The sequence below is a fragment of the Rhizomonospora bruguierae genome (genome assembly GCF_018397995.1).
GTDB classification, from domain to species: Bacteria; Actinomycetota; Actinomycetes; order Mycobacteriales; family Micromonosporaceae; genus Rhizomonospora; species Rhizomonospora bruguierae.
In genome coordinates this window covers 1-56,431 of the sequence record NZ_BBQH01000015.1, presented here as the reverse complement: position 1 = coordinate 56,431, position 56,431 = coordinate 1, and the positions used below count along the sequence as shown (strand labels likewise).

Below are 56,431 nucleotides of genomic sequence, written 5' to 3'. Positions count from 1 at the left end.
TGCGCCCGCTGGCGCGGGCGGTCGGCGGGTACGTCGGCACCGCCGTCGGCGGCGTCGCGTACGACCGGCAGATCGACGCGCTGCGCCGCGGCGTGGGCGTGCTCGTGGCCACCCCGGGCCGGCTCGGTGACCTGGTCGAGCGCGGCGCGTGCAGCCTCGACGACATCGAGGTGAGCGTGCTCGACGAGGCCGACCAGATGGCCGACATGGGCTTCCTGCCGGACGTCACCGCCCTGCTGGAGCGGACCCCGGCCGGCGCGCAGCGGTTGCTGTTCTCGGCCACGCTGGACGGCGACGTGGACGCGCTGGTCCAGAAGTTCATGACCGATCCGGTGACCCACTCGACCGCGCCGCCGAAGGCCGCCGTCGAGACCATGGACCACCACCTGCTGCTGATCCCGCCGCACGACAAACTGGCGATCACCGCCGAGATCGCGAACCGGGCCGGCCGCACGATCGTCTTCGTGCGCACCCAACTCGCCGTGGACCGGCTGGTCGGCCAGTTGGCCGAGCGTGGCGTCCGCGCCGGTGGCCTGCACGGCGGCCGGACCCAGCGGGCGCGCACCCGCACCCTCGCCGAGTTCCGCGAGGGCGTGATGGACGTGCTGGTGGCCACGGACGTGGCGGCGCGCGGCATCCACGTGGACGGCGTCTCGCTGGTGCTGCACATGGACCCGCCGCGCGACGCGAAGGACTACCTGCACCGGGCCGGGCGCACCGCGCGGGCCGGGGAGTCCGGTGCGGTGGTCACGTTGGGCCTGCCCCGCCAGCGCAAGTCGATCCTGTCGATGCTGGGCCGCGCGGGCGTGCGCCCGGTGGAGACCCGCACCCGGGCCGGCTCGCCGGAGTTGGCGGAGCTGACCGGGGCGCGGGAGCCCAGCGGCATTCCGGTGCCGCCGCTGCCCGAGCGTCCCCCGGCCCCCCGGGGCCGCCGCCCGGACCACCACCGGGCCGACCACCGTGGCGGCCGGCGCCCGGCCGGCCGCTTCAACGACCGGCACCGCCCGCGCCGCCCCGAGCGGCACGCGCCGGCGCCCGATCGGCACTCGGCGACGGCTGATTAGCGTCAGGGGGGAGGGGTAGCGTGCTCGGCATGTCGACCCTCCCCAAGTCGCTGTACTGGCAGCGCCTCGACGCCGACGGCGGTCAGACGGTGCTGTATTCGGATTCCAACGGGCTGCACGCCAAGGGCATCGTCGTGGCCGCCACCCCCGTCCCGTACATCCTCCGGTATGAGGTGGTGACGGACGGCGGGTGGAACACGGCGCACATCGACCTGACCACGGAGGGCGCGGGCTGGCTGCGTACCGCCCGGCTGGAGCGGGCCGTCGGGCGGTGGCGCGTCACCACCGCGGAGCAGGGCGACCTGGATTCCGTGCTCGCCCGGGCGGGCCGCCCCGGTGCCGGCGGCTGGCCCGGCATGGAGGACCCGGACCGCCTCCGCACCGCGACCGACGTGGATGTGGAGAACGACCCGCTGTTCAACACGCTCCCGATCCGCCGCCTGCGGATGCTGGAGGGCTCGGACGACCGCCCGCACCGGCTCACCGTGGCGTTCGTCCGGGTCCCGTCGCTCCAGGTGCTGCCGAGCGAGCAGTTCTACACCCGGCAGGGCCCGGCCACGATCGGCTACACCTCCGGCAACTTCACCACCGAGATCGCGGTGGACGAGCAGGGCTTCGTCACCCGGTACCCGGGCCTGGCGGCCCGCCCGTCCTGAGCGTGTCGGCCGTCACGGGGCCCGAGGGCGGCGATCGGGCCGGCGTCGGGGGCGGCGAGCGCCGCCTCGGTCGCCGCTACGCGGTCAACCGTCCCACTCGCCGGTCGTGAGGAACTTCTCCACGGTCGCCGTGTAGGGCGCGAGGTCCAGCCCCTGCGCGGCCACCCATTCGTCGGAGTAGTAGCTGTCCGCGTACCGCTCGCCGGTGTCGCAGAGCAGCGTCACCACCGAACCGGGTTCGCCGGCCGCCCGCATCCGCGCGACCACCTGGAAGGCGCCCCACAGGCTGGTGCCCGTCGACCCGCCGACCCGCCGGCCGAGCACCGCGGAGGCGGCCCGCATCGCGGCGAGCGAGCCGGCGTCCGGTACCTGGATCATGCGGTCCACCACGGACGGCAGGAACGACGCCTCGACGCGGGGCCGGCCGATGCCCTCGATGCGGGAGCCGAGACCGGTCTCGGTGGACCAGTCGCCGGTCTCCCAGGCGGGGTAGAACGCGGAGTTCTCCGGGTCCACCACGCAGACCTTCGTCAGGTGGCGCTGGTACCGGGCGTACCGGCCGATGGTGGCGCTGGTGCCGCCGGTGCCCGCGCCCACGACGATCCAGGCGGGTACCGGGTGCCGCTCCAGCGCCATCTGCTGGTAGATGGACTCGGCGATGTTGTTGTTGCCGCGCCAGTCGGTGGCCCGCTCGGCGTAGGTGAACTGGTCCATGAAGTGGCCGCCGGTGTCCTCGGCGAGCCAGCGCGCCTCCACCACCACCCGGGCCGGATCGTCGACCAGGTGGCAGCGCCCGCCCTGGAACTCGATCAACGTGATCTTCTCCGGGGAGGTGCCCGCCGGCATCACCGCCACGAACGGCAGCCCCAGCATGCGGGCGAAGTACGCCTCGGAGACCGCGGTCGAGCCGGAGGACGCCTCGACGATCGTGCTGTGCGGGCCGATCCAGCCGTTGCACAGCGCGTACAGGAACAGCGACCGGGCCAGCCGGTGCTTGAGCGAGCCGGTGGGGTGCACCGACTCGTCCTTCAGGTACAGGTCGACGCCCCAGTCGCCGGGCAGCGGGAACGACAGCAGGTGGGTGTCCGCGGACCGGTTCGCGTCGGCCTCGACCTTCGCGACGGCCGCCGTGACCCAGGCCCGGTCGGTGTCGTCGTACCGGTCGAGCGATGGCATGCCGGTGACCGTACCGCTCACTCGGGCGCGCGTTCCGTGGGTACCGGCTGGGGTCGGTTCTCCCACTTCGTGGAGAGGGCGATCGCGGTGCGGGTGGAGGCCACCCCGGCGGTGCGGTTGAGCCGCCCGATCAGCTGCTCCAGGTCGGCGATCGTACCCAGGCGCACCATCAGCAGGAACGACTCGGCGCCGGCCATGAAGTAGCAGGATTCGATCTCGGGCCAGGCCGACAGTTCGGCGAGCACCCCGTCGCTCTCGACCCGGTGGTCCTGGACCACGCCGATCATCGCGGTCACACCCAGCCCGATCGTCTCGGGTGCCACCTCCGCCCGGTACCCCCGGATGACCCCGCTGGCCTCCAGCTTCCCGACCCGCTCATGGACGGCCGGGGCGGAGAGTCCGACCTGCCGGGCAAGTTCGGCGTACGAAAGACGCGCGTTGCCCCGCAACAGTTCAAGGATGGCGAGATCAATGGTGTCCACGGTAGGGACACATTAGCCTGGCAGTCCGGTCGACCAGCCATCCGGCCGGTCACCAGGGCAAACATGACGACGCTGGGCAGCATACCGGCCTAACCGCACAACCTGTGCGATTCCCCATTTCCCGGACACGACACACCGCCAGTGCTCTAATGAGCGTACGTACCGGAGTTATCGGACATATGCCACTTATGGCCGCGCAGTGGGTGGGCGGCCCCGGCACCAACGACACGAGGAGGGGGTCGTGGAAACTGGAGATCGCCTGCTGACACCCGGCGAGGTGGCCGCGCTGTTCCGCGTCGACCCCAAGACGGTGACGCGCTGGGCCGCCGCCGGTCGCATCGGCAGCATCCGGACCCCGGGCGGGCACCGCCGGTTCCGGGAGTCCGAGGTACGCGCCCTGCTCGAGGGCGAGGCGGAACTCGGCGACGTCACCGCCGAGGAGCCGCCCCAGCCGGGCGCCGGCTCCCCCAACCCGGGGCCGCCCCCCTCCCACAACGGCGGCCAGCGCCCCTGAGGCTCACCGGGCGCGCAGGGTGCCCTGCCAGCGGCGGAAGAGGGTGTGCTCGACACCCAGGGCGTCCAGCACCTTACCGGCGACGAAGTCGACCAACTGCTCGGCGCTGGCCGAGGCGCCCGCCCCGTAGAAGCCGGGGCTGGCGGGCAGGACCACCGCGCCGGCGTCGTGCAGCGTGATCAGGTGCTCCAGGTGGCTGCGGGTCACCGGGGTCTCGCGGGGCACCACAACCACCGGCCGGCGCTCCTTCAGCGCCACCTCGGCGGCCCGCTGGAGCAGGTCCTTCGACAGGCCGATCGCGATGCCCGCGCAGGCCGCGGTCGACGCCGGCACCACGACCAGCCCGCGCGACGGGTACGAGCCGCTGCTGGGCCCGGCGGCCAGGTCGCCCGCCGACCAGTGGCGCACATCCGCGCCGCCCAGGTCGCGACCCAGCCAGCGGGCCAGATCCCCGGCCCAGTGCGCGTCCCGGAACGGGTGGCCCGTCTCGTCGAGGATGGTCAGCCGGGCCGCCCGGGAGACGATCAGGTCCACCGGGTCGCCCGCGTCCAGCAGGGCGCACAGCACGGCCGCCGCGTACGGCGTCCCGGACGCGCCGGAGACGCCGACCACCCAGGGCTTCCTCACGGCCGCAAGTGTTGCAGAACGACCAGGTCCGCCAGGGCGAACACGAACAGCACGATGCCGATGACCCCGTTGGCGGTGAAGAACGCCCGGTTCACCCGGGACAGGTCGCCGGGGCGGACGATGGCGTGCTCGTACACCAGCACCACGGCGGTGATCGCCACGCCGGCCCACCACAACCAGCCGTACCCGGTGAGCAGCCCGAACCAGGCGTACAGCGCGACCGTGACCACGTGCGCGGCCGAGGAGATCCGCAGCGCGCCCGCCACGCCGTGCCGCACCGGCACCGAGCCGACGCCGATCCGCCGGTCCGCCGCCAGATCCTGGCAGGCGTAGATGCAGTCGAACCCGCCGATCCACAGCCCGACCGCGAGGCCGAGCACGAACGCCGGCCACGACCAGCGCCCGGTCACCGCGATCCAGGCGCCCACCGGCGCCACCGCCTGCGCCGAGGCCAGGAACAGTTGCGGGTAGTTGGTGAACCGCTTCGCGTACGAGTAGATGACCAGCAGGAACAGGGCGAGCGGCGAGAGCACCAGGCAGAGGAGGTTGAGCGCGGCCGCGCTGGCCAGGAACACCGCGAGCGAGACCAGCAGCCCCGCCCACGCGGCGCGCACCGAGATCACGCCGGTGACCAGCTCGCGGCTGGCCGTGCGGGGGTTCTGCGCGTCGATCCGCCGGTCGATGATCCGGTTCGCCGCCATGGCGACCGTCCGGCCGGCCACCATCGCGACCGTGACCAGCCCGAGCGTGCCCCAGTGCACCCGGCCGAACTCGATCCGCATGGCGGTCAGCGCGGCCAGGTACGCGAACGGCAGCGCGAAGATCGAATGCTCGATCATCACCAGGCGCAGGAACGCGCGGGCCGGGTTGGGCCGCTCGACGACGTCCGCCGTCATGAGATCCCGTACTCCTTCCAGCGCTTGTCGACCAGCGCCACGACCTCCGGCGACATGACCATCTCGTCCGGCCAGCCCCGGTGGTACCCCTCGGTGGGCAGCTTGCGGGTGGCGTCCACGCCCGCCTTGCCGCCCCAGAACTGCTGGTACGAGGCGTGGTCCAGGTGGTCCACCGGCCCCTCGGTGAGCAGCAGGTCCCGGGCGTAGTCCACGTTGCCGAAGGCGCGGAACGCCACCTCGGCGTAGTCGTGCACGTCGCAGTCCTCGTCCACCACCACGATCAGCTTGGACAGCGAGAGCAGGTGCGCACCCCAGATCGCGTTCATCACCTTCTGGGCGTGCTTCGGGTACCGCTTGCGGATCGACACGATCACACAGTTGTGGAAGACCCCGGCGGCCGGCAGGTCATAGTCCACGATGTCCGGGATCAGCAGCTTGAGCAGCGGCAGGAAGATCCGCTCGGTGGCCTTGCCCAGGCCGAGGTCCTCCTGCGGCGGCTGGGACGTGATGATCGAGTGGTAGACCGGCTCCCGCTGCGTGGTCATGCACTCGACGTGCAGCACCGGGAACGGCTCGACCGGCGTGTAGAACCCGGTGTGGTCCCCGAACGGGCCCTCCGGCAGCCGCTCGCCCGGCTCCAGGTAGCCCTCCAGCACGATCTGGGCGTTCGCCGGCACCTGCAACGGGACCGTCCGGCAGTCCACCATCTCCACCCGCTCGCCCCGCAGGAACCCGGCAAACAGGTACTCGTCGATGTCGCCGGGCAGCGGCGCGCTCGCCGCGTAGGACACCACCGGGTCGCAGCCGATCGCGATCGCCACCGGCAGCCGCTGCCCGAGCCGCTCCGCCACCGCGTGGTGCGCCGTCGAATCCTTGTGGATCTGCCAGTGCATGCCCAGCGTGTTGGGCGAGTGCTGCTGCAACCGGTACAGGCCCAGGTTGCGCTTGCCGGTCTCGGGGTGCTTCGTGTGGGTCAGCCCGAAGTTGTGGAAGATCCCGCCGTCCCCCGGCCACACCCGCAACCCGGGCAGCCGGTTCAGGTCCACGTCCGCCCCGGTGTAGATCACCTCTTGGCAGGGCGCGGTCCGCACCTTCTTCGGCGGCAGCGACTTGAGCTGGAGCACCTTGCCCAGCCCCTCGCGGATCCCGGACCAGCCGACCGGCAGCTCCGGCTTCACCAGCTCGCCGATCCGCTGCCCCACCTCGTCCAGCGATCCCACGCCCAGCGCCATCGCGGTCCGCTTCTCGGTGCCGAACAGGTTGATCGCCACCGGCATCTCACCCCGGGTCGGCCGCTCGAACACCAGCGCCGGGCCGCCCGCGCGCACCGTCCGGGTCACGACCTCGCTGATCTCCAGCGTGGGGTCCACCGGCACGGGCACCCGGCGCAGTTCGCCGGCCCGCTCCAGAGCGGTCAGAAAATCCGTCAGATCCGTGTACGGGAACCCCATGGTCTCCAGTCTCGCGCACCCGACACGCGGACCCTCCATCAGGTGGGTGACGTCACCAGCCGCCCGCGTGGCGAGTTGTCCCTGCGTGCGGACCCGTCTCGCGCTGGCGCCCCTGGCCGCCGCGCTGCTGCTGGCGCCGGTCTCCCCGGCGTCGGTGGCGCCGGCCGTCACGGCGCCACCGGCAGCGAGGTTCCCGGCGTCGCCGGCGTCGTCTCCGCTGCCGCTGCCCGCGCTTGGCTACCACCACCTCGGCGCCTCCAGCGCCGACGACTGGTCCGGGGTGCTCGGCCGGGTCACGGTCCGCGACCCGGACGTCCGCCGGGGCACGAACGACTTCGTCGCCGCCCGTTTCCTCGCCAAACGCGACACCTCGGCCGGCAACGCCTGGATCGAGGCCGGCTGGGCGGAGACCGGCTGGTCCGGCGACGGGCGCCAGCGCGTCTACACCTACGACACCAACACCCGCCGCTGGCAGTTCTACGACCAGTACCCGATCGGCGACGGCGACCGGATCTGGCTCTCCCTGACCGCCAGCGACGACCGCTCGTGGCAGGCGTGGCTCTGGTGGCACGACGCGTGGCGGCTGCTCACCACGCAGGCCCTCCCGCTGACCACCCACGCGCAGATCGAGCAGTACCTCGAGGTCTACGTGGACCCCGACCACCCCGGCGACTACCCGGTGCCGACCGTGACCGTGGACAACGTGCAGCTCAGGGCCGGCGACGGGCTGCACGCCTGGCGCGCCACCGTGCCGACCCTGACCAGCGTGCCCACCGACCGATTCTGCGTCGACTGGCAGACCAGCTACGACACCTGGGCCGCCGGCACCTGCCCCTGACCCGGGGACGCGCCGGCCCTGCCGGGCTGGCAGACCCCCGGCCGGCGATCCGCTGCCGGACCCGGCCTACAGGCCGCTGTAGGAGTGGAAGCCGCTGAGGAACAGGTTCACGCCGACCAGGTTCATCAGCATCGTGGCCCAGCCGAGGATGGCGATCCACGTCGCGGTGGAGCGCTTGACCGACGGGGTGGCGCGGGCGTGCAGGTAGCCGGCGTAGACGACCCAGCTGATGAAGGCCCACGTCTCCTTGGGATCCCAACCCCAGTAGCGGCCCCAGGCGGCCTCGGCCCAGATGGCGCCGGCGGCGACGCCGAAGGTCCAGATGGGGAAGGCGAACGCGTGCAGGCGGAAGGTGAGCCGCTCCAGGGCCTCCGCGCCCGGAACCCGGGCGCCGAGGGTGTACGGGAAGCTGCGCCGGCCCTTGTCGTACCCGGCGCGGATCAGGTACATCGCGGCTGCGACGAAGCCGACCAGGAAGGTGCCGGAGGCGAGGCACATCATCGAGATGTGTACCGCGAACCAGTACGAGTTCAGGGCCGGTACCAGGGGCGCGATGGGCGCGTACAGGACCATGCCGGCGACGCCCAGCAGCACCACCATCACCAGGGTGACGAACAGCCCGAGGTGGCGCAGATGGGTACGGCGGGCGAGCACGGCCAGCCACGCGGCGACGCCCACGAACGTGACGGTCAGCACGAACTCGTACATGTTGCCCCACGGCATGCGGTCGGCCGCGATGCCCCGGGAGACGAGCGTGACCAGGTGGGCGGCGGCGCCCAGGATCGTCACGGCGACGGCGGCGCGGCCGGCCAACCGGGCCCGGTCCACCCGCCCGGGGGCGGTGCCGGCGGGTACCCCGGCGGGGCCGTCGGCGCCGACCTCGACGCTGACCGGCGGGCCGCCGGCGCCGGCGAGTTCCCGCACGGCCGCCTTGGCGATCACGCCCCGGGCGCCGAAGGAGTACTCGGCGGCGTGGCAGATCATGGCGACCAGGTAGCTGAGCAGGGTGACCACGAGGAACTGGTCGGAGAGCGCGGCCATCTACTCAGGTCCTCTCGCGAGCAAGGCGAATTCGGCGGCGAAGCCGGGATGGTCGGAGCGGGCGAGCCCGCCGGACTCCACGATGGTAGTACTACCGCTCGTAGTGACGCGGAACCAGACCCGCCGGCGGCGGCCGGCGAGCGAGAGCATCAGGCCGGCGAGGAGCGCGGCGGTGCCGACCAGCACGATCTTCTCGCCCGGATCCCAGCGGATGGACAGGGTCGCGTACGGGCGGGTGCCGAGGAACTCGAGCGTCGTGCCGTCGTCCAGCGTCCACGACTCGCCGACCCGCAGCAGGTGCGGGGTGGGTTCCAGGCGCTTGAGCTGGCCGTTGGCGATCTGGCGCCCGTCCAGCCGGTAGACCGAGCCGGGGACGCCGGAATCCAGGCCCAGGTTGCCGCGGTACGCCCAGAGCATGATTCCCGGCGAGCGCTCGGCCGGGAAGGCGGACGCGGTCAGCGGCGGCTGGTCGGGGACGGTGGGCAGGTAGACGCCCTCGAAGGCGACCTGGAGGTTCGGGTCCCGGGCACCGGTCTTCGGGTCCACGTTGGTGTCCGGGAAGGCGGCGGCGCCCTCGCTGGTCATCATCGCGTCCTTCGAGAGGAACGGCGCCACCGTGGTCTGCGACTGCCCGTACCGGTCGGTGTACCGCAGCACCGGCGCGTACCCGTGACCGAGCAGGTACACGTTGGCGCCGGAGAGCCGCAGCGGGTGGTTCACCGCGAAGGAGGACGACCGGTCGGCGCCCGACCCGGTGACCGCCACCGTGGCGGTGTACGAGGCGGGCTGGCCGGTCTCCTGGTAGGTGGCCTCGAACCCGGTCAGTTCCAGGCAGAACGGCGGCAGGCCGGCGCCGCTGACACGGGCCCCCAGGCCGTACTCGTCGTACTGCTGGAGGCTGTTGCAGAACGCCTTCTCCGGACCGGCGACGAGCAGGCGGTTCGCGTGCCAGCCCCACCAGGAGCCGACGGCCACGCCGATCAGGACCACCACCAGGGAGTAGTGGAAGATCAGGTTGCCGGTCTCCTTGAGGTATCCCTTCTCGGCGGAGACGGTGAGCGCGCCGTCCGGCGCGGTGCGGGTCACGACCCGCCAGCGCCGCCCCCGCAGCATCCGGTGCAGCGCCGCCGCCACCTCGGCCGGCGCACCCGCCCGCTCGCCCGACGAGGAGAACGGCAGGCGGTCCAGGCGGTGCGGGGCATCCGGGGGCCGGGCGCGCAGGGCGCGGGTGTGGTCCCGCAGGCGGGGCACGATGCAGCCGACCAGCGAGCCGAACAGTAGCAGGTAGATCGCCGCGAACCAGGGCGAACTGTAGACGTCGAAGCCCCACAGCCGGTCCAGCACCGGTGCCAGATCCGGGTGAGCGGTGAAGTAGGCGGTGACCTTCTCGACCGCGACGTTGCGCTGCGGCAGAACCGACCCGGGCACCGCCGCCACCGCGAGCAGGAACAGCAGGACCAGCGCGGTACGCATGCTGGTGAGCTGCCGCCACGAGTTGCGCACCAGCGCGACCAGCGGGTTCGCCCGGCCGCCTGGGGTGGGCGGCGCGGGCGGGGCCGGCGGGGACTCGACGGTGGTCATCAGATGCTCACCTCGCCGGCGCCCACCGTGGTCTGGAGCCAGATGATGAAGTCCGCCCAGCCCCCGGTGACCAGCGCGACCCCGACCGCGATGAGCAGCGCGCCACCGACCCGGGTGACCCAGCGGCTGTGCCGGCGGACCGCCTTGAACACCCCGATCAGGCGGCGGAAGCCGAGCCCGAACACCACGAACGGCAGGCCGAGCCCCAGGCAGTACGCGATGGCGAGGGTGACCGCCCGGCCGCTCTGCCCGCTCATCGACGCCAGGCCGAGCACGGCGCCGAGGGTCGGGCTGACGCACGGCGCCCAGGACAGCGCGAACACGGCGCCGAAGACGGGCGCGCCGACCAGCCCGGCGGCCGGCAGCCGGTGGACGCGGAACTCGCGTTGCAGCCCGGGAACCACCCCGAGGAACGCCAGCCCCAGCACGATGACCAGCACGCCGACGCCGACCTGCACGGCCCGGTCGTGCTGGAGCAGCAACCGGCCGGCCTCGGCGGCCAGCACGCTGGTGAGCACGAACACGGCGCTGAACCCGGCGATGAACAGGGCGGTGCCGGCCAGGACGCGGCCCCGGAAGCGGGGCTTGGCGTCCAGCGCGGCGTCGAGGTCGGCGCCGGCCAGGCCGGTCACGTACGACAGGTAGCCGGGCACCAGCGGCAGCACGCACGGGGAGAGGAAGCTGACCAGGCCGGCCAGCGCGGCGGCGCCCAGGGCCAGCAGCAGCGGTCCGCTCTGCGCCGCGTTGGCGAACGCCGCACCCATCAGCGGGCCCCCGCGGGCGCCGGCTCGGCGGCGATCCGGCCCACCACGGCGGCCAACTCGTCCTCGGTGACCGCTTGGCGGATCATCGCGGCGACGTTGCCGGCGCGGTCCACCACCACGGTGACCGGCGGCACGGTGACCGGCGGCAGGTCCCGGAAGCCCAGCGCCAGCCTGCTCGCCGGGTCGAAGATGCTCGGGTACTCGTGCCGGCCGGCCTCGAACGCCTTCGCCGTGTCCCGGTCGTCCCGCACGTTGATGCCCACGAACCCGACGCCCCGGTCCTTGTACTTGGCGTAGACGCCGGCCAGGTCGTCGGCCTCGGCGCGGCAGGGCGGGCACCAGGAGCCCCAGAAGTTCACCACGACCACCTGCCCGCGCTGCTGGGCCAGGTCGTACCGGTCACCGGTGAGCGTCTCGCCGGCCAGGGCGGGCGCGGCCGGTCGCTTCCCGGCGGTGCACCGCACCCAGTGGTCCGCGCCGGTGGTGCACTCCGCGCCCGAGCCGCCCGGTGAGCCGGTGCAGCCGGCCAGCGCGAGCGCGGCGGCCAGCAGCGGCGGCACGAACCGGCGCATCACGCCCCCTTGGCGGTCCGGGCGCCGGGTGACATGGCGACCAGGTGCGCCGCCGGCTCCGAATACCCGATGCCGACCAGTTTGGCGCCCTCGAAGTGGAACGAGGTGAGGCTGGCCAGCCCGCACTGGCGGCGGCGCGGGTCGTGCCAGAGCCGCTTCTTCTCGGCGAACCGGCGCAGCGTCCAGATCGGAAGCTGGTGCGAGACGCACACCGCCTCGTGCCCCTCGGCCGCCTGGCGGGCGGCGTGCAGGGCGGCGAACATCCGCTCGGCGATCGTCCGGTACGGCTCGCCCCAGGACGGGGTGACCGGATCGCGCATGATCCACCAGTTGCGCGGGTCGCGGAAGGCGCCGTCGCCGTAGGAGGCCCGCTTGCCCTCGAAGAAGTTCGCGCTCTCGATCAGCCGCTCGTCCACCGCCACCGGCAGGTTGAACTGGGCGGCGATCGGCTCGGCGGTCTGCTGGGCGCGCTCCAGCGGGCTGGCCACCACGTAGGTGACGTCCCGGTCGGCGAGCGCCTGGGCGGCCGCCTTGGCCATCTGGTGCCCGAGCGGGGAGAGCTTGAAGCCGGGGAGCCGGCCGTAGAGGATCTTCTCCGGGTTGTGCACCTCGCCGTGCCGCAGCACGTGCACCACCGTGTTGGTCACCGCGCACCCCCACCCCGGGCGGCCGCCGCAGCCGCCGCGGCCACCGGCAGCGCCGCCTCGATCGCCCCGACCGCCTCCGCGTCCAGCGCCGCCGAGACGAACCACGCCTCGTACGCGCTGGGCGGCAGGTAGACGCCGTTGGCGAGCATCGCGTGGAAGAACGCCCGGAAGGCGGCCACGTCCTGGCGCTGGGCGCCGGCGTAGTCGGTCACCTCGTCATCCGGGCTGGCCGGCGGGGCGGTGAAGAAGACCGAGAACATGTTGCCGGCGCAGGAGAGGCGGTGCGGCACACCCTCCTTGCTCAGCGCCCGGGACGCCAGCGTGCCGATCTGCTCGGCCAGCGCGCCGAGCCGCCGGTACACGCCGTCGTCGCACAGCCGCAGGGTGGCCAGGCCGGCGGCGCAGGCGAGCGGGTTCCCGGAGAGGGTGCCGGCCTGGTAGACCGGCCCGGCCGGCGCGAGCCGCTCCATGATCTCCGCCCGGCCGCCGAACGCGGCCGCCGGCAGCCCGCCACCCATCACCTTGCCGTACGTGTAGAGGTCGGCGTCCACCGGTTCCAGGCCGGCCCAACCGGACCGGGAGACCCGGAACCCGGTCATCACCTCGTCCAGGATGAGCAGGGCGCCGTGCGCGTGCGCGATCTCGGCGAGGCCGGCGTTGAAGCCGTCGCGCGGGGCGATCACGCCCATGTTGCCGGCCGCGGCCTCGGTGATGACCGCCGCGATCTGCTCCCCGGCCAGCGCGAACGCCTCGCGCACCGCGGCCAGGTCGTTGTACGGCAGCACGATCGTCTCGCTGGCGGCCGCGCCGGTCACGCCGGGCGAGTCGGGCAGGCCCAGCGTGGCGACCCCGGAGCCGGCCGAGGCGAGCAGCGCGTCCACGTGCCCGTGGTAGCAGCCCGCGAACTTCACGATCTTGGACCGGCCGGTCCAGCCCCGGGCCAGCCGGATCGCCGACATCGTCGCCTCGGTGCCGGAGTTCACCAGCCGGACCCGCTCCACCGGGGTCCGGGCGACGATCTCCTCCGCCAGGTCCACCTCACCGGGGGTGGGCGTGCCGAAGCTGGTGCCGCGGGCGGCCGCCGCCTGCACCGCCGAGACCACCTCCGGGTGCGCGTGCCCGAGGATCAGCGGCCCCCAGGAGCTGACCAGGTCGGCGTACCGGCGGCCGTCCGCGTCGAACAGCCACGGACCGTTGCCGCGGACCATGAACCGGGGCGTGCCGCCGACCGAGCGGAACGCGCGTACCGGCGAGTTCACCCCGCCCGGCACCAGGGCGCGGGCGCGGTTGAACAGGGCCTCGGAGGTCGGCGCTTGGGCCGGATACTGGTCAGTCACGATCCACCCATTCTGCCAACGTCGCCGGCGACGGCACCCGCCGGGGCGACCCGCGGGGGTGGGCCGCCGCCGATCAACGTGCGCCACCGGCGGATCACGCTAGGCTGATCGGGTGGAGCGTCCCGAACTGTCGATATCGGTGCAGCGCACCCCCGGCGAGGCGGTGGTCAACCTCGCCGGCGAGATCGACATGCTCACCGCGAACCGGCTATCCACGGCCGTCAATGACGTTCTGGCCGAGCCGCCGCCGCGGATCGTGCTCAACCTGGCGGGCGTCACGTTCTGCGACTCGCAAGGGCTCGGCACGCTGGTCGTGCTCAGCCGCAAGGCCACCACCGCGCAGAGCGTGCTGGTACTCACGAACGTCGGCGAATTCCTGCTCCGCGTGCTGGACATCACCGGCCTGCGCTCCGCACTGATGATCCGCAACGACGCGACGACCGGCTGAGACCAGCCCCAGCCCAGGCACACTCCGCACCGACTCAGCCCGGCGACCCCCACCTCGCCTCCTCCAGCAGCCGGACCGCCTCCCGCGCGGCGGCCGTCGGCTCGGCCGACCGGTCATGCAACACCGCCACCGCCGCGTCAACCGCCTTCGTCAGCGCCCGGTGGCGGGCCTGCGCGTCCCGCAACTCGGCCTCCCGCTGCCGCACCTGCTGGGCCTTGCTCCACAGGTCCACGAAAATCGAAACCTTCGCCCGCAGCACCCACGGGTCGAACGGCTTGGTCAGGTAGTCCACCGCGCCGACGGCGTACCCGCGCAGGGCCAACTCGGCGTCCCGGTCCGCCGCGGTCAGGAAGATGATCGGCACGTGCCGGGTACGCTCCCGCCGCTTGATGTGGCTGGCCGTCTCGAAGCCGTCCATGTCCGGCATCTGCGCATCCAGCAGGATCACCGCGAAGTCGTCCACCAGCAACTGCTTCAGCGCGGCCTCGCCGCTCTCCACCGCCACCGGCTCGACCGGCAGGCCCTGGAGAATCGCCTCCAGGGCGAGCAGATTCTCCCGCCGGTCATCAACCAACAGCGCCTTCGCCACCTCACTCACAGAGTTGACCTTTCGTTCACGACTGCGGTGCTTCCTCCGCAACCACCAGCGCTCCGGGCGCTCCTCGCGCTCACAGAGTTGACCTTTCGTTCACGACTGCGGTGCTTCCTCCGCAACCACCAGCGCTCCGGGCGCTCCTCGCGCTCACAGAGTTGACCTTTCGTTCACGACTGCGGTGCTTCCTCCGCAACCACCAGCGCTCCGGGCGCTCCGGGCGCTCCGGGCGCTCCTCGCGCTCACGCTGAACCCCCTGCCGGGCGGGGGTTGCCGCTGACCCAGCCGGCCATCAGGGCCATCAGCTCGTCCAGGTCCACCGGCTTGGTGATGTAGTCGCTGGCGCCGGCCACCAGGGCGGACTCCCGGTCGCCGGGCATCGCCTTGGCGGTGAGGAAGACCACCGGCAGGTCGGCGAAGCGGTGGTTGCGCCGGATCGCCCGGGTCGTCTCGTAGCCGTCCTGGTCGGGCATCATCGCGTCCATCAGCACCAGATCCACCTCCGGGTGCTCGGCCAGCAGCCGGACCCCGTCCGCGCCGTTGTCCGAGTACAGGACCTTCATGCCGTGCAGCTCCAGGGCGCTGGTCAGGGCGAACACGTTCCGCACGTCGTCGTCGATGATCAGGATGGTGGCGCCGTCGAGCTGGTGGGCGGCGGCCGGGGTGACTCGCCGCTGCGCCACCTCGTCGACCGGGCGCAGGGCCGGCGGCGGCACCTCCGCCGGCGCGCTGACCTGCGGCACCGGGGACGGCAGCGGCACCGGTGCCACCGTCTCCGGCGTCAGCACGTCCGGGATCCGGAGCGTGAACGTCGAGCCCTGCCCGGGGTTGGACTCCACGGTGATCGTGCCGCCCAGCAGCCGGGCCAGGTCCCGGCTGATCGACAGGCCCAGCCCGGTGCCGCCGTACCGCCGGCTGGTGGTGCCGTCGGCCTGCTGGAAGGCATCGAAGATCAGCGAGAGTTTGTCGTTCTCGATGCCGACGCCGGTGTCGCTGACCGAGAACGCGATCGCGGTGCGCGCCGCCGCCAGCCCCGGCGTGGCGGCCGCCGCGCCCGGATTCACCGCGGTGATGTCCAGCGTGACCGCGCCCGCGTCGGTGAACTTCACCGCGTTGGACAGCAGGTTGCGCAGGATCTGCTGGAGCCGCTGGGCGTCCGTGACCAGGGACTCCGGCAGGTCCGGGCCGAGCCGGACGGCGAACTGGAGCCCCTTCTCCTCGGCCTGCGGCGCGAACGCCTGCTCCACGTAGCCGCGGATCTCGGCGAACCGCACCTCGCTCGGCGTGACGTCCATCCGGCCCGCCTCGATTTTCGACACGTCCAGAATGTCGTCGATCAGCGAGAGCAGGTCCGAGCCGGCGCTGTGGATCGTCCGGGCGAACTCGATCTGCTTCTCGGTCAGGTTCGTGTCCGGGTTCTCGGCCAGCAGCCGGGCCAGCAGCAGCACCGAGTTCAGCGGGGTGCGCAGCTCGTGGCTCATGTTCGCCAGGAACTCCGACTTGTACGCCGACGCGGCGGTCAGCTGCTGCGCCTTCTCCTCCAGGCCGATCCGGGCCAGCTCGATCTCCCGGTTCTTGTTCTCGATGTTGACGTTCTGCTCGCTCAGCAGCGCCGCCTTCTCCTCCAGCTCCGCGTTGGTGCGCTGCAACTCCGCGGACTGGGCCTGCATCTCCTGCGCCAGCCGCTGGGACTGGGCCAGCAGCCCCTCGGTCCGCCGGTTGGCCAGGATCGTGTTCAGCGCCACGCCGATCGTGCTGACCAGCCGCTCCAGGAACTCCAGGTGCAGCTCGGAGAAGGTGTCCACCGAGGCGAACTCGATGACGCCGAGCAGCTCGCCCTCGAACAGGACCGGCAGCACCACGTGGTCACGGGGGCGCACGTCGACGATCCCGGACCGGACCGCCAGCCCGCCCGAGTACGAGGTGGTGACCCGGATCGTGCGCCGGGACACCGCCGCCTGCCCGACGAGCCCCTCGCCGGGCGCGAAGCGCACGTCCTCGCCGTGCGCCACGTACCCGTACGAGCCGGCCAGCCGCAGCCGGGTGGTGGCCTGCTCGGCCTCGCTGAGGAAGAACGCGCCGAGCTGCGCGTCGGTCAGCGGGGTCACCTCCGCCATGATCATGCGGCAGACCTCGGTGGTGTCCCGCTGCCCCTGTAGCAGCCCGCCGATGCGGGCCAGGTTCGAGTCCAGCCAGCCCTGCTCCGCGTTCTTCTTCGTGGTCTCGCGGAGCGTCACGATCATCTGGTTGATGTTGTCCTTCAGCTCCCCGACCTCGCCCTGCGCCTCGACCGTGATCCGCTGGGTCAGGTCGCCGCGGGTCACCGAGGTGGACACCTCGGCGATCGCGCGCAGCTGGGTGGTGAGCGTGGAGGCGAGCTGGTTCACGTTCTCGGTGAGGTCCTGCCAGGTGCCCGCGACGCCCTTGACCTGCGCCTGGCCGCCCAACTTGCCCTCGACGCCGACCTCCCGGCCGACCCGGGTGACCTCCTGGGCGAACGAGGAGAGCTGGTCGACCATCGTGTTGACGGTGCTCTTCAGCTCCAGGATCTCGCCCTGGGCCGCCACCGTGATCTTCTGCGACAGGTCGCCCTTGGCCACCGCCGTGGTGACGCTGGCGATGTTGCGGACCTGCGCGGTCAGGTTGGACGCCATCGAGTTGACGTTGTCGGTCAGGTCCCGCCAGGTACCGGCGACGCCGCGCACCTGCGCCTGGCCGCCCAACTTGCCCTCGGTACCCACCTCCCGGGCCACCCGGGTCACCTCGTCCGCGAACGAGGACAACTGGTCCACCATCGTGTTGACCGTGTTCTTCAGCTCCAGGATCTCGCCCTGCGCGTCCACGGTGATCTTCTGGGACAGGTCGCCCCCGGCGACGGCGGTCGAGACCTGCGAGATGTTCCGCACCTGGGCGGTCAGGTTGGACGCCATGAAGTTCACGTTGTCCGTGAGGTCCCGCCAGGTACCGGCGACGCCGCGCACCTGCGCCTGGCCGCCCAACTTGCCCTCGGTGCCCACCTCACGGGCCACCCGGGTCACCTCGTCCGCGAACGAGGACAACTGGTCCACCATCGTGTTGACCGTGTTCTTCAGGGCGAGGATCTCGCCCCGGGCGTCCACCGTGATCTTCTGCGACAGGTCGCCCTTGGCCACCGCCGTGGTGACGCTGGCGATGTTGCGGACCTGGTCGGTGAGGTTGGACGCCATCGAGTTGACGTTGTCGGTCAGCGCCTGCCAGGTACCCGAGACGCCCTTCACCTGCGCCTGGCCGCCCAACTTGCCCTCGGTACCCACCTCCCGGGCCACCCGGGTCACCTCGTCCGCGAACGAGGACAGCTGGTCCACCATCGTGTTCACGGTGTCCTTCAGCTCCAGGATCTCGCCCCGGGCGTCCACCGTGATCTTCTGCGACAGGTCACCCCGCGCCACCGCGGTCGACACCTGCGAGATGTTGCGGACCTGCGCGGTCAGGTTGCCGGCGAGCTGGTTCACGTTCTCCGTCAGGTCCCGCCAGGTGCCCGCCACGCCGCGCACCTGCGCCTGGCCGCCCAACTTGCCCTCGGTACCCACCTCCCGGGCCACCCGGGTCACCTCGTCCGCGAACGAGGACAGCTGGTCCACCATCGTGTTCACGGTGTCCTTCAGCTCCAGGATCTCGCCCTGCGCCGCCACCGTGATCTTCTGCGACAGGTCGCCCTTGGCCACCGCCGTGGAGACCTGCGCGATGTTGCGGACCTGCGCGGTCAGGTTCGACGCCATCGAGTTGACCGAGTCGGTGAGGTCCTTCCAGGTGCCGGCCACGTTCGGCACCACCGCCTGGCCGCCGAGATTGCCCTCGGTGCCCACCTCGCGGGCCACCCGGGTCACCTGCTCGGCGAACAGCCGCAGCGTGTCGGTCAGCCCGTTCATCGTGCGGGCCAGCTCGGCGACCTCGCCCTTCGCCGACACGGTGATCTTCTGGGACAGGTCGCCGCGGGCCACCGCGGTCGCCACCTGGGAGATCGAGCGCACCTGGTAGGTCAGGTTCGACGCCATGGTGTTCACCGAGTCGGTGAGGTCCTTCCAGGTGCCGGCGACGCCGCGCACGTCCGCCTGGCCGCCCAGCTCGCCCTCGGTACCCACCTCGCGGGCCACCCGGGTCACCTCGTCCGCGAACGAGGACAGCTGGTCCACCATCGTGTTCACGGTGCGCCCGATGCGCAGGAACTCGCCGCGCAGCGGCCGCCCGTCGATCTCCAGCGCCATGTGCTGGGACAGGTCGCCCTCGGCCACCGCCACGATCACCCGGGCGATCTCCGTGGTGGGCCGGCCCAGGTCGTCGATCAGGGCGTTCACCGCGCGGACCCCGTCCGCCCAGGCCCCGTCGTAGACCTCCTCGTCCATCCGCTCGGTCAGCCGGCCCTCCCGGCCGACCACCCGGCTGATCCGCACGAAGTCCCGGCTGCGCCGCTCCTGCAACGCCGCGACCTCGTTGAACGCGTCCGCTACGGTGCCCGGGGCGCCGCCGCGCCGGGGTAGCCGCACGCTGAAGTCGCCCCGGCCCAGCCGGTGCAGCGCCTCGGCCAACTCGGCCAGGACCGCATCGTCGGCCTCGGGTCTGGCGGATTTCAGCTGCTTGGCGCCTGTCATAAGATCCTCGCTGCTCTTCTCGCTCACGCGGTCGTGCCCGGGGACCATCATCCCGCTTCCCGGCCGGGCGACGCGACCGCGCAGGTTGGAACATCGGGCCGAGTCGGTACAGACTGCTAACCGTGCCCGCCGAGGTCATCCGCCGCATCCGGCTGCCCGCAGATCGCCGTACCCCGGCCGCCGCCCGGGCGGTGGTCCGCACGGTGCTGGCCGAGGCCGACCTGCCCGGGCTGCTGGACGAGGCGCTCCTGCTGACCACGGAGCTGACCACCAACGGCGTCGTGCACGCGGGCACCGAACTGGACGTGGAGGTGGTCGCCGACGGCCAGGGCCTCACGGTCACCGTCATGGACTTCGCCGCCGGCCCGGCCGGGCAGCTCCGGCTGGCACGTACCGGGGCGGCGCGGTCCGACAGCCCGACCGGTGCGCCGAAGCCGCCCGCGGCGCCGGCATTCGGCAACATGGCCGCCGCGGCCGCGGCCGCCGCCGAGCTGTCCGAGCGCGGCCGGGGCCTGCTGCTCGTCGACCACTTCGCCAGCCGCTGGGGCACCACCCACCACGCCGGTGGCAAGGGCGTCTGGTTCCGCCTCGACCGGCAGCGCCAGACCGCCGCCGAGGCCGTGCCGGTACCCGAGGCCGGGCCGACCCCGAGCGTCGGCGCGCTCACCTCGCTGCTCCAGGTCGCCCCCGAGCCGCAGGGCGAGGAGCCGGCCGCCGACTTCGCCGGCCGGCTGCTCGGCCGCCTCGCCGAACTGATCGGCGCCGCGGGCGGCGTGGTCCGCCTGGACCGCGCCGACGGGGCCGGCCCGCGCATCCTCGCCCGCTACGGCCGCCCGCCCAGCCCCAGCACCGAGTCCCTGCGCGTCCCCCTCGCCGTGAACCGCCCGTACCTGGGCGAGCTGGAGCTGGACTCGCCGCCCACCGCGTACGCCCGGCCGCTGGCCGGCATGGTCGCCGACCGGATCGCGCTGACCATCGAGACCGACCGGCTGCGCCGCGCCGACCTGCGCCGGCAGGGCTGGCTCACCTTCCTCGCGGAGTGCAGCGAACTGCTCGCCCAGTCCCTCGACGTCGAGCTGACCATGGCGCTGATCCCCCAGCTCGTGGTCCCCCGGCTCGGCCAGTGGTGCGCGGTGCACATCGCGGACGCGTGGGGCGAGCTGAACCTCACCGCCGCCGCCCACGCCGACGAGTCGGCCCTACCGCAGCTCTACGCGACCCTGCGCGAATCCGGGCCCGACTCGATCGCCGCCCGGCTCCGGCAGACGGCCCGCGCCGGTGCCCAGATCCCGCTCCCCGACGGCTTCGCGGTCCCGCTGGTCGCCCGCGGGCAGCGGCTGGGCACCCTGTCCGTGGGTCGCCAGGCCGGCCCCCGCCACGACGTGGAGGAGATCGCCGTCCTGGAGGACGTCGCCCGCCGGGCCGCCCTGGCCATCGACAACGCCCGCATCCACGCCGAGCGGCGCCGGGTCGCGCACACGCTCCAGCAGTCGCTGCTCCCGCCGGTCCTGCCGGTGGTCAAGGGCATCGGCCTGGCCGCCGAGTACGTGCCGACCGGGGACGACGCCGAGGTCGGCGGCGACTTCTACGACGTCATCCCGCTGCCCGACAACCGCTGGCTGGTCGTGGTCGGCGACGTCTCCGGCAAGGGGGTGCAGGCGGCCACCGTCACCGGCCTGGTCCGGGACGTCATCCGGGTCCTCGTCCGCGACGGGCGCCCCCTGCCGGACGCCCTCGCCCGGGTCAACGACACGCTGGTCGAGCGCGGAGGGGGCCGCTTCTGCACCCTCGCCGTCGCGGAACTCGGCCTCGCCGGGGACGCCCTGGACGTCAACCTCCACCTCGCCGGCCACCAGCAGCCCGTGCTGGTCCGCGCGGACGGCCGGGCCGGTTACGTCGGCGCCGGCGGCACCGCCCTGGGCCTGCTCGACACGGTGAAGACCCCGAGCACCGCGGTCCCGCTGCGGCCGGGCGACTCGCTGATCTTCTACACCGACGGCGTCACGGAACGCCGCCGCGGGCGGGAACTGTTCGGCCTCGACCGCCTCCGCGCCGCCGCCGCCCCGCTGGCCGGCTACTCCGCCGACGTGGTCGCCGCCCGCCTGCGGGCCACCACGCTCGGCTTCTCCACCGAACCGCCCCGCGACGACATCGCCATCCTCGTCATCCGCAACGACACCTGACCGGGCGCCGGAGGGCGCGCCGCGATCAGGGGGCGGGGAGGCGGCCCGGGGAGAGGCGGTTCCGCGGGTCGAACCGCTCCTTGACCCGGCGCAGCATCGGCAGGGACGGCGGCTCGCCCCACAGGTCGACCGCCTCGCGGATCCGTGGCGGTGCGGACAGGACCAGGCAGGTGCCGCCCCGGGCCAGCAGGACCCGGCGGACCGCGGTCACCACCTCCGCCACCCGGTCGGCGGGGGTGTCGGCGGGCAGCGCCGCGTGCACGACGCCCATGCCGGCGCCCCCGCGGACCGGGACCGTGGCCCCGGCGGAGTCGCGCAGCGCGTAGACGGCGGCGTGCAGGTCGGCGATGGGCACGGCGAGTTGGAGGGCGACCTCGCCGGGGCCGAACGGGTACCGGCCCCACCAGTGCGGCGCCTCGGCGTGCACGGCGGCGTCGGCGGCGAGCAGGCGGGCGACCGACTCGGCGCGGGCCGCGACCCCGCTCGCGGTGCCCTCGAGGAGGACCGCGAGCGTGCCGGGACCGGGGAGGCCGTACGGGCCGCGCTGGCGCGGCACCAGGGCGCGGGGCGTGCCGGGCAGGTCCATCTCGACCGCGGAGGGCAGGACGCCGGTGCCGAGCAGCTCGCCGACGAGGTCGTGGACCTCCAGCGGGGTCCAGACGGAGCGGGTCACCCAGGCGCGGGCCGGCGGGGTGGGGTGCAGGCGGAAGCGGGCGGCGACCAGCACGGCGAGCGTTCCGTAGGAGCCGCAGAGCAGGCGGGTGCCGTTCGGGTGGCCGCCGCGATCGGCCTCGTCGGTGCGTACCACCGCGCCGTCCGGGCCCACGTACGTGGCGCCGAGCAGCAGTTCGGCGGGCGGGCCGTAGCGGTGCCGCAGCGGCCCGGACTCGCCGGTGGCGACCAGGCCGCCGATGGTGCCCCCGGACGCCACCGAGGGCGGGTCCAGGCAGAGCCGGTGACCGGTGCGGGCCAGGTGGGCGGTGACCGCGGTGATCGGGGTACCGGCCCCGAACTCGGCGGCCAGCTCGGCCGGGCGGTGGGCCCGGACGCCGGAGAGTCGCCGGGTCTCCAGCACGATGTCGACCCCCGCAGGCGTGAGCCCCCACTCCAGCTTCGAGCCAGAGCCGCGGGCGAGCACCCCGAGGTCGTACTCCTCCGCCACGCCGAGCACCGCGCTGACCTGGTCGGTGGCGGCGGGCGCGACGACCCAGCGCGGCGCCGCGTCCACGATCCGGTCGCCGGCCCCGGCGGTGTACGCGCCACCGGCACCACAGATCTTGGTCAGCTCGCGCAGGACAGCGCCTCCGGCCACCGCCACCCCGCTCCCCCCGGCGCATCGATTGGACCGAACAGAGATTGTCACCCCGCTTCCCCGACCGGGCTATCGTACACGTGTTCGAAAGCCCCGCCAGGTACGGTAACCCGGTGACCACGAACTCGCCACCCGCCGCCAAGCGGATCCCCGCCGAGCGCACCCACCACGGCGACACGGTCGTCGACGAGTACGCCTGGCTCAAGGACCGGGAGGACCCGGACACCATCGCGTACCTGACGGCGGAGAACGCGTACACCGAGGCGGCCACCGCCCACCTGGCCGGCCTGCGCGAACGGGCGTTCGGCGAGATCAAGTCGCGGACCCTGGAGACCGACCTCTCCGTGCCCACCCGCAAGGGCGGGTACTGGTACTACACCCGCACCGAGCAGGGCAGGCAGTACGGCATCCAGTGCCGGCGGGCCGTGCGCCCGGGCGAGGTGGACCCGCCCGCGAGCGACGGCGGCCCGCTGGACGGCGAGGAGGTGCTGCTGGACGGCAACGCGCTCGCCGAGGGGCACGACTTCTTCGCGCTCGGTACGTTCGACGTCAGCCCGGACGGGCGCTGGCTGGCGTACTCCACCGATCTGCGCGGCGACGAGCGGTTCACCCTGCGGATCAAGGATCTGCGCACCGGCGAGCTGCTGCCCGACGAGGTCACCGACACCTCGTACGGCAGCGCGTGGTCGGCCGACGGCGGCGCGCTGTTCTACCTGACGGTGGACGAGGCGTGGCGCCCGCACCGGGTGTGGCGGCACGCCGTCGGCAAGCCGGCCGCGGACGACGTGACGGTGTACGAGGAGCCGGACGAGCGGTTCTGGGTGGGCGTCGAACTCACCCGCTCCGAGCGGTATGTCGTCATCGACATCCACAGCAAGGTGACCAGCGAGGTGCGGGTCATCCCGGCGGACGAGCCGGCCGCCGAGCCGGTGGTGGTGGCCCCGCGCCGGCAGGGCGTCGAGTATTCGGTCGAGCATCATGGTGACCGCTTCCTCATCCTGCACAATGCCGACGCGGAGGACTTCGCGCTGGCGTACACGTCGGCCTCCGCGCCCGGCGACTGGCTGCCGCTGATCGCGCACTCTCCCGGTACCCGCCTGGAGTCGGTGGACGCGTTCGCCGACCACGTCGTGGTGTCGCTGCGCAGCGACGGGCTCACCGGCGTCCGGGTGCTGCCGGGGGACGCGGACCCGGCCGGCGGTTACGACATCGAGTTCCCCGAGCCGCTGTACTCGGTCGGGCTGGACAGCAACCCCGAGTACGCCGGCCGGTCCCTCCGGCTGCGGTACGCCTCGCTGGTCACGCCCGACTCGGTGTACGACTACGACCTGGTCACCCGGCAGCTGGTGCTGCGCAAGCGCAAGCCGGTGCTCGGCGGGTACGACCCGGAGCGGTACGAGCAGCACCGGGAGTGGGCGGTGGCGGACGACGGCACCCGGGTGCCGATCTCCGTGGTGGCGCGCAAGGGCACCCCGCGCGACGGCTCGGCGCCCGCGGTGCTCTACGGGTACGGCTCGTACGAGGCGTCGCTGGACCCCTGGTTCTCGATCGCCCGGCTCTCGCTGCTGGACCGCGGGGTCGTGTTCGCGGTGGCGCACGTGCGCGGCGGCGGCGAACTGGGCCGGCGCTGGTACGAGCAGGGCAAGTTCCTGGCCAAGCGCAACACGTTCACCGACTACGTGGCGTGCGCCCGCCACCTGGTCAAGACCGGCTGGACCACCGCCGACCGGCTGGTCGCCCGCGGTGGTTCGGCCGGCGGGCTGCTGATGGGCGCCGCGGTCAACCTGGCCCCGGAGGCGTTCGCCGGTGTCGTCGCCGAGGTGCCGTTCGTGGACCCGCTGACCTCGATCCTGGACCCGTCCCTGCCGCTCACGGTCATCGAGTGGGAGGAGTGGGGCAACCCGCTGGAGTCGGCCGAGTTCTACCACTACCTCAAGGGCTACTCGCCGTACGAGAACGTCGCCGACCTGCCGTACCCGCCGATCCTGGCGCTGACCAGCCTGAACGACACCCGCGTGCTGTACCACGAGCCGGCCAAGTGGGTGGCGCGGCTGCGCGCGGTGGCCCCGCGCGGCTCGTACCTGCTGAAGACCGAGATGGGTGCCGGCCACGGCGGCCCGAGCGGCCGGTACGACTCGTGGCGCGAGGAGGCGTTCATCATCGCCTGGATCCTGGACCGCTTCGGGCTGTCCTCCTGAGCGCCGGGGGCGCCGCCTGAACCCCCGCAAGGCCGCCTGAACAACGGGGGCGCTGGCTGAGAACACCGGCGGCGGCGCCCGAACACGCACGGCGCCGCTGAGCACCGGGGGCGCTGTGCCGGCAGGCCGGCGGCCCCGTCCCCGGCGGCCCCTCCCGGCGGCCCGGTCGCGTCGGATCAGGGGACGAGGACGCCGGCGAGGAGCGCGGGGTCGATGTTGCCGCCGGTCAGCACGGCCACGGCGCGCCCGGCGGGCAGTTCGGCCCGGTGGCGCAGGTAGGCGGCCACCGCCACCGCGCCGCTGGGCTCCACCACCAGGCGGGCGTTGCGGGCGAGCAGGCCGATCGCGTCCAGGATCTCCTCGTCGGTGACCGTGACGATGCGGTCCAGGTGGGCCTGGAGGTGGGCGAGGGTCAGCTCGGAGAGTTGGGCGCGCAGCCCGTCCGCGACGGTGCGGTAGGTCCGCTCGACCGGCCAGGGGCGCAACTCGCCCGCCTCGAGCGACTCGCAGGCGTCCGCGGCGTACTCCGGCTCCACGCCGATGACCGTGGCGGACGGCTTCAGCGCCTTGACGGCGGTCGCCACCCCGGAGGCGAGCCCGCCGCCGCTGACCGGGACGAGCACCAGGTCCACGTCGGGCTGATCCTCGACGATCTCCAGCCCGATCGTGCCCTGCCCGGCGATGACGTTCGGGTGGTCGAACGGCGGGATCATCGTGAGGCCGCGCTCCCCGGCGAGGCGCTCGGCGGCGCTGACCCGCTCGACCGGCGGCACCAGCACCACCTCGGCGCCCAGCGCCCGGCACGCGTCGACCTTCACGGCGGTGGTGACGTCCGGCATCACCACCACGCAGGGGACGCCGAAGTCGCGGGCGGCGTAGGCGAGCGCCTGCGCGTGGTTGCCGGAGGAGTGGGCGATCACCCCGCGGGCGCGCCGGTCCGCGTCCAGCCGGGAGACCGCGTGGTACGCCCCGCGCTGCTTGAAGGCGCCGATCGGCTGGAGGTTCTCCGGCTTGACCTGGAGCCCTTCCGCCCACGGGCAGGGCAGCAGCGGGGTACGCACGGCGACCCCGGCGATCGACTTGGCCGCGGCCCGGATGTCATCGAGCGAGATGAGCTCCATGGCGACCATCGTGCCAGCCCCCCGCGCGGCGCGGCTATGTCGTGCGCAACTCCTCGACCGCGGTCGCTGGCCGCAGGAACAGCAGCCCGACGCCGACCACCGCGAGCGCGGCGGCCACCGCGAGCCCACCGAGCAGGGCCAGGTCGGCCAGCGGCACCGGGATCTGCCGCACGAACGACGGTACGTGCACGACCACCTCGGTCGTGCAGTCGGCGCTGGTGCAGCTGGACGATTCGTAGTTGGCGCTGCGGACCGAGCCGCCGGCGATGGCGTGGATGAGGGTGACCCCGACGGCGGCGGCGACCAGCACGGCCGGCACGACGGGCGCGACCGCCTGGAGCACGATCGAGCGGGCCAGCACGCCGCGCGGCACCCCGGTGGCCACCAGCGACGAGTACGCCCGGCGGCGGGAGACGATGCCCTCGACGACGGCCACCAGCATGCCCGCCGCGGCGAGCGCGACGCCGAACGCGACCGCGCCGTTGATCAGGTCCAACGTGGTGAAGTAGAAGCTGTTGTCGTCCGCGTAGTACGGCTGGCCGGCCTGCGCCGCCTGCCAGCGGCCCGCCTCCTCCCGCACGGCGAAATCGGTGGCGAACCAGGAGCGCGCCCCGGCGGCACCGGCGCCGAACAGCACGCAGATCAGCAGGACCGCGAAGGTCCGGCTGCCGGACCACGGGTCGGCCATCAGGCGGCTGCCGGCGAGCAGGGCGGCGGGGCGGCGGCCGTAGCGGCGCAGGATCCGACCGGCGGTGTAGGAGATCCATCCGGTGCCGAGGACCACGCCGAGGGCCGCGCACAGCGTGCCGACGAACAGGATCGCCGGCAGGACCCAGCCCGGCGGGCTCCACTTGATCCGCTCCGCCCACCGGAAGCCGGGCTGGAGCACGGCCATCGCCACCGCCCCGATCACGATCAGGATTCCCGCGTACGGGCCGGGCGGGCGGTTTCGGCTGCGGCGGACCACGCCGTACGGGGTGAAGGCGACCCGGCGCAGCAGCAGCATCGCGACGGCGGTGGCCAGCAGCGGCAGGCCGGCGCAGATCGCCACGAGCGCCCAGGTCGCGGGGAGCACGTCGGTGGGGAGCAGGAGCCGGCCGTCGGCGCCCGGCCGGCCGAGCGCGCGGCGCAGGATCAGGTACCCGGCGAGCCCGGCCGCCGAGCCGAGCGCGCTGGCCAGGCCGGTCTCCGCGGCGGCCAACCGGACCGCCTGGCCCGGCGTGGCACCCGCCAACCGGATCGCGGCGAGCCGCCGGTCCCGCGCCGGCGCGCCGAGCCGCCCGCACTGCGCCGCGAGCGCGAGCACCGGAATGGTCATCAGCACCAGTGTGATCACGACACCCGGCCGCAGCCCGGGCTCGACGAGGACCTGGAGCCGGTACTGCTCGGCCCAGCTATCGCTGCCGCGGTGCCCCTGCCCGAACCCGGGTATGGCGATCACCGCCGCGCTGAGCAGGAGCAGCGGCGTGGCGACGGCGGCGCTGGCCGCGGTCAGCACCACCCGCAGCGTGTCGGTGCGGCTGCCGGCCAGCGCCAGCCGGACCAGGGTCAGCGGGCTCACCGGGCGCTACCGGCGTGCCGGCCGGCGGAGGCGTTCAGGCCCAGGCCGGTCGGGTCCGCGACGCCGTCGCGCAGCGCCAGCTCCCGGTCGGCGTACGCGGCGACCCGGGCGTCGTGGGTGACCAGCACGACCGTGGTGCGCTGCTCCCGGGCCAGCCGGACCATGTGGCCCAGCACCTGCTCGCCGGCGAGCGTGTCCAGCGCGCCGGTCGGCTCGTCGGCGTACAGCACCCGCGGCTCGGTGACCAGCGCCCGGCCCAGCGCGACGCGCTGCTGCTGGCCGCCGGAGACCTCGCCGGGGCGCTTCTCCGCCAGGTCGGCCACGCCGAGCCGGTCCAGCCAGGACAGCGCCGCGGTGCGCGCCTCCCGCCGCCCCGTGCCGGCGAGCAGCAGCGGCAGCGCGACGTTCTCGGCCGCGGTCAGCTCCGCGACCAACTGCCCGAACTGGAACAGCACCCCGAACTCGGTGCGCCGCAGCCGGGCCCGGCCGGCCTCGGAGAGCAGGTCGACCCGCTGGTCCCGGTAGATCACCTCGCCGGCATCCGGCCGCGTGATGCCGGCCAGGCAGTGCAGCAGCGTCGACTTGCCGCAGCCGCTCGGGCCGGTGACGGCGAGGATCTCCCCCTCGTCGACCGCCATGGCGACGCCCCGGAGGGCTTGCGTCGGGCCGTACGAGCGGACCAGTCCGCGGCATTGCAGGATCATCACTGCTCCCCGTTCGTGGCGCCGACGCGGTCCAGGGTGGTCTGCAACCACCGCAGGTCCGCGTCGAGGTGGGCGATGGCGAAGTCGGCGGCGATCACGGCGCCGAGCGCGGCGCCGGGGTCGGTCTTGCGGGCGGTCAGCTCGCGCAGCCGGGCGGTGTGCGCCGCGCGCTGCGCGATCAGGTACTCGCGGGCGTGGGCCCGGTCGGCGACCATCAGCGCCACCACGACCTTGGCCAGCAGGGTGCTGGTGACGTACGGGGCGGGCGGCTCGACCGCGCCGAGCCAGGCGACCAGCTCGGCCCGGCCGGGCTGGGTGATCTCGTACGCGGTGCGGTCCGGCCCGCCGGCGCGTTCCTGGGCGGCGGCGCGGACCAGCCCGTCCCGCTCCAGCCGGCCGAGCGTGGTGTAGACCTGCCCGAACGCGAGCGGACGGGCGCGCGGCAGCCGCTCGTCGTGGGCGCGTTTCAGGTCGTACCCGTGGCGCGGGCCGGACGCGAGCAGCCCGAGCAGCACGTGTGAGGTGGACACGCGGCCGACTATTCACTGTGTGAATAGTCGCTGTCAACCCCGGCGCGGGGTGAACGCCGGGTCGGCGGTGACGCGCCTCGGCTCGCGCACCGCACCGACCCGTGGTGGAGTACGGTGCGAGGGTCGGTCCGCAGGAGGTCTCATGTCGTTGACGGTCAGCACCGAGCAGAGGCAGCACGTGGTCGTCATCACCGTCGCCGGTGAGCTGGACATGGCCACCGCGCCGCAACTGCAGCAGCGGGTCGACGACGCGCTGGGGCAGGAGCTGCACCACCTGGTCTTCGACCTGGCCGGGGTGCCGTTCTGCGACTCCACCGGGCTGTCGGTGTTCGTGCGGGCCAAGAACCGCTGCGACGACCTGGGCGGTTATGTGCGGCTCGCCGCGCCGCAGCGCGGGGTCCGCCGGATCCTCGAGGTCAGCGGCCTGGTTGACGTGCTGAGCACCTACGCCACCGTCGAGGAGGCGCTGTCCGCGACGGAGGAGCCGGCGCCGGCCGAGTAGCCGCCGCGCCCGCCCCACCGGGGCTCACCGCTCGCGCCCGTCCTGCTCGTCCTCCACGTAGCGGGGGCGGGCCACCGCCAGGCCGGAGACGGTCTGCACGGCCGCCGCCGCGACCAGCACCCACAGCGGCGCCAGCCAGCCGCCGGTCGCCTCGTAGAGCAGGCCGACCAGCAGCGGGCCGAGCGAGGCCAGCAGGTAGCCGGCGCTCTGGGCGAACGCCGACAGCGCCACCACGCCGCCCGCGGTCCGGGCGCGCATGCCGATCATGACCAGCGCCAGCGGGAACGCGGCCTGCCCGATCGCGAGCAGCACCACCCACAGCACCGCACCGCCGTGTGGGGCGATCATCAGCCCGAAGTAGCTGGCGAACATCGCCGCCGAGAGCACCACGACCAGGCCCCGCAGGTCCGGCCGGCGCCCGGCGTACGTGGGCATCAGCAGCGTGATCGGGACGGCGACCGCGGTCACGCCGGCGAGCAGCAGGCCGGCGACCTCCGGCGTGTACCCGTTGTCCCGGAACAGTTGGGCGAGCCAGCCCATGGTCGCGTACCCGCTGAGCGACTGGGTGCCGAAGTACACCGCCAGCCCCCAGCCGAGCCGGGTGCGGTGGGCGTGCACGCGGGCGGCGACCCGGCTCCCCTCCCGGTGGGCGGCGCCGCGCCGGGCGACCGCCTGCCGCAGCCACGGCAGGGTGGCGATCACCGCGAGCAGGGCCCACGCGCCGAGCCCGGCCCGCCAGGAGCCGAAGGCGTGCGCGATCGGCACCGAACCGGCCGCCGCGACCGTGGTGCCGGTGACGAGGGCCATCGTGTACAGGCCGGTGACCAGCCCGGTCCGCGCCGGGAAGTACTGTTTCACCACGGCCGGCAGCAGCACGTTCGCGACCGCGATGCCGGCCAGGGCGAGCGCGGTGGCGGCCACGAACACGGCCGGGGCGCCGGTCCAGGCGCGCAGCAGTTGGCCGGCGGCGAGCGCCGCCATCGCGATGACCAGGACCCGGGCGGGCGGGTACCGGCGGGCCAGCGCGGGGGTCAGCGCCCCGAACCCGGCGAACGCCAGCGTGGGCAGCGTGGTGACCAGGCCGGCCATCGTGCCGGACAGGCCGAGGCCGGCGCGCACCTCGTCGAGCAGTGCGCCGAGGCCGGTGATCGCCATGCGCAGGTTCAGCGCCACCAGCACGATGCCGACCAGCGCCACCACGGCCGCGCGGGTTCTGGTGCTCGTGGCGGCGGTGGGCGGCGGGCCGGTCAGCGTTGGTGAAGCCATGCGTCCGATCGTAGAATGATGGGATGAATTTTCCACGCCGCACCGGGGAGGTGTAATCGGTGCCACTGGTCTCCCCCGCCCGGCACCCCCTCGTCCCCCAGATCATCGAGCAGCTCCGGAGCCAGATCACGAACGGTGAATGGCCGGTGGGCACGCGCATCCCCACCGAGCCGCAACTCGTCGCGGCGCTGGGAGTCGGCCGCAACACCGTCCGGGAGGCGGTGCGGGCGCTGGAGCACGCCGGGCTGCTCGAGTGCCGGCAGGGCTCCGGCACCTACGTGATCGCGACCGACGAACTGGCCGGCGCGGTCGCCCGCCGGCTCCAGGGGGCCGAGCAGGCCGAGGCGATCGAGGTGCGCCGGGCGTTCGAGGTGGAGGCCGCCCGGCTCGCCGCCCGCCGCCGCACCCCCGACGACCTGGCGGACCTGCGCCGCGCGCTGGGGACGCGCGAGGAGGGCTGGCGCTCCGGCGACGCCGCCCGGTTCGTCGAGGCCGACGCCCGCCTGCACGTCGCGATCGTCGCGGCGGCGCACAACGGCATGCTGGCCGCCCTCTACGCCTCCTTCGGGGACGCCCTGCGCGCCAGCCTCGCCGGCCAGGTCGGGGACGCGCTGCTGCCCGCCGACTACGTGGACCACACCCGGTTGATCGAGGCGATCGGGGCGGGGGACGCGGCGCGAGCGGCGCACGAGGCGGGTGCATTCCTCGAAACACCCGGCGGGGAACTAGGTTGTCGCTGACCGAAACCCCCGCACCCCCGGAGTGGTGATGATCAAGGGCTTCAAGAACTTCATCATGCGCGGCAACGTGGTCGACCTCGCGGTCGGCATCGTGATCGGCGCCGCGTTCACCGGGCTCGTCACCCAGTTCACGGCGTCGTTCCTGGACCCGCTGCTCAACCTCATCGGCGCCAAGGACGACAAGGTCGGCGGCACATTCAACCTGTCGCACAACAACCCGGTCATGTGGGGCGCGTTCGTGAACGCGTTGATCACGTTCCTGCTGACCGCCGCCGCGCTGTACTTCCTCGTCGTGTACCCGATGAACCGGCTGGCCGAGCGGCGCCGGCGGGGCGAGGAGCCGCCGCCCGCGGCGCCCAGCGAGGAGATCAAGCTGCTGACCGAGATCCGGGACGCCCTGGTGGCCGGCCGTGGCGCCCCGGCGGCGCTGGAGGAACTGGCGCACGGCAAGCGGCCCACGGTCGACCGCTGAGCAGGAGGGTGGGGGCGCGCGTCGCGTCCCCACCCTCGACGGGCGGCGTGGCCGACGGCCACCGGCCGATCGTCGAACGCGTGTTCGATAGTCTGCCGGCGTGGAACAGCGCAAGCACTGGTGGAACGGCAGCTGGGGGCCGCTGGCGCGGCGGGACGTGTTCCTGCGCGTCGACGCCGACCAGTGGATCGTGGAGCAGCGGGCCGGCGGCGCGGAGGGCGTCTCCCGGTGGTACGAGTTCGACTCGGAGGACGAGGCCCTGGACGTGGTCCGGGCGCTGCTCGCGGACGGCGAGGGATGGCGCGAACTGACCCCCCGCGCCCGCCCGTATCAGGACTGAGCGGCGACGCCAGGCGTGCCCCGGCGGCGGTTGGCTGCCGGGCCAGCGGGTAGGTCAGGATCATGCCTCTGACGCACAAGCTGGCCCGGTCCGTGGTGGTGATCACCGGCGCGTCCAGCGGTATCGGTGCGGCGACCGCGCTGGACCTCGCGCGCCGGGGCACGATGCTGGCGCTGGCCGGGCGGGCCGAGGCACCGCTGCGCACGGTTGCCACCCGCTGCTCGGACCTCGGCGGCCCGGCCATCGCGGTCCGCACCGACGTCACCGATCCGGTGCAGCAGGAGCGCCTGGCCGCCCGCGCCCTGGACCGCTTCGGCCGCATCGACGCGTGGGTCAACAACGCGGCCGTCGGCACGTACCAGCTGCTCCCGCACGCCTCGGCCGCCGAGTTCCGGCGGATCATCGAGACGAACCTGCTCGGGGTCGCCTACGGCTGCATGGCCGCCATCCCCCCGCTGCGCGCGGCGGGCGGCGGCGTGATCGTGAACCACGCGTCCGCGCTGGCCGATGCCTCCCTGCCGTACCTGAGCGCGTACACGGCGGCCAAGCACGGGGTCCGCGGCCTGTCCGACTCCCTCCGCCAGGACCTGCGGGTCACCGGCGACACCACGATCTCGGTCTGCACGCTGCTGCCGGCGACCCTCGACACCCCGTTCTGGGACCACGCCGGCAACCACTCGGGCCGGTCGCTGCGCCCGCCGCCGCCGGTGTACCCGCCGGAGTTGGCCGCCCGCGCGATCCGCCGCCTGCTCCAGCACCCGCGCCGGCAGGTGTACGTGGGCGGGGCGGCACGCCTGCTCGCGGTGGCGTCCCGGCTCACACCGGGCCTGATGGACCGTTTCCTGGGGATGTACGGCGCACGCGCGCTGTTCCGGCCGGACATGGCGCCCACCACCGAGGGCAACATCTTCCGCGCGGTGTCCGGCGAGGAGCCCCGCGTCGATGGCGGCTGGCACGGCCGCCGCCGGCACGCCACCCGGACCGCCGTGGTCATGGGCGCCGCCGCCGGGGTGGCCGCCGCTCTGGCGCGCCGTCCCTTCCGCCCCCTGTAGCTGGTCTGCGCCCGTTGGTCCACCGTCTGCTGTGGACCTCTGTGCGCGCGTCCACAGTGGCGCTTCGGGCCCAACTCGGCGGCATCGGGCGGCGCCGGGGTGTGCCGCGCCCGGCGGCCTGTGCCGGACGCGGCCGGAGCGCCGCCACGCGGACTCCGCCCGGCGGGGTGGTACCCCACCACGGGCCGTCGGGTCATCCCGCGCGGCGGTCCACCGGTGCTGGCACCGTGAGCGGATGCGGCGGGCCCCCGTGCCCGCGCCGGCCGCTCACGGCGCTCCCCCGATTCGCAATCGGTCGAACGCCGCGGAATTGTGGATGAGTATCGACGCTCCCTCGACGTCATGATGGTTCCTCCGCTCACCGGCTCGTCATCTGTTGATCATTGGGCTACGTTCGGTGACGCGTGTCCGTCGATGAATCGAGGGGGGGTGGGGGGGTGTCACAAGCCGGTTTCAGGCTGCTCGGTCCGGTCCAGGCGACCGGCGTGACCGGGCCGGTGGGGCTCGGCGGGCCACGCGCGCAGGCGATCCTGGCCGCCCTCCTGCTGGACGCGAACCGGGTCGTCTCGGTGGAACAACTGGTGGACGCGAGCTGGGGCGAGCACCCGCCGGCCAGCGCCCGGGTGCAGGCGCAGAACCGGGTGTCCGGGCTGCGCCGCGTCCTGCGGGCCGCCCAGCCGGACCGCGATCTGATCGAGACGGCCGGCTCCGGGTACGCGATCCGGATCGAGCCGGATCAGCTCGACGTCCACCGGTTCGAGAGCGGGGTCGCCCGGTCCGACGCGCTGCTCGCGCAGGGGTGCGTCGCGGACGCGTCCCGGGAACTGGCCGAGGCCCTGGCGGTGTGGCGCGGACCGGCGCTGGACGGCCTGGACACGCCCGCCCTGCGCGCGGCGGCGCAGCGGCTGGAGGAGGGCCGGCTGCGCGCGCTGGAGAAGCGCATCCAGCTCGACCTCGACCTGGGCCGGCACGAGGAGCTGATCGGCGAGCTGTCCGGGCTGGTGGCCGACCACCCGCTGCGGGAGCGGGTGCGGGCCCTGCTGATGCTGGCGCTGTACCGCAGCGGCCGCCGCGCCGACGCGCTGCGGGCGTTCCGGGACTACCGGCAGTGGCTGGCGCAGGAGCAGGGCCTGGACCCGGGCGGCGAGTTGCGTGCGCTGGAGGCGTCGATCCTGCGCGCCGATCCCGCGCTGAGCCCGGCCGGGCCGGAGGAGCCGGCGCCGGCACCGGTCGTGCGGCGGCCGTCGCAGTTGCCGGCCGGGGTGGCCGACTTCATCGGCCGCTCGGACGACCTCGCCGCGCTGAACGCGCTCGTCGCCGCCGGGCTGGGCGGCCGGGGCGCGGGCACGGTGATCATGACGATCAGCGGGACCGCCGGCGTGGGGAAGACCGCGCTGGCGGTGCACTGGGCGCACCGGGTCGCCGACCACTTCCCGGACGGGCAGCTGTTCGTGAACCTGCACGGCTATTCGGCCGACCGGGCCGGCGTGCAGATGCGGCCGATGGAGGCGCTGGCCCAGTTCCTGCGCGCGCTCGGGGTCGATCCGAAGCGGATACCGGACGACCTGGACGAGGCCGCCGCGATGTACCGGTCGCTGCTGGCCGACAAGCGGATGCTGGTGGTGCTGGATAATGCCCGCTCGGCGGAGCAGGTCCGGCCGCTGCTGCCCGGCGGCCCGGGCTGCCTGGTCGTGGTGACCAGCCGGGACCGCCTCGCCGGCCTGGCCGCCCGGGAGGGCGCCCGCCGCATCAGCCTGGATGTGCTCACCCGGCACGACGCGACCACGCTGCTGCACGGGATCATCGGCGCGGACCGGGCGGCGGCGGAGCCGCGCGCCACCGCCGAACTGGCCGATCTGTGCGGGCATCTGCCGCTGGCGCTGCGGGTGGTGGCGGCGAACGTCGCGGACGACCCCGGGCGGGCCATCGGCGACCACGTCCGGGACCTGCGGGAGGGCAACCGGCTGGCCCGGTTGGCGATCGACGGCGACGAGCAGAGCGCGGTGTACTCGGCGTTCGCCCAGTCCTATCTGGCCCTGCCGGAGCCGGCGCGGCGGCTGTTCCGGCTGCTCGGCGCAGTGCCCGGCCGGGACTTCACCGCCGACGCGGCGGCCGCGCTCGCCGCCGTGCCGGACGGGGACGCGGCCCGGCTGCTGGACAAGCTCGCCGCCGCGCACCTGGTCCACCAGCACGTCCCCGGCCGGTACACATTCCACGACCTGCTGCGGCTGTACGCGCGGGACCGGCTGGTGACCGAGGAGGAGCCGGCCGAGCGGCGGGCCGCCGCGACCCGCCTGTACGACTGGTACCTGGCGCTAGTCAACGGCGCGGCCCGGCGCCTGTACCCGCACATCCTGCGGCTGCCCGGTACCTCGTCCGGCCCGGCGCTGGACTTCGACGGTCCGGAGCAGGCGCTGGAGCGGCTGGACGCGGAGCGCAGCACGGTCGTCGGCGCGATCCTGGAGACCGCGATCAACGGCCCGTACCCGGTCTCGTGGCTGCTCAACGACGCGCTGCGCGGGTACTTCCGGCGCCGCTGGCACACCGTGGAGTGGATGATCGCGGCGCCCGCCGCCCTCGCCGCCGCGGAGGCCGCCGGCGATCTGCACGCGCAGACCTGCGCGCAGCTCAGTCTCGGCGCCGCGCAGCACTGCCTGGGCAAGACCGCCGCGGCCGCCGGCAACTACTCGCACGCGCTCCGGCTCAGCCGCCGGGTGGGCTGGCCGGAGGGCGAGGCGACCGCCCTGGGCAACCTCGGGATCGTGCACACGGACACCGGCGCGCTCAAGGAGGCGACCCGCCACCTGACCCAGGCGCTGACCATCCACGACCGGCTCGGCAAGCGGGGCAACCAGGCGCTGACCCTGAACGACCTGGGCTTCCTGCTGATGAGCCAGGGCCGGCTGGGCGAGGCGCGGGAGCACGCCGCCCGGGCGCTCGCGCTGCACCGGCAGAACGGCAACCAGTACGGCGAGGCCAGCGCGCTCTACATCTACGGGCAGGCGCAGCGGCTGATCGGTGAGCTGGACGAGGCGGCCGACCACATGCGACGCGCGTTGGCCGCGTACCGCCGGGTGGGCAGCGAGGACGGGGCCGCGTACGCGCTCAGCGGCCTGGCGGCGGTGCTACTGGACCGGGGCCGCCCGGCGGAGTCGCTGGAGCGCGCCCGCGCGGCGCTGAGCGGGAACCCGACGCGCAGCGAGTTCATCGGCACGTTCGCCCTGAGCGCGATCGGCGCGGCCCAACTCGCGCTCGGCGACCACGCGGCGGCCCGGGAGAGCTACGACCGGGTCCTGTCGATGGCGATCGCGGTCAGCAGCCTGGACCCGGAGCTGCGGGCCCGGATCGGGCTGGCCGGCGCCCTCGGCACCCTGGGCGAGCCCGCGACCGCCCGGGAGCACGGCGAGCGGGCGCTGAGCCTGGCTCAGGGGCACGGTTTCCGCGTCGCCGAGGGCGAGGCGCTGGTGGTCCTGGCCGAGCTGGACCTGGCCGCCGGCCAGCCCTGCCCCGCCGCCACCCGTGCCGCGCGGGCCCGGGACCTGCACCGGTCGCTCGGCTGCCGGCTGGCCGAGGCGCGGGCCCTGATCACGCTCGGCCGCGCCACCGGCGGCACCGCCGGCCGCAGCCACGTCGCCGCGGCGTCGGCCATCTACCGCGCGTGCGGCGCGACGCCGCCGCCCCTCCTCGGTCCCGCCCCGGGCGAGGAGGCTGGGCGGGGTCTCATCGGCGTGGAGTGACGGGCCCGCGCCCGGCGACCGGGCCGGGGGCGAACCCCACGGCCCGTGGGTGGCGCCGCCGGGCCGAGCGCTAACCCGTAGCGCCGCCCACGACCTCGTCGATCAGCCCGTACTCGCGTGCCTCCGCCGCCGTGAGCACGCGGCCGGCGGCCAGGTCGTCCTCGACCCGGCTGCGCGGCCGGCCGGTCACCTCCGCCAGCCGGAGCGCCAGTTCCTCCAGCTCGCGCAGGTACTGCCCGGCCGCGGCGGCGACCTGGCTGGCGGTACCCGCCATCCCGGCGGCCCGCGGCTCGGCCAGCCGGACGCGGGCGTGCCGGTAGGCCAGCCGCCGGTCCGCGGCCGCCAGCACCGCCAGCGCGGCGCCGCCCACCTCCGAGGTGACCACGGCGTGCAGCGGGGCGCGCATCGCGTCCACGGCGTCCACCACCGCGTACGCGGCCGGCAGTTCGCCGTCCGGTACGGCCAGGTGGAGCTGGACCGGCTCGGTCCCGAGCGCGTCCAGGGTGAGCAGCGCGGCGGCGGCCTGGCTGGCGGCGGCACCGGTGAGCGGGCCGCGCAGCAGGACGATCCGCCGGTCGAACAGCCGCTCCGCCAGCCAGTGCGCCATCGGCTCGTCCGGGGGTGGCGGGTTCTCGAAGGGCGGGCGGCTCGGCTCGTTGTCCAGTCGCATGCTCAGCCTTTCGCGCGGGTCGGGTCGATGGCGCCGTCGGTGAGGCCCAGGCGGAGGCGGACGCCGATCGCGTCGGCGTACCGCTGCACGGTGGACATCCGGGCGTCCACCTGCCCGGCCTCCAGCCGGGCGACCGCCGGCTGCGAGGTGCCCATCCGCCCGGCCACCTCGTCCTGGGACAGCCCGGCCGCCCGCCGCCGGGCCACCAGCGCGGCGAGCAGGTCGCGCCGTTCCCGGTCCAGGTCCGCGTGCCGCTTCGCCATCTCCCGGAAGCCCGGCAGCCGGGGCGGGCCGTCGTCCTCGGTCATACCGGAAACGATATACCCCGGTCATCCGCGCGATAGACCCCTTGCTCTTTTCCCACGAGCGCGTACTGTATCGATACAGAAGCTACTGGATCGATACAGAAGGAGGTGCCCCGTGCGACCCACGCTCCAGACCGTCGCCGACGCGGTCGGCGTCTCCCGCAGCACGGTGTCCAACGCGTACAGCCGGCCGGACCAACTCTCGCCGGAGCTGCGCGACCGGATCCTCAGCACCGCGGCCCGGCTCGGGTACAGCGGTCCGGACCCGACGGCCCGGTCCCTGCGCCGGGGCCGCGTCGGGTCGATCGGGGTGCTGTTCACCGGGCAGTTGACCTACGCCTTCACCGACCCGTTCGCGATCCAGTTCCTGATCGGGCTGGCCGAGGCCGCCGAGCACCACAACACGGGGCTGCTCCTGCTGCCGCTGTCCGAGGACGACGAGGAGGCGGCCGCCCGGTCGGTCCGGGAGGCGCTGGTGGACGGGTTCTGCGTCTACTGCGTGCCGAGCGACTGGTACCGCTCGCTGGCGCAGATCAACCCGCGCGGGCTGCCGGTCGTCGGCGCCGAACTGCGGGACCGGGAGGCGGGCGCGATGTTCGTCGGCATCGACGAGGCGGCGGCGACCCGCGCGGCCGGCGAGCACCTGATCCGGCTCGGCCACCGCCGGCTCGCGGTGATCATCGACCGCGGCACGCCGGGGCGCGGCACCGGGCCGCTCCGGGTGGACGACTTCGACACCCTCCCCCACTACGTCGCCCGGGAGCGGCTGCGCGGCTACCGCGACGCGTTCACGGCGGCGGGCGTCGACTGGCCCACCGTGACCGTGGTCAACGCCGCGGCCAACACCCGCGCCGAGGGCGCCGCCGCCGCGGCGCACGTGCTGGACCGGGCCGACCGGCCGACCGCCGTGTTCGCCATCACCGACCTGCTCGCGTTCGGCGTGCTGGACGCGCTGCGCGCCCGCGGCCTGCGCGCCGGCCGGGACGTGTCGGTCATCGGCTTCGACGACATCCCGGACGCGGCGACCGCCCGGCTGACCACGGTCCGGCAGCCGGCCGTGGAGCGCGGGCGGGCCGCCGGCGTCCTGCTGCTCGACCCGCCCCCCGAGGCCGCCGACCGGCAGGTCGTGCTGCCCACCGAACTCATCGTGCGGGCCTCGACCGGCCCCGCGCCCACGGCCACCCCGACGGAGAGGAACTGACCATGGACCCGCTCGGCTACACCATGGCGGTCGACGCCACCCTGCGGCACGTGCTGTCCGCCCGGCCCGACGCACCGCAGGTCACCGACCCGCCGCCGCGCCCGCACCCGGTGCGCGCGGCGACCGCCGCCCTGCTGCGCCGGCTGGCCGACCGCGTCGAGCCCCGCCCGGTCTGCGCCCGCGCCTGATAGTTCCACTGTGGAATTCCGGTACCGCAGCAACCGCGTTTTGGACCCCTAATGCTGGCTGCGCACCCGCACCGAATACGTGCCGGTGCCGTCCGCCGGATCGGCGTGCCGGACCTGAACGTAGTAGTCGCCCGGGGTCAGCAGCGCCGCGATGCGGGCGTTCATCCCCCAGCCGCTGTCGTCGTCCTCGCCGATCAGGGCGGTGTGGCTGCCCGGACCGTAGAGGCGCATCGCCACGTTGGTGCGCCCGTGCGTCTCAACCAGGTAGCGGCCGCCCCGCTCGACGGTGAACCGATACAGATCCTCCTCGCCGGGTTGGCCGATCGAGGCCCGCACGCCCGACCCGTCCACCGGCAGCGGCAGCGCCGTGTCCTCCGGCTCCGCGCGGCCGGGGTACGCCTGCTCGCCGGCGATGAACGCGATGTCGAGCGCGGAGAGCGTGTCGTTCACGTGGGTGGCGAGCCCGGTGAGCGTCCAGGTGGCGGGGAACGCGTACAGCATGATCGAGTCCGGGTCGAAGGTGGTGCCACGGATCTGGTCCACGGCGTACTTCTCCAGGACGTTGTGCCGGATGGTCTGCTCGTCCCAGTTGTTCGGCGGCCCGGACAGGTCGTGGATGACCACCGGCTCGTTCCACTGGATGCCGCCGGCCGGGTTCTGGTGCTCGTGCGCCAGGCCGATGGCGTGCCCGAACTCGTGCGCCGCGGTGCCGCCGTCCAGGAAGCCGAGGTTCATGGTCGGCTGGTCGAGCGGGATCTGGGCGCAGTCGGTGCCGATGTAGGACCACGCGCCGAGGTGCGGGTCGAAGGTGACCCGGATCTCCGCGTCGGCGTCGTCGCCGAACTCGAACGTGAGGTTGGCGTGCTCGGTCCACCAGAGGGCCTGCTTGCGGGCGATGGCCCGCTGGTCCTCGGTGCCGTCCAGGAAGCGCACCCGCAGCGTGGCGCCGTTCACCCACATCTTGCGGAACACGATGATGGCGCGCACCACCTGACCCGTGGTGTCGGCGAGCGCGAAGCGCCGCAGGTCGCGCGGGAGCAACCGGTCGATGCAGACGGGTGGCCTGGTCATGATCTCCTCCTGCCACGTTCGGGCCTTGCGGACCGGAGCCCGACGCTCCGGCCACGGATACACCCGTGACCGGAGTCCGACAGTTTCTTGGTGCGACGGCGGCCCGCCCCGGGGACGGGAGCGGGCCGCCGCGACCGCCCGGTCAGCCGGTGAAGCCGGCGGTGATCCGGGTGAAGTCCCAGTCGTTCTGCGCGATGCCGCTGCACGCGGCCGTGACGCCGCCGCCGGCGCAGCCGCGGTCCCGGTTCACCGACCAGAACGCCAGCCGGGTCAGGTGCTTGGAGTTCGCCCAGTCCCGGATCTGCGTCCAGGTCTGGGTGGAGGTGAGCTCCTGCTGGTCGGAGAGGCCGTTCATGCCGGAGATGCCCATGTGCCGGTAGGCGGTGTCGGCGGACCACCCGAATGCGTTGCTCAGCGCGGCCCGCAGCCCCTCGGCCGCGTTGACCGTGCTCTGGTACATGTTGGCGCCGACGCCGAAGTCGAACGGCATGATCGTGTAGGCGTCGATGTTCGCGCCGAGCGCCCTGGACTGGTTGATCAGGCGGGTGCCGTAGTACGTCGGCCCGGTGGTGCTGGTGCCGAACGTGATGATCGTCTTGATCCCCGGGTTGTTCTGCTTGACGATCTTCAGTGCGTTCAGGATCCGGTCCTGCACCGCCTCGTTCTCGAACTCGTCCGAGTTCTCGATGTCGATGTCGATCGCCTTCAGCGAGTACGCGTTGATGACCTGCTGGTACGCGTTGGCCAGGGCCTGCGGGGTGGAGCAGTTCGGGCCGAGCTTGTTGCCGCTCCAGCCGCCGAGCGACGGGATCACATCCCCGCCGCGGGAGCGGATGGCGGCGATGTTGGACGCGTCCACGCCGCCGGTGAGCGGGCGGGAGCCGTCCCACGCGGGCACGCAGCCGCCGCTGGAGAGCACGAAAGCGAGGGTGAACGACTTGATCCCGGTCGCGCTCATCACGGTCGCCGGCGCGGGCGGGCTGCCCCAGTCGAAGTACAGGTACGGTGCGGCGCCCGCGGAGCCACCCGGCGGCGGGGGCGGCGGCGGGCTGGTGGTCGGCGGCGTGGTGGGTGGCGGCACGGTGCCACCCGCGCAGGAGCCGCCGTTGAGCTTGCAGTTCGCCGGGGTGCCCGAACCGCTGCCGATGAAGCCGCAGCTCACGCTGGCGCCGGACGCGATCGAGCCGTTGTAGTCCCGGTTGGTGAACGTGAAGTGCTGGCCGTTGGTGGTCAGCAGCGCGTCCCAGTACGAGCCGACGCCGCTGCCGGCCGGCAGGTCAAACTCCACGCGCCAGCCGTTCAGGGTGGAGGACGGTGCTAATTATTAGGAAAGTTTCCTGAATTAGTCCAGCCCTCATCACGCACCAACCTGGAAGCAGCGGGGAACAGAGCCCGCCATCTCCGTCCGAAACGGCCACCGCAGGTCGAAGATCGACGGTGTTAAGCGGGTGTGTGCGGAGGTCAGGCCGGCGGCGTGAGGCGCTGCACCGATGAGGTGATCTCGCCCAGCCACGCCTCATCGAGCCGGACGCCGAGGCCGGGGCCGCCCGGCACACGCATGTGCCCGTCCTCCAGCACGAACGGCTCGGTGATGTCGCGGCGCCAGTACCGCCGGGAGGCGGAGACATCGCCGGGAAGGGCGAAGTTCGGCAGGGCGGCCAGGGCGAGGTTGGCGGCGCGGCCGAGGCCGGTCTCCAGCATGCCGCCGCACCACACCGGCACGCCGTTGGCCGCGCACACGTCGTGCACCCGGCGCGCCTCCAGCAGTCCGCCGACCCGGCCCGGCTTGATGTTCACCACCCGGCAGGCGCCCAGCGCGATCGCGTCCGCGGCCGCCTTGGCGCTGGTGATCGACTCGTCCAGGCAGATCGGGGTGCGCAGCAGGCGGGCCAGGGCCGCGTGCTCGCGCAGATCCTCCTCGGCCAGCGGCTGCTCGATCAGGAGCAGGTCGAACGCGTCGAGCTGGCGCAGCAGGCCGGCGTCGGCCAGGCCGAACGCGGCATTCGCGTCCACCTGGAGCGGGATGTCACCGAAGCGCTCCCGCACCGCCCGCACCGGCGCCACCACCCAGCCCGGCTCGATCTTCAGCTTGATCCGCCGGTACCCCTCGGCCAGGTAGCCCGCCACGGCGTCGAGCAGCGCCGGTACGGACTCGGCGATGCCGACCGAGACACCCGCCGGTACGGCGTCGCGCACCGCGCCCAGGTACTCGGCGAGCGGCTCGCCGGTGGCGCGCAACTGGGCGTCGAGCACCGCCATCTCGAGCGCCGCCTTGGCCATCCGGTGCCCCTTCACCCCGGCCAGCGCGGGGGCGACCCGGGGCGCGGTCAACTCCCGCACGCCCCACAGGCGGGGTACCAGGAAGTCGCGGATCACCTCCTGCGCCCCCGAGACGTACTCGGCGGAGTACAGCGGCTCGGCGATCGCGACGCACTCGCCCCAGCCCGAGACGCCTTGGTCCGTGGTGACCTTGACCAGCAGGATGTCCCGGTCACGCTCGGTGCCGAACGAGGTCCGGAACGGCGCCACCAGCGGCAGGTGGACGCGGCGCAACTCGACCTGGGCCAGTTCCATCCCCGGACGCTATCGCGGGCTGTAACGAATCGGGGAACGGTGGCGCTCCCCCTTCGGAGGGAGCGGCGCATTGAGTGACGACGAGGCCGCGGCGATCACGGCCGCGCACCGGGGGCAAGGCACCGCACAGCACGCCGAGCCCGAACGTCGGCCCGCAGCAGGGCTTGCCCTCGGCACGCCCGACCGGCAGGGGCAACGCCCCGACCGCGCCGCCGGTCTCGATGCGGGGGCTCTGCAACGCGTACGCCAACGTCGTCGACAACCCGGGCAAGGCGCTGGAGAACCCGGCGTTCGGCGCGCTGATCGAGGCTGCCGGCGGGCCGGCGAACGTGCCAGCGTTCTGCGCGGCCCAGCCGACGAAGGGCCCCGGCAAGCCGACCGGCAAACCGCCGGCGCCCCCGACGAAGCCGGCCGGGAACCCGGGCGGCAAACCCACGGAGAAGCCGGGCAACACGCCGACCGCGCACTCGACCGGCCCGTTCCGCTGATCTTCCGGGCGGGTCGCGGCCTCCCCGGTGACGACCCGCCGGGATCCGGCACGGCCGCATCCCGGCGCGGATCGCAAGGGGTGTGACGTTTTCCGGACCACCGTCGCTTATCTGTATGTGTGCGGGCGGCCAACCCGCACACGGGGTGGCTTTCTCGCCGTCCGGGCTACTCACCGAGCCCGTCCGGCTACCACCCGCGGCTCCCCGCAGGTAGGTCCGCCGCCCGCCTGCGGGGAGTCACCCACACGTACCACCGTCAGGCTTGCGAACCGGGGTGCCTATCGGCAAGGTTGAGCCGATGTCCGCCTCGCTCCACCCCGCCGAAGACCTGCTGCGGGCCTTCGAAGCGGCGCGGGCCGGCAACGAGGCCGGGTTCACGCTGCTGTGGCGCGCACTCAACCCGCCGCTGCTGCGGTACCTCCAGGCGGTGGCCGGGGGCGCGGCCGAGGACGTCGCCTCGGAGACCTGGTTGCAGGTGACCCGGAGCCTGCCCGAGTTCACCGGCGACGCCACCGCGTTCCGCGTCTTCCTGTTCCGGGTCGGCCGCAACCGCGCGATCGACGAACTGCGCCGCGTCGGCCGGCGCCGGGAGGAGCCGCGGGCGCACGGCGCCGAGCCGTACCGGGACGACCCGCCACCCGCACCGGACGCGGCGACCACCGCGCTGGAGCGCGGCGAGATGCGGTGGGCGGTCCGGTTGCTGGCATCGCTGCCGCGCGAGCAGGCCGAGGCGGTCATGCTGCGCGTGGTGGCCGGGCTGGACGTGGCGGAGACCGCCCGCGTGCTGGGCAAGCGACCGGGCGCGGTGCGGGTGGCGGCGATGCGGGGGCTGCGGCGGCTGGCGGAGCACGACGAGATCCGGGAGCGACAGGACGCTCGCCGGCGGGAGGGGGTGTAGCGCATGGGCATGTTCCGGCGCCATACCCGGGCGGAGATGGACCCGCGGACGGCGGAGCGACTGCTCGGCGGGGAGCCCGCGGGCCCCGAGTACGCCGAGTTACAGCGGCTGCTCGCGACGGCCGCGGCCCCCGCCGAGCCGGGCGAACTGTCGGGCGAGGCCGCGGCGCTGGCGGCGTTCCGCGCCGCGACGGCCGCCCACCACGCGCCGGCGGTGCCCACGGCGGTCCGGGGCGGCCGCCGGTTGCTGGCGGTCAAGCTGGTCGCGGCGAGCACCCTGCTGCTCACCGCCGGCGCCGCCGTCGCGACGGGCGGCGGTCACCTGCCCGAAAGGCTCCAGGACCGGGCGCACGGCCTGTTCGGCGCACCCGCCGCCCCGCAGACCAGGCCGCAGTCCCCGGCGCGGCCATCGCGCACTGCCACCACACCGCCGCCGCCCCGCACCACTTCCCCGCCGACGACCGATCCGCAGCACACCCCCAGCGGCCCGCCCAGCACGAATCTGGTCGAGTCGTGCCGCGCCTGGCTCGCCGCCGACGCGGACCCCGCCCGGCCGCGCCCGAAGGGGCGGGAACTCGCGGCCCTGGTCCAGGCGGCCAACGGCCGGCCGCGGGTCAGCGACTACTGCGGACGGCTGCTCGGGGTCCAGCCGGAGCCGGGCGGCACCGGGCAGACCTCCCACCCGACGCACACCCCGGCCAAGGGGCAGGGCCGGGGGCAGGGCCCGAAGCCGAAGACGTCGAAGGGCGCGGCCGACTGATCGAGGCGGTCAGGCGGCCGGCAGCGTCACGGTGACCACCAGGCCACCGCCCGGTCGCGGGTGGGCGGTGACGTCCCCGCCGTGTGCCCGGGCCACCGAGCGCACGATGGACAGTCCCAGCCCGGCGCCCTTGCCGCCCGCCAGCCGGTCCGAGGAGAGGCGGCGGAACGGTTCGAACAGGTCCGGCACCTCGTACGGCGGCACCTCCGGTCCGGTGTTGGCGACGGTCACCTCGGCCCGCCCGTCGTGCCGGGTGCGGGTGGCGACCCGGACCCAGCGGTCCTCGCCCGCGTTGTGCCGGATGCCGTTCTCCACCAGGTTGTACACGAGGCGCTCCAGCAGCAGCGCGTCCCCGGTCGTGGGCGCCTCCCGGGCCTCCGCGCCGAGCAGGACGCCGGCCGGCTCGGCCTGCGCCGCGGCCAGGGCCACCACGTGGGTGACCACGTCGGCCAGGTCCACCGGACGGCGGGTGGTGATCTCGTTCTCCGACCCGGCGAGCAGCAGCAGGCCGTTGATCAGGCGCTCGTGCCGCGAGTTGATCTCCAGCAGGGTGTCGCCGAGCTGGAGCACGTCCGGCGAGGCGTTGCGGCGGTGCATCGCCACCTCGACCAGCGACCGGTTGAGCGTCAACGGGGTGCGCAGCTCGTGCGAGGCGTTGGCGACGAAGCGGCGCTGGCCGTCGAAGGACCGACCCAGCCGCTGCACCATCGTGTCGAACGCGTCCGCCAGGTCCTTCACCTCGTCGTGCGGGCCGGGCAGGTCGATGCGCTCGTGCAGGCCGCGCTCGGCGGCGGGGGCGGCCGCGATGCGCCGAGCGGTGTCGGTGACCCGGTGCAGCCGGGCGAGCACCCGCCCGGCGACCAGCCAGCCGAAGCCGGCGGCGGCGCCGCCGACCAGCAGCAGGGCGATCCCGCCCTGGGTCAGCAGCGACGTCATGGCCGCCTGGTGCAGGCTGTTCTGCTGGTCCAGCAGCCAGCGCTGGGCCTCGGCGCCGGAGAGCACGTCGCCGTTGCCGGTCATCACGTACATCTCGGCGGCCCGGCCCAAGGCCACCGGCGGTGGCAGTTGGCCGGGCCCGGCCACGATCTGGGCCCGGGAGACGACTTTCGGCCCCATCCCGGTGAGCTGCTGGTCGACCAGCGCGTAGGTCACCGCCAGCAGGACGACGCCGGCGGCGAAGAAGATGCCGGCGTAGATCAGGGTCAGCCGGGCGCGCAGGGTCAGCGACCGGGACAGAAATCGCGTGTTCACTGGATCCGGTACCCCACTCCCGCGACGGTCTCCACGACGGGCGGATCGCCCAACTTGCGGCGCAGCTTCAGGATGGTCAGCCGGACCGCGCTGGTCATCGGGTCGGCGTGCTCGTCCCACGCCTTCTCCAGCAGCCGCTCGGCGGAGACCACCGCGCCGTCCGCCCGCAGCAACTCGGCCAGCACGGCGAACTCCTTGCGGGACAGCGGCACGTACTGCCCGTCCCGGAAGACCTCGTGCCGGGCGGGGCTGAGCGCGATGCCGGCCCGGCGCAGGATCGGCGGCTCCGCCGGGCGGGAACGCCGGCCCAGCGAGTGCACCCGGGCGGCCAGCTCGGCGAAGGCGAACGGCTTGGTGAGGTAGTCGTCGGCGCCCATGCTGAGCCCGTCCACCCGGTCGGCGATGCCGGCCGCCGCGGTCAGCATCAGCACCCGCGCCGTGGCGCCGGAGTCCACCAGTTCGCGGCAGACGTCGTCGCCGTGCACCTTCGGGACGTCCCGGTCCAGGACCACCACGTCGTAGTCGTTGACGGCCAGCCGCTCCTGCGCCGCCGCGCCGTCGTGGACCACGTCCACCCCGTGGGACTCGTCCCGCAGCCACTCCGCGATCGCGCCGGCCAGCAGCGGCTCGTCCTCCACCACCAGTACCCGCATGCCGCCAATGATCGCGCGGCGCCGCGTTTCCTCCGTGTTAGCGGCGGATCGGCGGAAACGCCGGCGAAACGCCCGGTCGCGTTGCATCGCCACCGAACGGCCGGGGCGAACCCGGCCCGACCGAGGAGATCGCATGAAGCGATGGCATGCCGGCACCGGCATGGTCGCGCTCGCGGCGGCGCTGGCACTGGCCGGCTGCGCGAAGGACGGCGGCAGCGACCCGCAGGTGGCCTCGGCCAACGGCGGCGAGCGCAGCGCCGAGCCGAGTACCTCACCCGCCATGGACCCGCACGAGCTGGCGCTGAAGTTCGCGCAGTGCATGCGCGAGAACGGGATCGACATGGAGGATCCGCAGGAGGGTGCGGGTGTCCAGTTGAAGCTCCGCCCGGGCCAGGAGGAGACCGTGAAGAGGGCCCAGGAGGCGTGCCGGAAGTACTCGCCGGCCGCGAACGGCGCCGCGGCGGACCCGCAGATGGAGGAGCGGGCCCGCGAGTTCGCGAAGTGCATGCGGGAGAACGGCGTGGAGGACTTCCCGGACCCGTCGGGCCAGGGCATCAAGATCGACAAGAGCCTGACCGACGACCCCGACTTCGACAAGGCGCGGCAGGCGTGCCAGAGCGTGATGGGCGGCCGGGGTATGGTCGCCGGCCCCGGGGGAGGGGCCAAGTGAGCCGTCGTGGTGGACGCGTGGCGCTGATCGCGCTCGCGGTGCTGGCCGTGGGCGGCGGCGCGACCGCGGTGGTCCTGGGCACCGGCGGCGAGGGGCAGGCCGGCAGCGGCGGCGCGGGCCTGCTCCCGCCGAACACCGCCACGGTCACCCGGCAGACGCTGCGGGACACGCGGACCGAGTCCGGCCAGTTGGGCTACGGCGACGCCACCTCGGTGGTCAGCCGGATGCCCGGCACGCTCACCAAGGCGCCGGCGACCGACGCCCGGATCAGCCGCGGGCAGGCGCTGTTCAATGTGGACAACCAGCCGGTGGTGCTCATGTACGGCCGGCTGCCCGCGTACCGCAGGCTCGCGCCGGGCGACGAGGGCGCCGACGTGAAGCAACTGGAGCAGAACCTCAAGGCGCTGGGGTACGGCGGCTTCACCGTGGACGACGAGTACACCTCCGCCACGGCGGACGCGGTCAAGCGGTGGCAGAAGAAGCTGGGCCTGCCCGAGACGGGCGTGGTCGACCTGGGGCGCGTGGTGTTCGCGCCCGCCGCGATCCGGGTGGACGCCCTCTCGCTGGGCGTCGGCGACCCGGTGACGCCCGGCGCGAAGGTGCTGACCTACACCGGCACCGCCAAGGCGGTCGCGGTGGACCTGGACACCGCCGACCAGCGACTGGCCAAGCGGGGCGCGACGGTGCAGGTCACGCTCCCGGACGACAGGACCGTCACCGGCAAGATCACCGAGGTCGCCACCGTCATCCGGCCCGGCGACAGCCCGGGCGGCCAGGACGAGACCAAGGTCGCGGTGATCGTGCGGATCGACGACCAGCAGGCCGCCGCCGCGTTCACCGTCGCCACCGTCGACGTGACGTTCACCGCCGCCGAGCGCGCGGACGTGCTGACCGTCCCGGTGGCGGCGCTGGTGGCGCTCAGCGAGGGCGGCTTCGGCGTGGAGGTCGTCTCGGGCGGCTCCTCCCGGTACGCGGCGGTCGAGACCGGCCTGTTCGCGGACGGCCGGGTCGAGATCTCCGGCGCCGGGGTGGCCGAGGGCGACGCCGTGGGGATGCCCGCATGATCAGCCTGACCGAGGTGCGCAAGGAGTACCCGGGCGGCGTGGTGGCGCTGGACGGCGTGTCCCTGGAGATCGGCGGCGGCGAGTTGGTGGCCATCGTCGGCCCGTCGGGCTCCGGCAAGTCGACGATGCTGAACATGCTCGGCACCCTGGACCGCCCCACCTCGGGCGGGGTGCGGATCGCCGGGTACGACACGGCCCGGCTCTCGGACGCGCAACTGTCCGCGCTGCGGGCACGCCGGATCGGCTTCGTGTTCCAGCAGTTCCACCTGTCGCCGGGGGTCTCGGCGCTGGAGAACGTCGCGGACGGGCTGCTCTACTGCGGCCGGCGCCCGGCCGAACGCCGCCGCCGGGCCACCGCCGCGCTGGAGCGGGTCGGGCTGGGCCACCGGGTGCGCCACCGGCCGAGCGAACTGTCCGGCGGCGAGCGCCAGCGGGTGGCGCTGGCCCGGGCGGTGGTCGGCGACCCGCCGCTGCTACTCGCCGACGAGCCGACCGGCTCGCTGGACTCGGCCGCCGGCGCGGGCGTCATGGACCTGCTGCTGGACCTGCACGCCGCCGGTACGACCGTCGTGCTCATCACCCACGACCGGGAGATCGCCGAGCGGCTGCCCCGGCGGGTGCACATGCGCGACGGACGGATGGTGCAGGACTCGGCGGCACCCCCGCTGGCAGCCGTGAACGCGAGGAGAGCGCTGGCCGGCGACCGCGGCGGAAGCACCGCGATCGCGAACGAAAGGCAGGCCCCGTGACCGCCGCCGTCCTGCACCCGGCCCGGATGTGGCCCGGGGACCTGCTCAAGGTCGGCGCGGTGGGGCTGCGCACCCGCCCGCTGCGGGCCACCCTGTCCGCGCTCGGCATCGCCATCGGCATCGCCGCGATGGTCGCCGTGGTGGGCATCTCCGCCTCGTCCCGCGCCGACCTGGACCGCACCCTCGACGCGCTCGGCACCAACCTGCTGACCGTCGGGCCGGGCAGGACCATGTTCGGGGCGGACGCCCAACTGCCCGAGGAGTCCGAGGCGATGGTGGGCCGGATCGGCCCGGTCACGGCCGTGGCCGCGGTCGGCCGGGTCAGCAGCGCCCGCGTCTACCGCACCCGCCTGATCCCGGCGGCCCAGTCCGGCGGCATCACCACGTTCGCGGCGCGCATCCCGCTGCTCGCCACGGTCGGCGCCACGCTGCGCAGCGGCACCTGGCTGAACGACGCCACGGCCCGGTACCCGGCCGTGGTGCTGGGCGCGTCCGCGGCCAACCGGCTCGGCATCGGCCACGCCGGTCCGGACGTGCGGGTACTGATCGGCGGGGTCTACTTCACGGTGGTCGGCATCCTGGAGCCGGTCGCGCTGGCCCCCGAACTGGACCCCGCCGCCCTGATCGGCTGGGCGGCCGCCCAGTCCACGCTGCGCTTCGACGGGCACCCCACGACCATCTACACGCGCGCGGCGGAAGCCCAGGTGGAGGCGGTCCGGGACGTGCTGGGCGCCACCGCGAACCCGCGGTCGCCGAACGAGGTCGAGGTATCCCGGCCGTCCGACGCGCTACCGGCGAAGCGGGCCGCCGGGGAGGCGTTCACCGGCCTGCTGCTCGGCCTGGGCGCGGTGGCCCTGCTGGTCGGCGGCGTCGGGGTGGCCAACACCATGGTCATCTCGGTGCTGGAGCGGCGCGCCGAGATCGGGCTGCGGCGCTCCCTGGGCGCCACCCGGGGGCAGATCCGCATCCAGTTCCTCGCCGAGTCCCTGCTGCTGTCCGCGCTCGGCGGGGTGGGCGGAGCGCTGCTCGGCGCGGCGGTGACCGCCGGGTACGCGATGTACCAGGACTGGCCGCCCGTCACGCCCGCGGTGGCGCTGTTCGGTGGGGTGGCCGCGACGCTGGTGATCGGCGGGCTGGCGGGGCTGTACCCGGCCCTGCGGGCGGCCCGCCTCTCCCCGACCGAGGCGCTGGCGGCGACCTAGCCGCACCTGGCACATCAGCGGAAACGCGCGGGTATCACGCCGGCGCGGTGGCGCCCGCCGCCACCGCGCCGGCCACCCACGGTGGGCCGCGGGCGCGTTGCCCGAAAATCCAAAAGGGACAATCAATGCCCGGGTAGCCGGTAACCGCCGCTTGGTGCGACGAAGGGCGACGCGTCGGTGGTCACCCGTCCTGGGGGCCGAACTGGAGCAGGCGGTTGGGCGAAATCAGCTCCATCAGCCGGTAAGAAAGCGGGCCCTGCGCTCATTTCCTGGTGACGGCGTACCTTCCCATGCCGAAGGAGCAGGAGCCAGTGACAGAAGCCGCAGCCGCAGCCGAGGCGAGCAGGCGTTTCATCGCGCTGTACGACGCGCACCACGCGCAGGTGTACGCGTACGCGGTGAGCCGGGCCGGCCGTCAGCTCGCCGACGACGTGGTCAGCGACACCTTCCTCGTGGCGTGGCGCAAACTGGCCACGATTCCGGGGTCGCCGCTGCCGTGGCTGCTCGGCGTGGCCCGCAACGTGGCGCGGGAGCGCTTCCGGGACGAGGTGCGGCAGGCCAGCCTGGTGGCTGAGCTGCGTGCCTGGGTCGACGAGGCGATGGCGGACGTGGCGGACGAGGTGTCCGAGCGCGGTGCCGTGCTCGCCGCTCTCGCCCGGCTCGGTCCGGACGACCGTGAGCTGCTGACCCTGGTGGCCTGGCACGGCCTGTCGACCAGGACGGCCGCCCGGGTCGTCGGCTGTTCAACGGCCACCTACTTCGTCCGGCTGCACCGGGCCAGAAAGCGACTGCAGGAGGCCCTGGCCGGGGCGGATCCGGTCCCCCGTCGTTCCCCGATCGCCCTTCCTGTCGAGGAGTACAGCAAATGAGTTCCCGCAGAGATGCCCTGAAGGCGCTGGCCGACGCCCGCCCCGCCCGGCTCGACCCGGATCCGGGCAGCCGCCCCGACCCGTACGGGATCGTGGCGCATCCGCAGCCCACCATCGCTTCGGCCCGGACGGGAGGCCGACGGGCGCGCCGTCTGATTCTGGCGGGCGCGCTGCCCGCCGTGGCCGCGGCGGTGGTCGGGGCGGTTTTCCTCGGCGCCGGTGGGGCCGGGCCGGCGGGCACGCTGGGAGCCGGCAGCCCGGCGTCCGATCCGGCGGCTACCACCGCGCCAGCCCCGCGCACGGCGCGCGAGCTGCTCCTGGTCGCCGCCGAGCAGAGTGCGGCCGATCCCACCGGCGGTGGCCGCTACTGGGTCCTCGACCAGGTACACGGCTCGCTGCGCCAGGTCGGCCCGAAGAGTCGGCCCTACAACATCATCGAGCGGCGCGGCTTGCGGTCCTGGGAGGCGATGACCGCCGCCGGCCGGAGCGTGGGATTCTTCCGCGATCTCGGCGCCGAGCCGTTCACGGCCGAGGACCGGGCCGCGTGGCAGGCCGACGGCTCACCGACGCAGTGGACCCTGCCCGCACCCGAGGGCGTTCCCGGCGCTGAGCCGATCATCATCAGCGGCAGGCCCCGGCCGGAGACCGTCGAGCGGGGTGCCGCCAGGCCGATGCCGCCGGGCGTGAAGGACGGCAACGCGCCCTACTACCTCGCCGGCGGCTCGATCTTGCGGGCGGAACTCGCCGCGATACCCACCGACCCGACCGCGTTGAAGGCGTGGCTGCTCAAGCGGCTGAAGGCCAGCGAGGTGCAGGAGGCCACCGGCTACTCCCTCTTCTGGAGCGCCAAGACGCTCGTCTTCGACCTGCCGGTGTCGCCCCGGGTGCGGGCGGCCGCGTACCGGATGCTCGCCGATGTGCCGGGGGTGACCTCGCTGGGTACGGTCACCGACCAGCGGGGACGTGCGGGTATGGCCGTCGGGTTCGCCCGGAAGGGTGACGGGGGGCACTGGAGCCAGACGCGGCTGATCATCGACCCGCGGACCGGCCAGGCGCTCGCCAACGAGTCCTGGGATCTGGGCTCGGGCCACGCCCCCAGGGCCACCGGGACGTTGCAGAGCTTCACGCTCCAGGTGAGCGCGGGCTTCACCGACGAGGACCCACCCACCGGGCAGAAGTAACGCGCCAGTTGTCCCCTCGGCGTGCGGTGCGGACCGGTCAGCCTCCGCACCGCACGTCCAGCTCATGCGGATCGGCCGCGGGCTGATGAGGTCCGCCTGCTCCTGAGATTCGCCCGGATTCGAACTCCTCGCATTCGCCACTGGCAGCGGTCTCGATGCGCAGGGCACCACCGCGTCAGCGGGCGGAAAGCGGGTCCGGCCGCGCATCGCGATCATTCCGGCCACCGCCGTCGCCCTGTAACACTCCCGGCCAGGGAATCCACCCGCCGCGTCGATCCGCCAGCCGCTGCACCAGGATCGCCATCGTGAACGCCCCCGATCCCACCGAACTGGTCCAACGCGGGTACGACAGCGTCTCCCACCGCTACCGCGGCGACCACGACGCCCCCGCCGAATACGCACCCTGGCTCACCGACCTGCGACGACGGCTCCCGGCCAACGCCAACGTGCTGGACCTCGGCTGCGGCTGCGGCATCCCGGTGGCCAAAACGCTCGCCGACCACGGCCACCGGGTAACCGGCGTCGACCTCAGCGAGGTCCAGGTCAACCGCGCCCGCCGGCTCGTTCCCCAGGCCACGTTCCGGCACGCCGACGCCACCCGGGTCGCGTTCGCCGACCGCACGTTCGACGCGGTCGTCTGCCTCTACGCACTCATCCACATGCCGCTGGACACGCAGCCGCGACTGCTCCACCGCATCGCCACCTGGCTACGGCCCGGCGGCCTCCTGCTCGCGACCACCGGAGCCCAGCAGTGGACCGGAACCGAGGACCACTGGCTCGGCGGCACCGCCACCATGTGGTGGAGCCACGCCGACGCGGCCAGTTACCGCACCTGGATCACCCAGGCCGGCCTGGACATCGACTCCGAACACTTCGTGCCCGAGGGGAGCAGCGGCCACCAACTCTTCTGGGCCCACCGACCCCAATGACCGGCCGGGCCAGCACAGCCAAGAATCGGGCCGCCGCCCGCGGCCAGATCCCGGCCGGCGGCTCGTCGCGGTTGCTGATGCTCGAACGGTGCCGGAGCGGGCCGGCTCCACGTGTCGGTCAGCCGGCGAGTTGGTCGCGGCGGCGGGTGAGGTAGGCCCGCTCCGCGGGGTTGCCGGCGAGACCGATGGCCCGGTCGTACGCCGCCCGCGACTCGCCGCCGCGCCCGAGCCGCCGCAGCAGGTCGGCGCGTGCGGCGTGGAAGGCGTGGTAGCCGTCGAGGACCCCGGCGAGCCGGTCGATCTCGGCCAGCCCGACTCCGGGGCCATCGACCTCGGCGACCGCGACCGCCCGGTTGAGCCGCACGATCGGCGAGGGGTCGAGCAGCACCATGCGGTCGTAGAGGGCGACGATGGTGGACCAGTCGGTGTCGCGGGCGGATGGGGCATCCGTGTGGACCGCGTTGATCGCGGCCTGCAACTGGTAGCGCCCGGGCAGGCCGCCGCCGGTCGCCACCGCCTCGATCCGCTCGCGAACCAGGGCGTTGCCCTCGACGATGAGGGTGCGATTCCACGCGCCGCGGTCCTGCTCGTCGAGGGTCACCAGCTCCCCGGTGCGGGACACGCGCGCCGGTCGCCGGGCGTCAGTGAGGAGCATCAGGGCGAGCAGGCCGGCCACCTCGCCGTCGTCCGGGAGGAGAGTTCGCAGCAGGCGGCCGAGGCGGATCGCCTCGTCGGTGAGGTCGACGCGCACCGGTCGGTCCCCCTCGCTGGCCAGGTAGCCCTCGTTGAAGACGAGGTAGACGACCGCGAGCACGCCGGCGAGCCGCTCCCGGATGTCATCGGCCGAGGGCACCCGGTAGGGAATGTGTGCCGCCTTGATCTTCGCCTTGGCGCGGGTGATCCGTCGCGCCATCGTAGTCTCCTGCACCAGAAAGGCGCGGGCGATCTCGGCGACGGTGAGACCACCGAGCAGGCGCAGGGTGAGCGCCACCCGGGCCTCCAACGCGAGCGCCGGGTGGCAGCAGGTGAAGACCAGTCTGAGCCGGTCGTCCTCGACCGGGCCGGTCGGCTCGGGAGGGGTGTCGTCGTACATGATCCAGGCCGCCTGCTGCTTGGCGTCGCGCTGCGACTCGCGACGTATCCGATCGATCGCCTTGCGGGTCGCGGTGGTGGCGAGCCAACCACCGGGATTGGGCGGCACGCCCTCGCGCGGCCACCGCTCGGCAGCCGCCACGAACGCCTCGGCCGTCGCGTCCTCGGCCACGTCGAGGTCGCCGAAGCGGCGCGCGAGGCCGGCGACCACCCGCGCCCACTGCTCGTGGTGGACACGGGTGATCGCCTGCTCGACGGTGGGGTCGGTCACGGTTCCAGCAGCGCCCGGAAGGATTCCGCGGTTCGGAAGGGACGCACCTCGACCGTGCCGCGGCACGCCTTCGACCCCTCGGCGGCAAGCGTCAGGGCCACGTCGAGGTCGGCCGCCTCGATCACCCAGAAGCCGCCGAGGTACTCCTTCGTCTCCAGGTAGGGCCCGTCGGTGAAGACCGGCTTCGCGCCCTGCCCGTCGACGGTGGTGGCGGTCGTGGCGGGCTCCAGGCCATCGGCGAAGACGAAATGACCGTCCCGCTGGAGCCGCTCGTTGAAGGCGCCGGTATCGGCGAACGCCTGAAGCATGGCCTCCTGGGAGGGGTAGGCGCCGAACTCGGTGCACTCGGCCGGTCCGTAGACGGACAGCAGGTACCTGGGCACCGCGCTCACCTCTCCCCCGAGCCGTTACGCCGGGTCTGCCCGGGACCCCGGAACCGGTGCACCTCCTGCGGCCAGTCCAGCACGGTCGCGAGCCGGCCGGCCCAGTATCGCGCCGTCTCCTCGTCCGGCACGTCCACGACGGCGAAGCCGCCGAGGTGCTCCTTGGTCTCGACGTACGGGCCGTCGGTGAAGACAGGCTTGCCGTCAACCGCCTCGACGCTGCACACCGCGGTGGACCGGTCGAGCCCGCCGTTGGTGAAGATCAGGACATCCTGGGCCAGCATCTCCTCGATCACGGCCCGGACGGCCGTGCCCTTCTCGCGCAACTCCTCCGTCGTATGCTCAGGCACCCACTCATCGTTAAAGGTGATCAGGTACTCGGTCATAGCCGTCTCCTCTTCATCCGCCCTGCGGCCCGGCCCGGCCCGCCGCACACTAGTTCCACGAACGGCTGCGCCTTGATACGACACCATCCCGGAAACTCTGCCAAGGCGCCCCCGGGCTAGTGACCGCAGAAGGGATAGGCCGGCACCGGCGGGTACGGCGCCGAGAGCGGCAGGCCACCTCGCCTTCATCGCCGCGTCGAGCAGGTCTCCACGGGACACTGGCGCACCCACGACGGCGACGAGGTCGACGACGTCATCGAGTTCGATAACGGCCACGTCCTCGCGTTCGAGGTCAAGGCGAACGAACGCGTCACGGACGCCGACCTCAACGCTACGAGACGCTCGGCGACAGATTCATCGCCGGAGTGGCGCCCAGCACCGGACTACGCTCGTTCACCTACGAAGACCGCATCCACATCGTGCCCGTCGACCGGCTCCGGACACCCACCAGCGGATGAGCTGCGCCGAACGTTCGTCCCGATACATCGAGAGGGTCCACCCCGGGTGGACCCTCTCCGGTTCAGCTCCATACGTCGAACCCCGTC

General features: G+C 73.7%; 54 protein-coding genes (1 of these 54 cut by a window edge). 25 read left to right on the top strand and 29 right to left on the bottom strand.

The features are described from left to right. Together KJS59_RS06870 and KJS59_RS06865 are read left to right on the top strand one after the other, a co-directional pair. On the top strand, positions 1-1,064 hold the 3' portion of the coding sequence (locus KJS59_RS06870; RefSeq protein WP_376771134.1) for a DEAD/DEAH box helicase. Its footprint begins 343 nt before the window's first position; only the last 1,064 of its 1,407 coding nucleotides appear in the window; its start codon lies beyond the left edge, outside the window; it ends in the stop codon at positions 1,062-1,064. Between the two features lie 29 nt (positions 1,065-1,093). Further along, on the top strand, positions 1,094-1,720 hold the full coding sequence (locus KJS59_RS06865; RefSeq protein WP_213451466.1) for a putative glycolipid-binding domain-containing protein: 627 nt from the start codon (positions 1,094-1,096) through the stop codon (positions 1,718-1,720). An 84-nt stretch (positions 1,721-1,804) separates the two neighbouring features. On the opposite strand, the gene cds1 is transcribed toward KJS59_RS06865, so the two are convergent. Next, positions 1,805-2,896, bottom strand: a complete 1,092-nt coding sequence (gene cds1 / locus KJS59_RS06860) for an L-cysteine desulfhydrase Cds1 (protein WP_213451465.1) — start codon at positions 2,894-2,896, stop codon at positions 1,805-1,807. Positions 2,897-2,913: 17 nt separating this feature from the next. Beyond that, positions 2,914-3,378, bottom strand: coding sequence for an Lrp/AsnC family transcriptional regulator (locus KJS59_RS06855; protein WP_213451464.1), 465 nt, complete (start codon positions 3,376-3,378; stop codon positions 2,914-2,916). A 241-nt stretch (positions 3,379-3,619) separates the two neighbouring features. Here KJS59_RS06855 and KJS59_RS32005 point away from each other — a divergent pair, with 241 nt between their 5' ends. After that, a complete protein-coding gene (locus tag KJS59_RS32005) occupies positions 3,620-3,892 on the top strand; it encodes a BldC family transcriptional regulator (protein WP_213451463.1) in 273 nt (90 codons plus the stop codon). A gap of 3 nt (positions 3,893-3,895) precedes the next feature. Here KJS59_RS32005 and KJS59_RS06845 read toward each other — a convergent pair whose 3' ends face one another. The 3 genes from KJS59_RS06845 to KJS59_RS06835 are packed head-to-tail and all read right to left on the bottom strand — an operon-like array spanning position 3,896 to position 6,875. After that, on the bottom strand, positions 3,896-4,519 hold the full coding sequence (locus KJS59_RS06845) for a UbiX family flavin prenyltransferase (protein WP_213451462.1): 624 nt from the start codon (positions 4,517-4,519) through the stop codon (positions 3,896-3,898). Further along, positions 4,516-5,415: a menaquinone biosynthesis prenyltransferase MqnP gene (gene mqnP, locus KJS59_RS06840; protein WP_213451461.1), complete on the bottom strand. Its 900-nt coding sequence runs from the start codon at positions 5,413-5,415 to the stop codon at positions 4,516-4,518. The genes KJS59_RS06845 and mqnP overlap by 4 nt, the downstream gene beginning before the upstream one ends. Continuing rightward, positions 5,412-6,875, bottom strand: a complete 1,464-nt coding sequence (locus tag KJS59_RS06835) for a menaquinone biosynthesis decarboxylase (protein ID WP_213451614.1) — start codon at positions 6,873-6,875, stop codon at positions 5,412-5,414. The genes mqnP and KJS59_RS06835 overlap by 4 nt, the downstream gene beginning before the upstream one ends. 76 nt (positions 6,876-6,951) lie before the next feature. Here KJS59_RS06835 and KJS59_RS06830 point away from each other — a divergent pair, with 76 nt between their 5' ends. Then, positions 6,952-7,704 (top strand): hypothetical protein, encoded by a 753-nt coding sequence (locus KJS59_RS06830; RefSeq protein ID WP_249713936.1) that lies wholly within the window; start codon positions 6,952-6,954, stop codon positions 7,702-7,704. A 66-nt stretch (positions 7,705-7,770) separates the two neighbouring features. Here the strand turns inward: KJS59_RS06830 and ccsB are convergent, their stop codons facing one another. The 6 genes from ccsB to hemL are packed head-to-tail and all read right to left on the bottom strand — an operon-like array spanning position 7,771 to position 13,646. Continuing rightward, a complete protein-coding gene (gene ccsB, locus KJS59_RS06825) occupies positions 7,771-8,745 on the bottom strand; it encodes a c-type cytochrome biogenesis protein CcsB (protein WP_213451460.1) in 975 nt (324 codons plus the stop codon). Then, positions 8,746-10,326, bottom strand: a complete 1,581-nt coding sequence (locus KJS59_RS06820; protein WP_213451459.1) for a cytochrome c biogenesis protein ResB — start codon at positions 10,324-10,326, stop codon at positions 8,746-8,748. Further along, on the bottom strand, positions 10,326-11,090 hold the full coding sequence (locus KJS59_RS06815) for a cytochrome c biogenesis CcdA family protein (protein ID WP_213451458.1): 765 nt from the start codon (positions 11,088-11,090) through the stop codon (positions 10,326-10,328). Before KJS59_RS06815 ends, KJS59_RS06820 begins: the two co-directional genes overlap by 1 nt. Next, positions 11,090-11,662 carry a TlpA family protein disulfide reductase gene (locus KJS59_RS06810; RefSeq protein WP_213451457.1) on the bottom strand — a complete coding sequence of 191 codons (573 nt, stop codon included), beginning with the start codon at positions 11,660-11,662 and terminating at the stop codon, positions 11,090-11,092. The genes KJS59_RS06815 and KJS59_RS06810 overlap by 1 nt, the downstream gene beginning before the upstream one ends. Beyond that, positions 11,662-12,309 carry a histidine phosphatase family protein gene (locus tag KJS59_RS06805; protein WP_249713935.1) on the bottom strand — a complete coding sequence of 216 codons (648 nt, stop codon included), beginning with the start codon at positions 12,307-12,309 and terminating at the stop codon, positions 11,662-11,664. Before KJS59_RS06805 ends, KJS59_RS06810 begins: the two co-directional genes overlap by 1 nt. Further along, the gene (gene hemL / locus KJS59_RS06800) at positions 12,306-13,646 is read right to left on the bottom strand and encodes a glutamate-1-semialdehyde 2,1-aminomutase (RefSeq protein WP_249713934.1); all 1,341 of its coding nucleotides are present in this window, start codon (positions 13,644-13,646) and stop codon (positions 12,306-12,308) included. The genes KJS59_RS06805 and hemL overlap by 4 nt, the downstream gene beginning before the upstream one ends. Positions 13,647-13,758: 112 nt before the next feature. Here hemL and KJS59_RS06795 point away from each other — a divergent pair, with 112 nt between their 5' ends. Further along, a complete protein-coding gene (locus tag KJS59_RS06795) occupies positions 13,759-14,094 on the top strand; it encodes an STAS domain-containing protein (RefSeq protein WP_213451456.1) in 336 nt (111 codons plus the stop codon). A gap of 34 nt (positions 14,095-14,128) precedes the next feature. Here the strand turns inward: KJS59_RS06795 and KJS59_RS06790 are convergent, their stop codons facing one another. Together KJS59_RS06790 and KJS59_RS06785 are read right to left on the bottom strand one after the other, a co-directional pair. Next, positions 14,129-14,692 (bottom strand): response regulator, encoded by a 564-nt coding sequence (locus KJS59_RS06790; protein ID WP_213451455.1) that lies wholly within the window; start codon positions 14,690-14,692, stop codon positions 14,129-14,131. A 236-nt stretch (positions 14,693-14,928) separates the two neighbouring features. After that, positions 14,929-19,314, bottom strand: coding sequence for a HAMP domain-containing protein (locus KJS59_RS06785; RefSeq protein WP_213451610.1), 4,386 nt, complete (start codon positions 19,312-19,314; stop codon positions 14,929-14,931). A 92-nt stretch (positions 19,315-19,406) separates the two neighbouring features. Between KJS59_RS06785 and KJS59_RS06780 the strand changes: the two genes are divergently transcribed. Next, positions 19,407-21,497 (top strand): SpoIIE family protein phosphatase, encoded by a 2,091-nt coding sequence (locus KJS59_RS06780; protein WP_213451609.1) that lies wholly within the window; start codon positions 19,407-19,409, stop codon positions 21,495-21,497. A 25-nt stretch (positions 21,498-21,522) separates the two neighbouring features. Here the strand turns inward: KJS59_RS06780 and KJS59_RS30940 are convergent, their stop codons facing one another. Beyond that, positions 21,523-22,809: an FAD-binding oxidoreductase gene (locus KJS59_RS30940; RefSeq protein ID WP_249713932.1), complete on the bottom strand. Its 1,287-nt coding sequence runs from the start codon at positions 22,807-22,809 to the stop codon at positions 21,523-21,525. A 113-nt stretch (positions 22,810-22,922) separates the two neighbouring features. On the opposite strand from KJS59_RS30940, the gene KJS59_RS06765 reads away from it, so the two are divergent. After that, positions 22,923-25,007 (top strand): S9 family peptidase, encoded by a 2,085-nt coding sequence (locus KJS59_RS06765; protein ID WP_213451454.1) that lies wholly within the window; start codon positions 22,923-22,925, stop codon positions 25,005-25,007. 176 nt (positions 25,008-25,183) lie between these two features. Here KJS59_RS06765 and KJS59_RS06760 read toward each other — a convergent pair whose 3' ends face one another. From KJS59_RS06760 to KJS59_RS06745, 4 genes are read right to left on the bottom strand one after another with little or no spacing between them, the layout of a single operon-like run. Then, a complete protein-coding gene (locus tag KJS59_RS06760; RefSeq protein ID WP_213451453.1) occupies positions 25,184-26,128 on the bottom strand; it encodes a threonine ammonia-lyase in 945 nt (314 codons plus the stop codon). Between the two features lie 34 nt (positions 26,129-26,162). Beyond that, complete coding sequence (locus KJS59_RS06755) at positions 26,163-27,689, bottom strand: FtsX-like permease family protein (RefSeq protein ID WP_249713931.1); 1,527 nt, start codon at positions 27,687-27,689, stop codon at positions 26,163-26,165. Further along, a complete protein-coding gene (locus KJS59_RS06750; RefSeq protein WP_213451452.1) occupies positions 27,686-28,396 on the bottom strand; it encodes an ABC transporter ATP-binding protein in 711 nt (236 codons plus the stop codon). The genes KJS59_RS06755 and KJS59_RS06750 overlap by 4 nt, the downstream gene beginning before the upstream one ends. Beyond that, positions 28,393-28,923: a PadR family transcriptional regulator gene (locus tag KJS59_RS06745; protein WP_213451451.1), complete on the bottom strand. Its 531-nt coding sequence runs from the start codon at positions 28,921-28,923 to the stop codon at positions 28,393-28,395. Before KJS59_RS06745 ends, KJS59_RS06750 begins: the two co-directional genes overlap by 4 nt. Before the next feature lie 142 nt (positions 28,924-29,065). Between KJS59_RS06745 and KJS59_RS06740 the strand changes: the two genes are divergently transcribed. Beyond that, positions 29,066-29,425 carry an STAS domain-containing protein gene (locus KJS59_RS06740; RefSeq protein WP_213451450.1) on the top strand — a complete coding sequence of 120 codons (360 nt, stop codon included), beginning with the start codon at positions 29,066-29,068 and terminating at the stop codon, positions 29,423-29,425. Positions 29,426-29,449: 24 nt separating this feature from the next. On the opposite strand, the gene KJS59_RS06735 is transcribed toward KJS59_RS06740, so the two are convergent. After that, the gene (locus KJS59_RS06735; protein WP_213451449.1) at positions 29,450-30,691 is read right to left on the bottom strand and encodes a CynX/NimT family MFS transporter; all 1,242 of its coding nucleotides are present in this window, start codon (positions 30,689-30,691) and stop codon (positions 29,450-29,452) included. Between the two features lie 59 nt (positions 30,692-30,750). Between KJS59_RS06735 and KJS59_RS06730 the strand changes: the two genes are divergently transcribed. The 5 genes from KJS59_RS06730 (at position 30,751) to KJS59_RS06710 (ending at position 37,032) form a co-directional block, all read left to right on the top strand. Beyond that, positions 30,751-31,431 (top strand): FadR/GntR family transcriptional regulator, encoded by a 681-nt coding sequence (locus KJS59_RS06730; RefSeq protein WP_213451448.1) that lies wholly within the window; start codon positions 30,751-30,753, stop codon positions 31,429-31,431. Between the two features lie 28 nt (positions 31,432-31,459). After that, the gene (mscL, locus tag KJS59_RS06725) at positions 31,460-31,903 is read left to right on the top strand and encodes a large conductance mechanosensitive channel protein MscL (RefSeq protein WP_213451447.1); all 444 of its coding nucleotides are present in this window, start codon (positions 31,460-31,462) and stop codon (positions 31,901-31,903) included. Between the two features lie 100 nt (positions 31,904-32,003). After that, positions 32,004-32,243, top strand: coding sequence for a hypothetical protein (locus tag KJS59_RS06720; RefSeq protein ID WP_213451446.1), 240 nt, complete (start codon positions 32,004-32,006; stop codon positions 32,241-32,243). Positions 32,244-32,305: 62 nt separating this feature from the next. After that, positions 32,306-33,295, top strand: coding sequence for an SDR family oxidoreductase (locus KJS59_RS06715; RefSeq protein ID WP_213451445.1), 990 nt, complete (start codon positions 32,306-32,308; stop codon positions 33,293-33,295). 437 nt (positions 33,296-33,732) lie between these two features. After that, positions 33,733-37,032 (top strand): AfsR/SARP family transcriptional regulator, encoded by a 3,300-nt coding sequence (locus KJS59_RS06710; protein ID WP_213451444.1) that lies wholly within the window; start codon positions 33,733-33,735, stop codon positions 37,030-37,032. Between the two features lie 70 nt (positions 37,033-37,102). Here KJS59_RS06710 and KJS59_RS06705 read toward each other — a convergent pair whose 3' ends face one another. Both KJS59_RS06705 and KJS59_RS06700 read right to left on the bottom strand, forming a co-directional pair. After that, complete coding sequence (locus KJS59_RS06705) at positions 37,103-37,702, bottom strand: ATP-dependent Clp protease proteolytic subunit (RefSeq protein ID WP_213451443.1); 600 nt, start codon at positions 37,700-37,702, stop codon at positions 37,103-37,105. Between the two features lie 2 nt (positions 37,703-37,704). After that, positions 37,705-38,010, bottom strand: coding sequence for a helix-turn-helix domain-containing protein (locus tag KJS59_RS06700; RefSeq protein ID WP_213451442.1), 306 nt, complete (start codon positions 38,008-38,010; stop codon positions 37,705-37,707). A gap of 112 nt (positions 38,011-38,122) precedes the next feature. Between KJS59_RS06700 and KJS59_RS06695 the strand changes: the two genes are divergently transcribed. Further along, on the top strand, positions 38,123-39,208 hold the full coding sequence (locus KJS59_RS06695; protein WP_213451441.1) for a LacI family DNA-binding transcriptional regulator: 1,086 nt from the start codon (positions 38,123-38,125) through the stop codon (positions 39,206-39,208). 2 nt (positions 39,209-39,210) lie between these two features. Beyond that, positions 39,211-39,396 (top strand): hypothetical protein, encoded by a 186-nt coding sequence (locus KJS59_RS06690; protein WP_213451440.1) that lies wholly within the window; start codon positions 39,211-39,213, stop codon positions 39,394-39,396. Positions 39,397-39,444: 48 nt separating this feature from the next. Here KJS59_RS06690 and KJS59_RS06685 read toward each other — a convergent pair whose 3' ends face one another. The 3 genes from KJS59_RS06685 to menC form a co-directional block, all read right to left on the bottom strand. Then, the gene (locus KJS59_RS06685; protein WP_213451439.1) at positions 39,445-40,467 is read right to left on the bottom strand and encodes a M12 family metallopeptidase; all 1,023 of its coding nucleotides are present in this window, start codon (positions 40,465-40,467) and stop codon (positions 39,445-39,447) included. A 142-nt stretch (positions 40,468-40,609) separates the two neighbouring features. Then, complete coding sequence (locus KJS59_RS06680; RefSeq protein WP_213451607.1) at positions 40,610-41,770, bottom strand: cellulose binding domain-containing protein; 1,161 nt, start codon at positions 41,768-41,770, stop codon at positions 40,610-40,612. A 158-nt stretch (positions 41,771-41,928) separates the two neighbouring features. Next, the gene (gene menC, locus KJS59_RS06675; protein WP_213451438.1) at positions 41,929-43,041 is read right to left on the bottom strand and encodes an o-succinylbenzoate synthase; all 1,113 of its coding nucleotides are present in this window, start codon (positions 43,039-43,041) and stop codon (positions 41,929-41,931) included. Between the two features lie 74 nt (positions 43,042-43,115). On the opposite strand from menC, the gene KJS59_RS06670 reads away from it, so the two are divergent. From KJS59_RS06670 to KJS59_RS06660, 3 genes are all read left to right on the top strand, one after another. Further along, positions 43,116-43,529 carry a hypothetical protein gene (locus KJS59_RS06670; protein WP_213451437.1) on the top strand — a complete coding sequence of 138 codons (414 nt, stop codon included), beginning with the start codon at positions 43,116-43,118 and terminating at the stop codon, positions 43,527-43,529. Positions 43,530-43,827: 298 nt separating this feature from the next. After that, positions 43,828-44,427, top strand: coding sequence for an RNA polymerase sigma factor (locus tag KJS59_RS06665; protein ID WP_213451436.1), 600 nt, complete (start codon positions 43,828-43,830; stop codon positions 44,425-44,427). Positions 44,428-44,430: 3 nt separating this feature from the next. Further along, a complete protein-coding gene (locus KJS59_RS06660) occupies positions 44,431-45,186 on the top strand; it encodes a hypothetical protein (protein WP_213451435.1) in 756 nt (251 codons plus the stop codon). Between the two features lie 9 nt (positions 45,187-45,195). On the opposite strand, the gene KJS59_RS06655 is transcribed toward KJS59_RS06660, so the two are convergent. Both KJS59_RS06655 and KJS59_RS06650 read right to left on the bottom strand, forming a co-directional pair. Beyond that, a complete protein-coding gene (locus KJS59_RS06655; protein WP_249713929.1) occupies positions 45,196-46,437 on the bottom strand; it encodes a sensor histidine kinase in 1,242 nt (413 codons plus the stop codon). Next, positions 46,434-47,090, bottom strand: coding sequence for a response regulator transcription factor (locus KJS59_RS06650; protein ID WP_213451434.1), 657 nt, complete (start codon positions 47,088-47,090; stop codon positions 46,434-46,436). Before KJS59_RS06650 ends, KJS59_RS06655 begins: the two co-directional genes overlap by 4 nt. 133 nt (positions 47,091-47,223) lie before the next feature. Between KJS59_RS06650 and KJS59_RS30935 the strand changes: the two genes are divergently transcribed. From KJS59_RS30935 to KJS59_RS06620, 7 genes are all read left to right on the top strand, one after another. Continuing rightward, a complete protein-coding gene (locus KJS59_RS30935; protein WP_249713928.1) occupies positions 47,224-47,760 on the top strand; it encodes a hypothetical protein in 537 nt (178 codons plus the stop codon). Between the two features lie 17 nt (positions 47,761-47,777). Further along, positions 47,778-48,824, top strand: coding sequence for a peptidoglycan-binding protein (locus KJS59_RS06645; protein ID WP_249713927.1), 1,047 nt, complete (start codon positions 47,778-47,780; stop codon positions 48,822-48,824). Further along, positions 48,821-49,573, top strand: a complete 753-nt coding sequence (locus KJS59_RS06640) for an ABC transporter ATP-binding protein (protein ID WP_213451432.1) — start codon at positions 48,821-48,823, stop codon at positions 49,571-49,573. Before KJS59_RS06645 ends, KJS59_RS06640 begins: the two co-directional genes overlap by 4 nt. Beyond that, positions 49,570-50,775 carry an ABC transporter permease gene (locus KJS59_RS06635; protein ID WP_213451431.1) on the top strand — a complete coding sequence of 402 codons (1,206 nt, stop codon included), beginning with the start codon at positions 49,570-49,572 and terminating at the stop codon, positions 50,773-50,775. Before KJS59_RS06640 ends, KJS59_RS06635 begins: the two co-directional genes overlap by 4 nt. A gap of 311 nt (positions 50,776-51,086) precedes the next feature. Next, positions 51,087-51,644, top strand: a complete 558-nt coding sequence (locus KJS59_RS06630; RefSeq protein ID WP_213451430.1) for an RNA polymerase sigma factor — start codon at positions 51,087-51,089, stop codon at positions 51,642-51,644. After that, complete coding sequence (locus KJS59_RS06625) at positions 51,641-52,825, top strand: CU044_5270 family protein (RefSeq protein ID WP_213451429.1); 1,185 nt, start codon at positions 51,641-51,643, stop codon at positions 52,823-52,825. The genes KJS59_RS06630 and KJS59_RS06625 overlap by 4 nt, the downstream gene beginning before the upstream one ends. Positions 52,826-53,130: 305 nt before the next feature. Further along, positions 53,131-53,754, top strand: a complete 624-nt coding sequence (locus tag KJS59_RS06620; protein WP_213451428.1) for a class I SAM-dependent methyltransferase — start codon at positions 53,131-53,133, stop codon at positions 53,752-53,754. 118 nt (positions 53,755-53,872) lie between these two features. Here KJS59_RS06620 and KJS59_RS06615 read toward each other — a convergent pair whose 3' ends face one another. From KJS59_RS06615 to KJS59_RS06605, 3 genes are read right to left on the bottom strand one after another with little or no spacing between them, the layout of a single operon-like run. After that, positions 53,873-55,117, bottom strand: coding sequence for an RNA polymerase sigma factor (locus KJS59_RS06615; RefSeq protein WP_213451427.1), 1,245 nt, complete (start codon positions 55,115-55,117; stop codon positions 53,873-53,875). After that, positions 55,114-55,509: a YciI family protein gene (locus KJS59_RS06610; protein ID WP_283775749.1), complete on the bottom strand. Its 396-nt coding sequence runs from the start codon at positions 55,507-55,509 to the stop codon at positions 55,114-55,116. The genes KJS59_RS06615 and KJS59_RS06610 overlap by 4 nt, the downstream gene beginning before the upstream one ends. After that, positions 55,506-55,886 carry a YciI family protein gene (locus KJS59_RS06605; protein WP_213451426.1) on the bottom strand — a complete coding sequence of 127 codons (381 nt, stop codon included), beginning with the start codon at positions 55,884-55,886 and terminating at the stop codon, positions 55,506-55,508. The genes KJS59_RS06610 and KJS59_RS06605 overlap by 4 nt, the downstream gene beginning before the upstream one ends. Between the last annotated feature and the right edge of the window lie 545 nt (positions 55,887-56,431).

Excerpts from the sequence above, each read along its gene's own strand:
- menC (WP_213451438.1), bottom strand. The coding sequence starts at position 43,041 with ATGGAACTGGCCCAGGTCGAGTTGCGCCGCGTCCACCTGCCGCTGGTG.
- KJS59_RS30935 (WP_249713928.1), top strand. The coding sequence starts at position 47,224 with ATGAAGCGATGGCATGCCGGCACCGGCATGGTCGCGCTCGCGGCGGCG.
- KJS59_RS06810 (WP_213451457.1), bottom strand. The coding sequence starts at position 11,662 with ATGCGCCGGTTCGTGCCGCCGCTGCTGGCCGCCGCGCTCGCGCTGGCC.
- cds1 (WP_213451465.1), bottom strand. The coding sequence starts at position 2,896 with ATGCCATCGCTCGACCGGTACGACGACACCGACCGGGCCTGGGTCACG.
- KJS59_RS06650 (WP_213451434.1), bottom strand. The coding sequence starts at position 47,090 with ATGCGGGTACTGGTGGTGGAGGACGAGCCGCTGCTGGCCGGCGCGATC.
- mscL (WP_213451447.1), top strand. The coding sequence starts at position 31,460 with ATGATCAAGGGCTTCAAGAACTTCATCATGCGCGGCAACGTGGTCGAC.
- KJS59_RS06605 (WP_213451426.1), bottom strand. The coding sequence starts at position 55,886 with ATGACCGAGTACCTGATCACCTTTAACGATGAGTGGGTGCCTGAGCAT.
- KJS59_RS06625 (WP_213451429.1), top strand. The coding sequence starts at position 51,641 with ATGAGTTCCCGCAGAGATGCCCTGAAGGCGCTGGCCGACGCCCGCCCC.
- KJS59_RS06640 (WP_213451432.1), top strand. The coding sequence starts at position 48,821 with ATGATCAGCCTGACCGAGGTGCGCAAGGAGTACCCGGGCGGCGTGGTG.
- KJS59_RS06665 (WP_213451436.1), top strand. The coding sequence starts at position 43,828 with ATGTCCGCCTCGCTCCACCCCGCCGAAGACCTGCTGCGGGCCTTCGAA.
- KJS59_RS06785 (WP_213451610.1), bottom strand. The coding sequence starts at position 19,314 with ATGACAGGCGCCAAGCAGCTGAAATCCGCCAGACCCGAGGCCGACGAT.
- KJS59_RS06715 (WP_213451445.1), top strand. The coding sequence starts at position 32,306 with ATGCCTCTGACGCACAAGCTGGCCCGGTCCGTGGTGGTGATCACCGGC.
- KJS59_RS06700 (WP_213451442.1), bottom strand. The coding sequence starts at position 38,010 with ATGACCGAGGACGACGGCCCGCCCCGGCTGCCGGGCTTCCGGGAGATG.
- ccsB (WP_213451460.1), bottom strand. The coding sequence starts at position 8,745 with ATGGCCGCGCTCTCCGACCAGTTCCTCGTGGTCACCCTGCTCAGCTAC.
- KJS59_RS06820 (WP_213451459.1), bottom strand. The coding sequence starts at position 10,326 with ATGACCACCGTCGAGTCCCCGCCGGCCCCGCCCGCGCCGCCCACCCCA.
- KJS59_RS06760 (WP_213451453.1), bottom strand. The coding sequence starts at position 26,128 with ATGGAGCTCATCTCGCTCGATGACATCCGGGCCGCGGCCAAGTCGATC.
- KJS59_RS06705 (WP_213451443.1), bottom strand. The coding sequence starts at position 37,702 with ATGCGACTGGACAACGAGCCGAGCCGCCCGCCCTTCGAGAACCCGCCA.
- KJS59_RS06815 (WP_213451458.1), bottom strand. The coding sequence starts at position 11,090 with ATGGGTGCGGCGTTCGCCAACGCGGCGCAGAGCGGACCGCTGCTGCTG.
- mqnP (WP_213451461.1), bottom strand. The coding sequence starts at position 5,415 with ATGACGGCGGACGTCGTCGAGCGGCCCAACCCGGCCCGCGCGTTCCTG.
- KJS59_RS06685 (WP_213451439.1), bottom strand. The coding sequence starts at position 40,467 with ATGACCAGGCCACCCGTCTGCATCGACCGGTTGCTCCCGCGCGACCTG.
- KJS59_RS06865 (WP_213451466.1), top strand. The coding sequence starts at position 1,094 with ATGTCGACCCTCCCCAAGTCGCTGTACTGGCAGCGCCTCGACGCCGAC.
- KJS59_RS06735 (WP_213451449.1), bottom strand. The coding sequence starts at position 30,691 with ATGGCTTCACCAACGCTGACCGGCCCGCCGCCCACCGCCGCCACGAGC.
- KJS59_RS06740 (WP_213451450.1), top strand. The coding sequence starts at position 29,066 with ATGTCGTTGACGGTCAGCACCGAGCAGAGGCAGCACGTGGTCGTCATC.
- KJS59_RS06660 (WP_213451435.1), top strand. The coding sequence starts at position 44,431 with ATGGGCATGTTCCGGCGCCATACCCGGGCGGAGATGGACCCGCGGACG.
- KJS59_RS06690 (WP_213451440.1), top strand. The coding sequence starts at position 39,211 with ATGGACCCGCTCGGCTACACCATGGCGGTCGACGCCACCCTGCGGCAC.